Raw genomic sequence first — 45,724 nt, 5'->3', positions numbered from 1 at the left:
AAATTCAACTAACGCGCACCTTACTAAAGTAGGGTGCGCATTGCGCACCTGACAAATTCAACTAACGCGCACCTTACAAATTCAAATTAAATTATGCAAAAAATTATCAAAAGTTGCCCGATCGGGCATAGCCACTTGAGCACCCCTTTTAGTTGTGCACAGAGCGCCCGCTGCTGCGCCCCACCGCACCGCCTCTGACAAGGACAGACCGGCATCTAAGGCGGAGGCCAACCCGCCGTTAAAAGCATCGCCAGCAGCCACAGTGTCGATCGCCTCCACAGCAAAAGCCGGTACAAAAAAGGTTTCATCCGCCGTAACAGCAACAGCCCCGCGATCGCCCAATTTGACAATAACATTCTTGACACCGCGCTCCTGCAACTGTTTGGCAGCTAAAATCGCGGTTTCCGTGTCATTCACCCGAAAACCGACTAACTGACCCGCTTCCACTTCATTCGGCGTGAGAATGTCAATTAGCGGATAAAGTTCGATCGGCAAATCCGCCCTAGCTGGTGCTGGATCGAGAATAACTCGCACCCCCGCTTGACAAGCAATTTTCGCAGCTTTTTGGACAACTTCCAGGGGAATTTCTAACTGCAACAGCAAAGATGTAGCTGTTGTTAACAGTTTTTGGAGACATTCTAGATCAGCTTCACCGACATTGTTATTCGCGCCCGGAATCACAATAATATTATTTTGACCTGTCTCGTCTACCGCGATAATTGCCACTCCTGAATGAGTGTTTTGGTCTATTAATACATTGTCTGTACTTAAACCATAAGATTGTAAATTTGTCAATAATTCTTCAGCAAATTTATCGTTACCGACGCGACCGATGATGTGGGTGGAAGTGCCGAGACGGGCGGCCGCGACGGCTTGATTTGCTCCTTTGCCGCCGCCTGCTGTGAAAAAATTGCTACCGATGATAGTTTCCCCTGGCTGTGGCAACCGGGGAGTTTTTGCTGCTAGGTCGATGTTGATACTGCCGAATACGATGATGGTCATAAATTATTCAATTTGGTAATTGGTAAGCTGTAGCGCATTTAATTTGTAAGCTACTTTTTACTTAAACTCTTGTAGGGCGGGCAGGATAGCCCGGGGCAAGCAAGCTTCAATTTAAATGCCAAATAGCTTAATTGGTAATTAATAATTCTCCCATTCTCCCACTTTCCCCCTCTCCCTCTCTCCCCCTCTCCCTCTCTTCCTTAAGACGTGCTAGAACAGTTATGGTCTTCATCGGTCAATTCAATGGCTGCAATTACTCTCGATCGCAATCCCTGTGTCCTGCTAGTTGAAACAGACGAAGTTCTCGCCGGACACTTGAGTCTAGACTTAAAATCCTCCGGCTATGAACCGGTAGTAGCTTCTAACACCGCCACCGGCCAAAATTTAGCCCGTGAATTGCAGCCTGCTTTGATTGTAATTGACCGGATACTTGGCCCTGAGTCTGGGCTGTCACTGTGTTCTTACCTCAGAAGTATTGGCAATCGGGTGCCGGTGCTGCTATTGGTCGGTCGTGATACAGTTGACGATCGCGTAGCTTGTCTGGAAGCTGGGGCGGATGATTATTTTCTTAAACCTTACCGCACTGAGGAGTTTTTGCAGTTGGTGCGCTTGTATTTACAGCCGGATAACAGCAGCAACGAACAATTGAGGTTTGGCGATTTAGTTTTGGATTTGGCCTCTAGGCGGGCCCTACGCAATGGACGGGCGATCGACCTGACGATGAAGGAATTTGAGCTGCTAAAGTATTTGATGGAACATCCCCGCGAGGTTTTGACTCGGGAACAAATTCTGGAAAATGTTTGGGGTTACGACTTTCTGGGCGAGTCGAATGTAATAGAGGTTTACATCCGCTATCTGCGGCTCAAGATTGAAGATGAGGGCGAAAAGCGCTTGATTCAGACGGTGCGCGGTGTTGGCTATGTAATGCGCGAAGCTTGAAGAAGTCTGTTGACTGTTGACTGTTGACTGTTGGCTAGTTCCAATGTCCAATTCCCAATCTAAAATCTAAAATCTAAAATCTAAAATCAATATGAATTATTTAGCTACTTTGCTCGGTATTGGAGTAAGTATATTTTTGCTGGGATGTTCGCCGACTTTACCGATCGCGAATGCTGGTGCTACTGGTATTTTGGCGGATCAGTCTTCGACTGCGACAACATCGGGTCAAATGCTGCCTGTTTCTGCTAGAGCTCGGATAGGCGATCGCCCAATCGAACTCGAAGTGGCGAAAACATCGGAACAGCAGGCTATGGGTTTAATGTACAGAACTTCTTTGCCGGATGACAGAGGAATGCTGTTTGAGTTTAAAGCGGCGCGGCGGGTCAATTTTTGGATGAAAAATTGCAAGATTTCTCTGGATATGATTTTTCTGCGGAATGGGGTGGTTGAGGCGATCGAAGTTTCTGCACCTCCTTGTACTGCAGATCCTTGTCCTACCTACGGGCCCGATACTGCTGTCGATCGAGTTATTGAACTCCGGGGCGGGCGAGCTGCTGAACTCGGTGTCAAAGTGGGCGATCGTATTGAAATCGAGTTTTTCCAGTAAAACTTCGGAGTGTTTCAGCAAGTAAAACCTGGAGACAGACAAAATCCCCCGGTTTGCATCGTCCAGAGATCCCCCTGCCTTCGGAATACCGGCGAAAATTTAGAAACTTTACAAAAATTGATAAAATCTATTAGAATATTAATGTAACATTCAGTACAAACACCCAAAGATTTGCTACGATGTCGATCTCAGCCAGTCAGGACTTGAGCTTGTTTCCGGAAGCTGTAGATTGTTGGTCGCAGGTATGAGACGAGTCAGCGACTCGTTACCAATCCTGAGAGACGATACTCAGCCTCAAGGTGTAGCAACACGAAAAGAAATTCTCTGGAAGTTCTGGCGCTCGAGCTAAATCTACTAAACCTATCTAAAGTAATATGCTACGAGCCAAATTAATTGGCGGTAATTGGCAAAGTTAACTTCTGGTAGCAGTTTCGGGTTTGATCGAAATATCTAACTAATTTTCCCGAAGTAGATTTGCGGATTCTGCATTTTGGCAGATGAAGTTAAACTCTGAACTTGGTTTAGTAGTTTTAGGTAGCAGAATTTATTCTGATTCGCGCTCCGAAGATGCCGAGGTATTCAGTTTAGGTTCGATCGCGATCGCAAGTCGATCGGGCCGACATCAGCAAAATTGCAAAACCTTTCACTTTTTGGGAAAGGTTAGCTTGTGCGCTCGCACTCAGCATTATGTTTGGCAGTTTAACCGCTAATACTGTTTTAACAGCTATAGACGGTAAAAAGACAAATTTAAAACTGGCTTATTACTCATCAAAAACATCAGGTTCACATCAGAAAATGGTGTCCTATACTTAGAGGTGAAATCACATGGCACCCGCTAAATACACTCGATTAATTCGATTTTTACAAGAAGATTTGGCAATTTCGCCCGCGTCAATTGCTGTCGCCGAACGTGTCGGCGATAACAAACAGCGGCAGCCTGATAAAGACCCGAATTCCTTGCCGATGGTTCTGTGGCAATACGGTTTAGTCACTCTCGAACAGTTGGATAAAATCTTTGATTGGTTATCCGAAGCATATTAAAAGGATTTTAGATTTTAGAGAGTATCAAAAATCCAAAATCCTTTAACAACTGAGATTAGGATTCAGCCAAGAACTTGGCAGCAGCAGCAACGCCAGCACCCGGAGTGTAGCCTTCATGACCCAATTCTCGCAACACGACTTCTAAAGAGGAAATTGCTGCTAGAATATCGCGATCGGCCACAAAGCCCAAATGACCGATTCGGAAGATTTTACCTTTCAAATGGTCTTGTCCGTCGGCGAGAGCAATGTCAAATCTCTTTCTCATCAAAGTCCGCACTTTTTGAGCATCTACGGATGCTGGCGGCATAACCGAAGTAATTGCAGGGCTGGCGGCATCGTCAGCGGCAAACAACGGTAAACCTAAAGCTTTTACAGCAGCGCGAGTAGTTTTCATTAAGCGCTGGTGTCGCGCGAAAACATTTTCCAACCCTTCTGTTTTCATCATCTGCAGCGATGCTTGCAGGGCAAAAAACATATTGACCGGGGGAGTAAAAGGAGTGGTATTTTTGGCAGCGTCTTTGCTATATTTACCCAAATCCAAATAATAGCGGGGCAGTTTCGCAGTTTTGTAAGCTTCCCAAGCTTTGGGACTGACTGCCACAAAACCCAAACCTGGAGGAATCATGTAAGCTTTCTGAGAACCCGAAGCAATGACATCGATTCCCCAAGCGTCCATCGGAATATTGACAGCGCCTAAGCTAGTGACAGCATCGACCATAATTAAAGCTTCACCGTGGGCTTTAACGTGGCGGTTGATGGTTTCGAGGTCGTTGAGGACGCCGGTGGAGGTTTCCGAGTGCGTGATGATTACAGCTTTGATTTGCTTCTCTGTATCTGCTTCGAGTTTTTCGCGGAAGTGTTCGGGGTCTAAAGGTTGGCCCCACTCGGCTTTAATAATTTCGGCGTTTAAACCGTAGGCTTCGGCGACTTCGGCCCAACGTTCGCCAAATTTGCCGTTAGTGCCGACTAAAACTCGATCGCCCGCACTCAAGAAATTAATTATCCCAGCTTCCATCGCGCCGGTACCAGAAACGGTTAAACTCAGCACGTCACTTTTAGTTTGGTGCAGCCATTTCAAGTTTTCGGTACATTCTGCAAAAATCCCGTCAAATTCCTTGCTGCGGTGGCCCATCGGGTGTTTTGCCATCGCTAACAAGGCCGCTTCAGGTACCGGCGTCGGGCCGGGAATCATCAGCATTAATTTGTTGTCCATGATATTGTCCTAAGTTTTTCTGTGGGAGTTATATAGAATAAATCAAATACGATACGTCACGTCGCTACTCTAACTTTTTTAACTTTTAACTCCCTTGTGGTTAATTTCATTTAGAGACCAGCGGTGTTCTACCGCTAAGTTCGATCGCTCGCAGCTTTGTTCTAATTGCTTTTGAATGGCAAGGGCTTTACGCAGTGTAATAATAAGTTGGTGAACTTGTTGCTGCTGCGGCGATTGGGGACTGACAGCAAACATCGTTTTGCGTTCTAACAATTGAAGTAGCAATTCATAATGAATGTACGAAGGAAGGGGGATTGGCTCCATGAAAGCTAATATACCTCAGCGAACCGACACCCCATAGCAATTGCATGAGGCATCACAGGTGAACATTAGATGCCCGATTTTTTATTTGTTTTCTAACCGTACAATAACCCCCCTGCTTTGCCGATCGAATATTCGGGGCTGGGTGCGTTGGACACGCTAAATCTTGCGATCGACAGGCTTACAGAATAGATTTAATTGCTTTGTGGCAAAATATTTCTATGCAATATAGCTGTGAGTGCTATTTCTTTTTTACAGTAGCGCTTGAGTCGATGCAGGCTAGAAATTCTCATTATTTACCTACTTAATCATTTTTTATCAGAATTAAGGGTGGTTTGTCAAGCGGTCTCGCCTTTCACAGGCTGGGAGGGCGATCGGCAAGGGAGGCTAAAGCAGCACCCGGATCGGGCTGTTTGACTAGAGATTCGCCGATGAGGACGGCCTGAGATCCGGCACTGGCAACTTGAGTTAGGTCGTCTGGAGTGTGGATTCCTGACTCGCTGACGATGAGGATGCCTTTTGCTTGGATTTCGGTTTGGCGCGAGGCTAATAGTTGAGTGGTAGTTTCTAGGCTGACGGAAAAGTCTGCTAGGTTGCGGTTGTTGATACCGATCAGGTTGACACCTTCTAGGGTTAATACTCGATCGAGTTCTTCGAGAGTGTGAACTTCTATCAAAGCTGTCATGCCCAAAGTCTTGACAATTTTCACAAAGTATTGTAAGTCTTTATCTGACAGAATGGCTGCGATTAACAATACAGCATCGGCGCCGTGAATCCGGGCGAGATAGATTTGGTAGGGATAGATAATAAACTCTTTGCAAAGTAAGGGTAAATCGACGGCGGTACGGATTTTAGCGAGGTTGTCGAAGCTGCCTTGAAAGAACTTTTCATCGGTGAGTACGGAGATGCAACTGGCGCCGTTTTGTTGGTAAGCTAGGGCGATCGCCACTGGATCGAAATCTTCGCGAATTACGCCTTTGCTGGGGGAAGCTTTTTTAACTTCGGCGATGATAGCGGGTGTGGTTTTGCCGTTTTTAAGGGCGGCAAGAAAATCGCGGGTTGGCGGTGCAAAGGGGAGTTTTTTGTGAAGATCGGATAACGGGGTGCGATCGCGCTTTTGGGCGACTTCAGCTTCTTTTTCCCAGACGATTTCTTCGAGGATGTGCTGGGGTTCGGCGTCGGGTACGGCGATTTGGTAGCTGAGGTAGAGGACGGAGACGGATGTGCTGGGGGGACGGCGGCGGATTTGAAGCATGATAGGGGGATAAAGGGCGATCGTAACAAGTTTCTATTATATAAGGTCGATCGCCCTTTTCAATTTATGATAAAATGCGATTAACTAAGTATTCGGAGATTAACCGATGCAACTAGAAGACTATTTTGAATTTCTCGACCCCGATGACATCCGCATCAAAGGACATCGGATCGGCATTGACGATGTAATTAAATATTACTTGGATGGATATTCGCCAGACCAAATTCTGGAAGAATTACCAAGTTTGAATTTAGAGAAAATTTACGCGACGCTAACTTATTATCTGCAAAATCGCAAGCAGATGGATGCTTATATGTTGCGGCTGGCGAAGTGGCGGGAAGAACGCTATCAGGAATGGTTGGCTAATCCATCTCCTCTAGCATTGCGTTTGAGAGCAATCAAAGCACAGCGAGAACAGGAGTTACTTAACCTGAAGTGAAAATTCGTTTTTTACTCGATGAAAATTTGCCTCCTAAGCTCAAAAGTGCTGTTTTAAACCTCGATCCGGAGATAGATATTTTGCGGGTGGGTGATTCAAATGCACCGCCATTAGGGACATTAGATCCAGAGATTCTCATTTATTTGGAATCATCGAAACGACTATTAGTGACGGATAATCGCAAAAGTATTCCCGGACATTTGGAGGAACATTGGGCTGCAGGGGGACAAAGTTGGGGATTAGTTTGGGTGCGTCCAAGTGGAAGTATCGGCAGATGGGCAGAAACAATTCATTTTATTTGGGAAACTACTGACGCTGAAGAATGGCTCGATAAGTTAGATTGGATTCCATATTAGAGAATGATGTGGAAAAAGTGCGTGCAGCGTAGCTATCTCGTAGGAGATCGCACTTTTGGGCTGCCAAAATTGTTTCGCTAACCCGCAAGTCCGCCAGGGGTTGAAAACCCCCGTCTCATAGCAAAAGTCCTCTAAAAGAGGACTGAAAAGCCAATTTAATAAACAAAGGTCGATCGCGCATTGCCAAATTTTACCAAAAGGTCGATCGCACATTTCTAAGTTCAAGATAATTCACTGGACGACAATATAATTTTTTATTACTCACAGTTTGGACGCGAATAGTTAGTTTTGACATACTCTTTTAGTACGGGCCCAAGGCTGAAAAATGTGCGATCGCCCTCCGGGATTTTTTCAACTAATGAACGCCGTCCCAAGGATTGCATAACTTTCCAAAATTGCGATCGAGATAATTGCAGATTCTCTGGCACTTTTGAGATGGAAACTGGCGCGGTTTCACTCGCTAGCCATGACATTACCTGTTTTTCTAACTCGGATAAGCGATTAAATGGCTGATGCAGTAAAGATTCTAAATCACCTAAAAATAGTAAATCGTCAGATAAAAATTCCGATAGGCTGCCGTCAAATAAATCTTGAATCATTGTAGCCACTATTTTTAACCACAAGGGATTGCCTCTGTATTGTTTAATTAATTCTGACCATTTTTCATGTTCCGCTAAACCTTTTTCTCTCAGGATTTCCTCCGCGCCCGCACCTAAACCATTGAGTTGTAATGAACGAACGGGTTGATTTTTGCCTTCTAAGGCAGCGATTTCTCTGGGTTGTTCCGAAGTGAGTAGGAGCAAACAACTATTGTGAGATAATTCTCCTACTTGTCTCAATAGCGTGCCGTAATCTTCATATCCAGGTTGGTAATTGCCAGCGAGTTGTCCGCTGCTATTGATATTTTGTACATCATCAAGTATCAGCAGACAGCGGTATTTTTGCAAGTATTCTATTAGGGGCAATCCCCCTGTGGTTGCTTTTTCCTCTGGGGCGGGTACGGGGGCACCGCCCCTACTAAAACATTCGATTATACTTGTTTGAAGTCTTGGCAGATGTGGAGATGTGGCGAGACTTCTCCAGATGACGAAATCAAATTCATGTTTGATTTGTTCGACAAGTTGTGCGGCGAGTGCGGTTTTGCCAATGCCGACTATGCCGTGTATGGCGAGTAAGCGGGTGTTTTCGTGGAGAATCCACTGTTTGAGGGTGGTGAGAGAGGTGGTGCGATCGTAGAAAATGCCAGACTTAGGCATTTCAGCTAAGAATTGACGCAATTTTGGTTCAGTGTTGCCTTTGTTTAGAGGTTCTTCATCGGTTGGTGAATGGGGGAATTTTGGGGAGTGTGAATTATTTTCACAGAAATTGACGTTACCAATGTGTACAAAATCTTTATTGAAGTTCCAGAGATTTGATAATTTTACTTGTTCCAATCTGACTCTAAAATTTGCTTTATTGACTTCTTCGCCTAATATTTTGGAAAATAGCTGCCATAATTCCGATGCCACATCCTTGACGTGACCTTCCGTACAGTGAAATTCATCTGCTATTTTTGAGTATTTCTGACCTTGCCAAGCACTACGAAGTATAGAGTGTTGTAGAGGTTCTAAGTGTTTTCCGGTATTGGCAAAAACTAAGTCATCGGCCAAATTTAAGATTTCCTGAGCGTCCATAGGTAGGCTAGGTGTCGGATTTTTACTGATTTTATCCTACTTTTCCGGCTTAATCCTACTTTGGTAGGTTGTTTCATTTCCGACTTGACTTAATTGGGATTATATTCTAGAAATAAGGTAATTATAACTGACAATGACATATAAACTTTGTAGGCAAGCGAAGTGAAATATTTAAACACAGTACGAAGATTCGCAAAAATCTCGACTCTATTTTTCCTGACAGTCTTCTTGACATATAGCTGTTCAATGACGGAAACTTTGTTTGAAAAAAAACTGGAGTTTCCCACCGCCAGATTAGAAATTAAAGTTACTAGCACACCATCTGGACAAGCTGATTTAGGCGCGGGTCAGGTTATGACCTTTGCTGAAGCCAAATCCCTTAAATCTAATGGCACAAAGATCAGAATACCGAAGCCATCAGGTCAGTCTAATTCTGTTGTCGCAGCTAAATTTGGTAATGAAATCAGGCTGCTGGATTTTGTGATTCCAGGCGAACGCGAGCAGCCTGAATTGAGCTTTGAGTCAACGGCTAGAAGTTTGGTGTTTATGAACCCTATATTTTCTAGCTTGTCTTTCGAGCAGCGTGTTTCTGTGTTTAAAGCTGTTAGTAAAAATTCTAAATTTCAAGAGCTAGTGAAGCTGGTATCGGAGTCTCAGTCAATTTTAGACGAAAAAGCGATCGATCTATCCTCTGACATTGCTCTGTCAGTAGCAAAATCTCAGTTCGCAAAATCTCCCAGCGCTACTACCCCTTCAGAACCTAGTCCTGTAGTAACACAAGTAAAACCTAATAATTCGGCCAACCCTTTTGATCAAGTAGAATTTCCGACACCCGTGTGCGGTGACTCATTACCCGCAGATCCCAAAGCCTATCCTGTCAAACTGTATCCTGTTTTTGTTGATTACAACGAGAGTAACCTACAAAAAATAAAATCTAAATTTTGTCAAGATGCGTTCCCAATAACAAGAGAGAAAACAGGTAAGCAGGCAATACAAGTAGGCTCTTTTTTAACTGTTGACCGTGCTAATGCTTTTAAAGAGTTCATGCTCAAAAATATTGGAAGTGCTGAAGTTAGCGACGAACCTACTGTAATACAATCTCAACCCACATCAAAACTTAATAGCGATTTCAAAAATTTGGTTGCTGCTAATAATATTAATTCAAAACATGGGTTGTTTGACTGGTTAGTGCCACCAGCCAGTGCTCAATCAGGAACGAGCAAAATTAAATATGAGATTGCCAAGCAATTAGATAGAAATTCGGTGCTTCTTGGTCAGGATACACCTCTAGTTTTACATGGACTAGAATTGGAATCAACCTCAGATGGAATCAAGATTTCTGGGACTACTCCAGTCGCCCAACAGGTATTAGTTCTTCCTGCTGGGAAATTTCCCCCTTTTCAAAATGTCACTTTAGAAGATTACAAAAATGGTGGCATCCGTGAATCAGATATTGTTGCCGAAGAAATATTCTTATCAACTGACATAAACTTACCATTCATAGACAACCAATTACCGAGTGAACCATTTAGTGAGCTTCTCAAGCCGAAAATAGGGAGTTGGAAACCTGGTACTTACGATGTAATTATGTCCCCAGGCATTAAGTATAACAGAAACGGCAAGTATGAATTTGGAGCTTATGGTTGGAATAGGGGGGTAGCAGTCATAAATGCTTTTGCGGCATTTGATACCTGGCTCGATCTTAATCAATTAAAAGCAGGGGGAAATAAAATAGGGGGAAATGCAACTGAAACGCCAAAAGAAAAAATGATTAGAATAGCTACTAAATTAAATAAAGCAAATTTACTGAGAGATGATTGTGACAGAGATTTAATTAAGCAGAAAGAAGGTGATAACTCCTTTATTACTTTAATGAATTGTTTCGGGAAGCGAGCAAATTTACTGCAAATTGCATCGATTGTCTATGATGTTGACGGCGATAAAATTGTGAGTGAATTATTCGGTAAATTATTTGACTTGCAGGGTAAACAGCATGAAAGCCTCTTGAAAAAAGTAGGTAAGGGAGGTAATTTATTACTTACCTTGGGTGATGCAGGCAAAAATACTTACACCAGCTTTATGATTGGTGAAAGTATGACTCGCGATATAGTCAAAGGGCCTTACATTGGTCAATTCACTGTGACAGAGATTCCACCCGATCCAGCACTTGTGGCATTATCTAGCTCCACCCAGGTCACGGATTTTGAAGAGGTAGAAATTTTTTGTGGTAAACTTCCTTCAGGAAAGTTTTATGATTTAGAATTTGGTTCGTGCCATGTACTCGGAACAATAGGAATTAAAAACTATAGTAGCAATTGGTATGAAATAGTACAATCCCAAGGAGAAATAACCTTAATTCGCCCAGCTCAAGAAACGGCGATCGGAGTTACTGAAGAAAATAAAAAAGAACTGTCAAAAGTTTTTGTGAAGTGCCAAGCTAAGCAAGAGTGCCCTGGATTCCAAACAAAAGTTATAGCTAAACGTTATATCGGTACTCCTTCCAGGAAAATGGTAGTTAGCTGTAATAGTAAGCCAATTGCAGTTTGGAATATAGGAATATCGCCTAGATGCACTGCTGAAGGAGGAACATATGTTGATATAGCTGCGGGAGTTGAATATCCGGTACAAATAACTCTAAACAACGGGAAAACACTCGATTTAGAACCTATTTTTTTCGGAATGGTACCCTCATCAGCCTATCTTACTTCAACTGGCAGCTCAGTTGAGTTTACTATTGCACCTAAGTAGTGAGTAATGCGGTCGCCCCTTAGAGATGCTAATCTGAAAGTAGTTGATGAAAACTGGCTAATTGATATCGAACCCCGTTTTGTTGTTGCCAAAATTCAGCCAGATTTACAATATTCTGATTGAAATACGATCGACCTTCTCTTTATAAGGCAAGCTGTATTGCCAATATGTCTGATTTGACATACCATCTAAAAAAACCCAAAATATAGATGGTAGATTCGGAAAGCAAACCCCTTGTCTGGCTTAGTGGGGAAGTAAAAACACCGCCATTTTCTACTGATGCGCGTATTCAAGCCGGATTTCTGCTGCGAAGCTACAGGATGGCGAAAGCCTATCCATGCCATTCTCTCGCCCTATGCCAAGCATCGGAGCTCATTGTCACGAAATCCGTCTAGCTGATTCACAGGCAAGCAAAGATTGGCGCATCATTTATCGAATTGATGTAGATGCTATTATTATAGTGGATGTATTTAACAAAACCACGAACAAAACACCGGATTCTATAATTGAAAAATGTAAAAAGCGCTTGAAGCAATACGACGAAATTTCAAGTTAAATCTAGAAGGTATTTTATGGACATAGCTAAACGCCAACGCTTAGAAGCAGCAGGATGGACTATCGGGACAGTAGAGGAATTTCTCGGACTTTCATCAGAAGAAATTGCTTTCATAGAAATGAAACTTGCACTGAGTAAAGCCATCAAACAAAACCGGATTAGCCAACAGATGACTCAGCACGAGCTTGCCCAGAAAATTAAGTCTAGCCAGTCAAGAGTTGCTAAAATGGAAGCTGGCGATCCTTCCGCTTCCCTGGATCTCCTGATTCGTACCTTGCTTATCTTCGGTGCTACACGCCAAGACATTGCTGAGGTAATTCTTAACAGTGGTTCCTGACAAATATCTCATCTTAAGTGAATTAATCAAAGTCCGATCGCCCTCCAATTTTTTATAACAAATATGAGCATTAACGATAAACTTAAGAACATACTGATGCAACTGCGATCGCACTTCGAGCAACTTTACGGCGATCGCCTCACGCAACTGGTGCTCTACGGTTCCCAAGCGCGAGGGGATGCACATCCCGACTCAGATATAGATGTGTTAGTAGTTCTAAAAGCGCCTGTTCAAGCGGGCGAAGAAATTGATAGAACTCTTCAGATTGTAGCAGATTTGTCCCTCCAAAATGATGAAGTGATTAGCTGCCAGTTTATGAATGAAGAAAAATTCACTAATTATCAAGGCCCTTTGCTCAGAAATATCCGTAAAGAGGGAATTTTAATATGACATCGGCTCAATTAAACTTACTCGCAAAAGCCCGTCAAAGCCTTTCAGCGGCTAAGTTAATGTTAGATGGCGAATACCCGGATTATGCAGCCTCTCGCGCCTACTACACTATGTTTTATATCGCCGAAGCATTTTTAGAAGGTGAAGGACTATCTTTTTCTAAACATTCCGCAGTCATTAGTGCCTTTGGCCGAGAATTTGCTCGTACAGGAAGAGTTGCTGTTAAGTTTCACCAATATCTCATCAGAGCTCAGGAATTGCGAAATGCTGGAGATTACGGCGAACTTGATGCCGTTACCAGCGATCAAGCCGCAGAATCTATCGCCCAAGCTGAAGAATTTCTAGAATTAGCCCAAAATGCGATCGGCACTCTACCACCGCCTTAAAACAGTATACCGAAATCCCCGACTTATTCAACAAGTCGGGGATATAAAACAAGAAAACAGCCCCTACAAATTAATGGCTTCCCGCTCCAGCCGCGCGTTTAAACGCCTCATCCAACACTTCCGAAAGCGTCGGGTGCGTGTGCACTCGGAATGCTAAAGTGTTCACAGAATCGCGCTGGGCGATCGCATTTGCCGCTTCCTGAATTAAATCCGAAGCGTGCAAACCGAAAATGTGAACTCCCAACAACTCCCCAGTATCTTTCCGGAAAATCACCTTAGCTGTACCGTCGGTTTCCCCTTCAGCAATAGCCTTAGAATTTCCCTTAAAATAAGTCTTGACAGAAGCTACCTCAAACCCTTCAGCTTTTCCTAACTCTTTAGCCGCAGGTTCCGTCATCCCCACATAGCTAATTTCTGGGTGAGTAAAAGCCGCCGCCGGGATACTCAAATAATCAACTTCGCGAGCTCGCCCGCAAATATTTTCCACAGCAGCAATTCCCTGAGCAGACGCAGAATGCGCTAACATCATCTTGCCATTAACATCACCGATCGCCCACAAATTCTGCACCGGTTCTCCCGCCGCCAAAACCTGCATCTTATCGTTAACTGGGATATAACCGCGCATCGTTTCCACGCCAACAGTTTCTAATCCCAAATTCTTGCTCACAGGAACTCTGCCAGTTGCTACCAAACAAGCGTCAACTTCCAAAACTTCGACAACTTCCTTAGTTTTGAAATCAGCTAATTCAATAATCACCGGCGAACCAGGAGTAATCTTCTTAGCCAAAACACCCACTTTTGTTTCAATATCGCGAGGTGCAATTAACACTCGTTCTGCTAACTTAGCAATATCTGGATCGAAAGTCGGCATCAACTGATCTAGAGCTTCAATCATCGTAATTTCACAGCCCAGTGCGGTGTAAATATCGGAAAACTCCAAACCGATATAGCCACTGCCAATAATTGCAATCCATTTCGGCAGCGATTCCAACCTGACAGCATCGTCGCTGGTAAATACAGTTTTCCCGTCAATTTCTATCCCAGGGGGGACGAAAGGAATTGAACCGGGGGCGAGAATAATATCCTTGGCGGTAATAGTTTTCTCGCCTTTATCGGTTTCGACGGTAATTTTTTGAGCACTGGCAATTTTGCCCCAACCTTGGATGACATCGACATTCAAACGTTTGAGGCTGTTGGTCAAGTCGCCGCGAAGTTTGCTAACAATAGTGTTAGCGTGATTTGCGATCGCCCCGCGATCGAAATCCACACTACCCAATTGAATTCCCAAAGTCTTCAGGTGGTGGGCATTCCGCAAATCTCGCACTCGCCCGGAAGCCGCCAACAGCGCCTTCGAGGGAATGCAACCGCGGTTGACGCAAGTCCCGCCCATGTCGCCCGCTTCGATAATTGCCACTTTCAGCCCGCAGCTAACCGCGTGTATGGCCGCCCCGTGTCCGCCCACGCCAGCGCCGATAATTGCTAAATCGTAATCAAATCCCTGAGTCACCTTAAATTCTCCTAATGCCTTGGAAATCTTAGGACTCAAGCAAAAAACACCGTATGTCCGTCCTTTCGAGGTGGCGCGTTGCCATAGCAACCCTTGAACAGCGGTAATAGTTGCATAAGTCCTGTTTCCTTATTCTCGACTAGACTAGGGTTAATTAGACAACGAAAGAGCCCTAACTGAGATTTTTTCAGGGTCGATGATTTTGAGCTGGGTCTACACAAAGTCTCAAATCACTCACTAGGCGGGTGTACAGTTAAATACAGTTTGAAGGCTGACTCTGCCCGTTGTGGTTTTTATATTGGGGCAGCAACTTGGGCCGCAGGCATTCCCACCGCCCGGTTAAATTCTCTCCTCCTGCTTGTTTTAGTCGGTTTTCATGTCTAATATCTGCACGCACCGGGGCGGACAGACTTTGTTGGCAAATTTTAGACCCTATGGAGTGGCTTATGACGGATGACGACTACCAGAAAGATTTACGCCGGGCTTCGGCTCAATCATTTTTTGAGTCCCTGGATGAATTGTTCGATTCTATAGAATCGAACAGCACTCAAGCTGCACAACCTAAATCTCCACTGCCTCCGGCTAAGCCTTCGAGTCAGTCTTCGAGTCCGCCGAAGAAGACTAGACCTGCGAAAATTAATTTGTCGGATTTTGAAGATGCGATCGCCGATTTGGAACAGTTTATTCAGAGCAAACACTCCAAACGCCCGGAATCCAATCAATAGTGCGATCGACTCATTTTCAAGTAATGACTGTTGACGCTTGACTTTTGACTGTTAACTGTTGACTGTTAACTGTTGACAAGCAAAAAATTTTAGACCGAAGTTCCAGCTCCCAGATTCATCTGTGGAGTCAATTTTTCAATCTCAAATCTCAAATCTCAAATCGACTGGCTGTTAACGCTGCTTTCGGCTTAAGCTGCTTAGATTGCACCTACAAAATATTCACATTTGGTTGAGGATTGCTTTACAAGAATCAAGCCAAATAAATTATCTCAATTTACTATTAATAGCCTTGTTTTTAGGCTTTGACGGCTGCGGTAATTGCCTCGCTCGCACTTCGATCGCGCGATCGCCGATCGCACTCAAAGGCAACTCCAATTCATCAATATCAATATCATTGCGGAACTTGACCGGAATGTCAGCACCGTTAATAATCGCTCCCAACAGCCGCGGCCCGGATTTATTCGACTCGTCCTCCTCAGATTCCAGCAACTGATCTGCAGCCTCAGACAACATACTAGACAAAGTGTAACCAGGCCGCGCCACCAAAATCATACCGTCCGTGTACGGTTCCAGCGTCAGCGCGTCGTTGCACTCGCTCAACGCCGGAGAATCCACAACCACAAAATCAAAGCGGTTGCGAACATCCTCAAACAATCTCCGCATTTCGCTCGATTCGAGTACGGCGGAGGCTTGCCGCAAAAAGCCGGGACTCGGTACAACGTATAGGTTCTCTACCTCTGGAACCAAAAGAACGCACTCGCTAATATTGCCGTAATAGTGCAAAGGTTCCACCGTCGCCAAAGGATCGGCGGCGATTTTCAAAGATTCAACATTAGAAGGCGATCGCAAATCTGCTTCAATTAGCAAAGTCCGCTTACCCGATCGAGCCGATGCAATTGCCAAATTGTAAGCACTAAAACTTTTCCCCTCCAAAGGCGCCGCCGAAGTCAGCAACACCACCTTCACCGGTTTGTTCCCGATCCGGCGCAAATTAGTACGCAACCGCTCGTAAAATTCCAAATAGGGAGAATTTACCTCCAAGGCCAGCGGCATTATTTCATCGCCGTAGGAATCAAACACCGTCACTTCAGGCAAAACTCCCAGTATCGGCACCTCTTTTTCCACCAAAGCCGCCCGCACTTCTTCCCAACTGTAAAACTTGCCGTTGAGCATCCCCAACAAAAATATCAACCCCCCGCCCAGCAGCAATCCCACAAATCCGCCCACCGCAAGCATCACCGGCAAACCTCTCTTGTTTGACTCAACGTCATCAGTTTGCGGCCATTGGGCGATTCTCAAACTTCCCGTTGTCTCAGCTACCGCCGCCTCAGCATCTACCAAAGCCGACTGCATCTTGTCGTAGAGAGCTTTTTTGAACGCCACTTGCTGGGCTAACCGCGCTTGTTCTAACTGCTTGTTGGGGATTGTCGCGTGTTCCCGACGCAATTGTTTTTCAGTTTTCTCGATTCCTTGGAGTTGCTGTTGCACCGCATCCCGCTGCGTTTGCAAAGCAATCAAAGTTTGAGCTAACTGCTGTCTGGCCGGATCTAAAGAAGAGTCTACCCGAATTCGATCGGCACTTCTGAGCGGAGCAGCCACCCCGTTACCGCCGAGTACCTCAGATTGTCGCTGCTGCAACTGCTGCTCAAAAGCAAGTTTTTGTTTGAGCAATTCTACAATTTTCGGGTGTTCCTCCTGCAAGTCGCTGCGGAGAATTTTGAGCTGAGATTCGATCGAAAACAATTGCACTCGCAGTTGGGCAATAATTGGATCGGCAGAGAGTGCTTGAGCGACGTAAGCTTGCTCCACATTCAATCCCAAGCGATCCTGCAAACTGTTAATTTGAGCTTCAATTCCTCCCAACTGCACGCGGAGTTGCCGCTGCTGCTGTTGGATGGTGGTAATCGCTTGCGGCAAAGCACCGCTCTGAGCTGCTAAAATTGAAGTTCCTTCTCGTTTTTCGTAGGCTTCAAGTTTTGCTTCCGTCTCTCTAAGTTCCTGAGTTACTTTCGGCAAACGCTGGTTAATTTGGGTGATCGTTGCTCGCAGTCTAGAAGTATTAATACTTTTGCTGTGTTGCACCATTTCGTTCATCAGCGTCTTTACCACCGCTTCTGCTTGTTTACGATCGGCATTTTTGTACAATATTTGAATCAAAGCGCTGGGGTCATTATTCTTACTGGGCATCTTTACTTGCACATCTTTTGCCAGCTTTTTAGCCAAAGCTTGTACTTTTTCTGCCGCTTCTTCTTTGTTTAATTTTTGTTCCGGTTTTATGAGTTTTTCGGCTGCTGGTTCAACCACCCTTGTATCCAGCAGCATATCTTTAGTTATTTCTTGTCCTTCCTGTTGAATTTTAGTAGTAGTCGATGAAAAAATCACGCTCGGTCTGTCGTAGGCCAGCGTACCTATGGCAAGGTAAACTGGCGCCGGCTTTGGCTGCATAGCCACTACTCCCGACACCCCCACAGTCACCGCGAGAGTAGCCAGTCCCACCCACTTGTATTGGTCGAAAGCAATTAAATAACGTTTGACAACGGATAAAGTCATGACGATTTTAGATTTTAGATTTTAGATTTTAGATTGCTAATTGTTAACGATAACTAATGATTGCTGACAAATGATACCCATTTCCCCAAAAGCTGCAACTGTAGGTAAGTTGTAAACGCATATCGTATAAGTCATTCCCCATCGAAAATCGAACATCGAACATCGAAAATAGTATGACTACCTATCATTACGTGACGGGCCGAACAAATCTGTTACCCCATTTCTCAACTGTTCAAAGAACAGAATAAATCCCAAAGTATCCCGGAATGGTCGAGTAAAAGTATTGAGTACATAACCAATGCGCTCTACCAAATTCCTACCAATAACAATCACATCATTATCTTCGAGCATCGGGTTCTGAGAAACATTGCCCTCCAAAGCAGCTTTAGCATCTATCGAACGGTTGATTGCTCTACCTTGCTTTTCGTCGAACCGAATCAGGGCTATTTTCCGCAAGTTAGCAAGATTAACAGGCAAGTTGTTGAGAGCATCCAAAAACCTGCTGCCATTTTCTACGTAGAACGAGGTCAAACCACCACTAGCGTAACTCAAAACTCGAACGTAGATCCTGGGCTTAATCAGGGTAGACCGCGAAACCAGAGCTTTGTCGTAGTCTAGGTTTTTGGTACTAGCGTCCAATTCCGGGATGACAATCACATCTCCCGACGCCAAAGGAAAATCGAACAAATCGTTACCGTTTGCTAGGGGAGTGTAGAGGTCGATTGGTTCCTCCACGGACGAGCCGTCCATCAGCGTCCGCCGCACTCGCACCTCCCGCAAATCGGCTTTTCCCGTGACTCCCCCCGCAATCACCAAAGCAGCCGAAATTCGACCAGAACCCGCCGGAAGCGTGTAAAAACCCGGTTTGCTGACTTCTCCGGTGACAGTGATTTGGACGGGGACAGCAGCAGCAGCGAGGCTGTACCTGGATGCTAAATCTTGATCGGATTTGCGATCGGGCGTAACCTGTTTATACGGTACAACGATCGCATCTCCATCTTCCAAACGCAAATCCGGCGGAGCAATACCAGTTTGCAGCGGTGTCAAAATATCAACCACTTGCTCCGCGACAGCACCTCCCGGCAGAGTCCGCCGCACCCGCACCGCCCGCAGTTCCGCCGTAGGATTAGTCCCAGCAGCAGCCGCCAAAGCCGCAGGAAGCTGGGGGGTTTGCAGCGGATAAAAACCCGGTCTGGCCACTTCCCCCGTCACTGTCACCACTACGGGGCGCTGAACCAGCAAAGCAGCCGAGACTTGAGGATTTTTGATAAATTGGCCAAAGCGCTCCCGGAGGCGCTGCTGTGATTCTTCGACGGTAAGACCGCGCACATTTACTGTTCCGATTAGCGGCAGTACAATTACCCCTTCAGGGCTGATTGCACCCGTAAAACCTAGCTCTGGGAAGCGCTGAACTTGAACAGAAATCTGGTCTCCCGGTCCCAGGCGGTAGGGCCGATTCCGAAAAGCTGGGTTAATATCCCCGTTGACATTGGTCGGCGGCGGTGGCGGTGGCGCCACAAGCCGCTCGTCTCTTGGAACAACAGATTGAGCTAAAGCCGTTTCCGAAAAAATTTTGCTATTAAAACCCCAGAATACAGCAGCAAAAGATAGAGTCCAAGCAGTTGAATACAGGCCGGCCAAGGAAAAAGCGAGGCGATTTTTAATTGTGAATTTTTCCCGCATTTTGAGAGGATTTAAAAAAGTATTATTTTGAATAATGACCTGAGTTGTAAGTTTCATCTAAATATAGCGACGAGAAAAAACAATAAGATATTTTAGGGGCGAGTTGAATCCGAATATTTACCAGAAAAAATGGGTTTAAAGCCCCAAGCGTTGTAGGGAGAAATTAAAATCCGACTATTCATTACTCCAATCCTCGGACTTCCAGGTAGAGGTCGCCCTCTTGCGGTCAACTGTCAAGCGGTCAACTGAATAGGAAGCCGTTGATTTTGGCAAAATCGGCCCACGCCCTAGGCTGATTTATTTGCACCTACCTGCTTACTCAAACCGAAAAGTTTCTGTAATTAATTTAGCCTGAACACTTTCGGCAAGAGATTCCAGCAATGGTTGAGCTATCTTAATATCGCCCTGCGGTTGAATGGGAAGGATGATACTGACAGCAACCCAAGAGGCGCGGCGGTTCGAGAGTCTAGCAATGCTGTCTTCCCAAAACCAACGGCTGGTTGCTGGAGAACCCCCGTTAGGCCAAGCGTACCATTGCACGACAGCAAAAGTTTGTTGGGGAGTCCAGCTTCGGAAAAACCTCGCCTCGACAGTAGGCGGTGGCTGGTCGGGTATTGGTGCTAATTTTACTGTAAACCTCAAAGTGCGATGAGAATCGGTTTGCCATCGGTGAAATCCATCGATATCTAGCCATTCCACTTGGGGCTGGTTTTTGGGGTAATTTTGAGGCAACAGCAATAAAATGGCAATTGTTTTATCTTTTTTAATTTCTTCAACTAACCATCTGTGAGTGCCAATTTGGACGTTATTCTGAACGGCTATAACCTGCCACCCAGGAATTTTTATCCCATTTTGGCGCACACTTCTTAATTGCTTGAGATTGGCAAGGGTTGGCGGGTTTGTCCAAGGCCACCTTCCCGTCGCGTAGCCGGGAATTGCTACTGCCCCAACTAATACCAGCAAAAACACCAGTACCATAATTTTAGATAATTGATACCGCCGCAGTAGTTTCTGTGCTGAAATCATCTGTTTCATTAATTGCCAGACTGACTTGGGAAATACTTTTCCATCCCGTTGAGGAGAAGTACCAATAACCCTAGTATACAAGCAGAATACAAATCTCCGCCCCATCCGGCGTGTAGCCAAGTAAAAAGCGCCTCTCTGTCGGTTCCGTGAAAGTAAGTTAGCAAAGTATTGCGAAAAATGTTGGAAGTGATGCTAATAATGGATGTAATCACTAAAAACAAAATACTTTTTTTGCGAGAGTTCCAAACTCCCGTCCAATCCAGCAGAATTAAGCTGACGTAAAGACTGGTAAACAGCATTTTTAAGCCTGCACAGTGGGGAGCAACTTCTACAATGTGCTCGTTTACGTACAGATAAATTTCTTCCACTCTCACGTTGATACCAATCTTAATTAATATCCAGCCTGATGCTTCAGCAATGAATTGCTGTAAGGGCAAGGCGTAGGGTTCTATGAGGTAAGGAATGTGGTTCGGCGAGGCCAGAAATACGAACAAAAGCGGCATCGCCTGCAATTGCAAGCCGGAAATTCCTTTTAAAGATAAGCAAATGCTGGCTAGCATTACGGGGAGGGATAAATTTACTAAATCGCTCAAGCGACTCAGATAAAAAAGCGTGGCTAGTACCAGTAAAAAGCCTCCCAAAGGATGCGGTGAGTTGGGCAAGCTGCGCCAGGACTTTCGGTTCATCCAAGCAATATAACCTGCGTAGGGCAAACCAATTAGTCCGTGGCTGAAATATTCGTGTTCGAGGCTGATGCTTTTGTTCAACCAGCCGTCGTACCAGTGTACTAGCAAGGGGGCGTACAGCAGCACTAGGAGCACCGTGATACCTTCCGTCAGGAGGTATCGCTTGAAAACAATGCGAATTTTGCGCTGGATGTGCATGGTTTGAGAAGTTTTAAGATTGCCGCGCTGGATTCGCAACGCTTTCGGGTTTTAAAGTGTGAGTTAAAGATTTGTTAATTCCCCACCAAAACTCTTGGAGAACCGCACCTTACTGCTTGAAACACCTGCCGCATAAATTTTATGAACAATTAGCAATTCAATGATAGTACGATCGCCCGAACAACTTGCTCGATCTGAGTATTGCTCAATCCGGGATACATTGGCAATGATAAAATTTGTTGGCACAGGGTTTCTGCGCGGGGGAAGTCGCCCCGATTGCCTAAGTTTTGGTAGGCGGGTTGCAGGTGGCAAGGTACGGGATAGTGTATGCCTGTTTGAATGCCGTGTTGGGCGAGTTTTTCCTGAAGGGTGTTGCGGTCGATCGAGCTTTCCTCAGTAATTTGGATAACATAGAGGTGATAAATGTGACCGCTGCTGCTGTGGTTGGCGATGGGTACAATGCCTTTGTGTTTCAGGGGTTCTAGTAGAGTATTGTAGTGTTGGGCGGCGTCGGCGCGATCGCGATTCCATTTTTCTAAGTAAGGTAATTTAACATTGAGCACGGCCGCTTGCAAATTGTCGAGGCGGCTGTTGCTGCCAATTTCTGTGTGCAAATATTTACTGGGTGCTCCGTAATTGCGGAGAGTTCGCATTTTTTCTGCGAGCTCTGCATCGTTAGTAATTAACATCCCGCCGTCGCCAAAAGAACCGAGGTTTTTGCTGGGATAAAAACTGAAGGCTGCTGCTTTGCCAATGGCACCGGCGCGGTATCCTTCTCTGGAAGCTAGATGCGCTTGGGCGGCATCTTCAAATATGATTAAATCGTGGCGCTTCGCAAAATCTAAAAGCTGCCGGGGCGATACCATTTGACCGTAGAGGTGTACGGGGATAATTGCTTTAGTTTTCGAGGTAACTGCTGTTTCGGCTGCTGTGAGGTCAATCAGGGCGGTTTCCGGGTCGCAATCTACAAGAATAGGTATAGCTTTGGCTTGGAGGACAGCGATCGCGGTGGCAATAAAGGTGTTAGCGGGTATGATAATTTCGTCGCCCGGATTAATGCCGCAAGCTTGGAGTCCCAGAGCGATCGCATCTGTTCCGCAAGCCACTCCTACGCCGTATTTTACTCCAGAAGCTGCTGCAAATGCTGTTTCAAATTCGGCGAGTGCTTGACCTAAAATAAAGTCTCCTTGCTCAATAATTTTTCCCATTACTTGTTCTATTTGGGATTGGATTGGCTGGTGTTGCAGGGAGAGATTTACAAACGGAACTTTTGGCTTGCGACTACTCATACATCAGAGGGAGAGGAATTATTTATATTAACATTTACCTGCGAATATTTTTGAAGATATTTTTACCGCAGAGGGCGCAGAGTGCTCAGAGTAAAAGAGGATCGAGGGAGAGTAGACTTATTGCACTTCCCAGCTTTCCAATCAAAAAATTATCTGCGTTCATCTGTGTTTATCTGCCTTATATCTGCGGTTGACCATATCTCTCAAAGATTTATGCAAAAAGTATATTAATGGGCGCAGCTTCAACTAAATCCAAATTTTTCCGTAATATAGAATAAGCTATTTTTACGGTAAGGGAAATCATGAAATACAAAAAACTCGGCGACAGCGACTTATCAGTATCTGAGATTTGTTTGGGTACGATGACTTACGGCCAGCAGAACACCGTTGCAGAAGCGGCCCAACAGCTCGATTTTGCGATCGCCAAAGGCATCAACTTTATCGATACGGCAGAAATGTATCCCGTCCCTGGAAAGCCGGAAACTCAGGGAAAAACAGAGGAATATATCGGGGAATGGTTGGCGAAACAGCAGCGGGATAAAGTCATTATAGCGACTAAAGTAGCGGGCAGAAGCACTCGATTAAAGTGGATTCGGGAAGGGAAAAATCAGATCGATCGCCCAAATGTCGAAAAAGCGCTGAATGACAGCCTGAAGCGCTTGCAAACCGACTATATCGACCTCTATCAGATCCACTGGCCCGATCGCTACGTGCCGCTATTTGGCGCGCCGGATTACGACATCGCCCAAGAGCACGAAACTGTACCGATTTTGGAACAGTTAGAAGTATTTGCTGACTTAATTAAAGCTGGGAAAATCCGCTATTTGGGTTTGAGTAACGAGACGCCTTGGGGAGTTGGCGAGTTCTGCACTTTGGCTGAAAAACACGGTTTGCCGAAAGTTGTTTCGATTCAGAATGCTTTCAGTTTGAGCAATCGGACATTTCACCTAAATTTAGCAGAAACTTGCCGCTTTAAGAATGTGGGATTGATGGCTTACAGTCCTTTGGGATTTGGGCTGTTAACTGGTAAATATTTGAATGGAATTCCCGAAAATTCTAGGTTGGCTTTATTCGCTGGGTTTGGTCAGCGTTACGATAAAACTAATCTGAACGATGCGGTGAAAGCGTATGTTGAGATTGCGGGGAAACATGGGATAAGTCCGGCGCAGATGGCTTTGGCGTATGTGCGATCCCGCTGGTTTGTGACTAGCACAATTATCGGTGCAACAAGTCTCGAACAGTTGGAGGAAAATATCGGTAGTTTGGAGGTGAATTTGGATCGGGAGATTATAGCGGAAATCGATGCGGTGCACGCTAAGTATCCGAACCCGACACCGTAAGTTTATTAGTAGGTTGGGTTGAGGTAACAAAACCCAACTTACCATTTTAATATGCGAAAATTACATAGACAGAACTTAGGCACTCCGCCAAAGAAACCGGGTTTTTTAGTGAATCTGCAGGCTGTAACGAAGTTTTATCGCAAAAAACCCGGTTTCTGAGTTCCCCTGCGTAAGTTTTAGTTGAGGAAGTTTGCAACTTCTGGTTGGGAAAAGGTTTTTGAATGCGATCGCACTCAAGTATTAGATGTGCTCAGAGGTTTTCTGAGGGAAGTCATGCAGCTACCGGTAGATCAGGGTTTCATCACAGCCGAGGAGAAGGATGAGTTTATTAGTCCGGCTTTTTCTGGCAATACCGATGCTGTCGCGATCGGTCAGTAGGCGATGAAGGAGTATTGAAACCGCAGATGCACGCGGATTAACGCGGATGAAAGATGGATGTTAGGGCGATCGCCAAAATCTTGCTAGCAAGAAGATGGCGAATCAGGTGGACAGCATGGAAAGTCAGAGGGGTTGAGGAATCGCGATTCCCAGCGCTGGGAATTACAAATATATAAAATTGGCGGGCGTTGTGGAAATTTTTGAAGTGAAGAGGATGAAAAGTCAGAGAGGTTGAGGGGCGATCGTACATAAGACTAACCTTACTATAGTTCATATTCCGTCATCTCAATGTGAGGTAATGCCTCACCAGTTAGTTTCAATCCCTATTAGGGATTAATAAAAGTTGGGGGAGCGTAAGTATATTTGTACAATTTAAAGAAAATCTCCTGGTGTTTCAATCCCTAACAGGGATTTATATAATTTGTAACGATGTTAAGCACATTCAAGCTTGTTACGTTCCTTCAGGTTTCAATCCCTGATAGGGTTTGAGGTTTATCTACTGTCCGTAAGGTAGCCCAAATATAGGCAAATAACCACCCTAAAATTTTACCATTATTGTGGAAAACTTCTTATTACACAATAATTTTATCTCAAATCATTAATAGGAGCTATTGTTGACAAAAAAAATCATACAAAGCCTTGACCCCTAGCTGGCAACTGTGCTTATAATAAAGAACGTCCCTAACACCGGCAAGTAATAGGGACGCTCTTATGAATCTTGAAGCGACTGCACAGACTTGTATCCAGCCGTTCTAGAGATTCTTGTCGTTTTTGAGCTACAAAATCAATGATATCACACAATGACGCGCGAGCGCTACTCGAAAAGCTGCTCGATCATCCTCATGGTTGGGAGATACTCCGTATGGTTTCTGAGCTTGCTCCAAATCTTCAAGCACAGAAACCCCAGAAAATAGATGACTTGAATCAGGAAAAGCTTGAACTGATTGCCAAAGCCCAAGAGGTAGTCAAAGCCAGGGGCATAGTTAACCCGCCAGACTTTAGCCACCTGAGTAATGACCAAATTTACGATTTCATAGCTAAGTTTGGACAAGCTTAATAGCTATCTAACCTTTCTGATGATAGCGCTCAGACAAAGAGTTATTTGATCGCGAATCAGCCCAAAGGCTAGGAATCTGGTAAAAAGTGCGATCGCCCTTCCCATCCAAAAAATAGGACAATGGTAAAGGGCGATCGCACTTCACCTAAATGCTTAATACGATCGCACTTTTTGCTGTTTTTCCTGCAAAAACTCGGCAAAATCGCAGACTTCTGCCACTAACTCGTCAGGTAAATTATTTAAAACCGACAGTAAATGCTCTCGAATCCCCATCATTTCGTCGGCAGATTTTACTAATTGCAACTGATGCGGATAAACTGTTTCAACACCAATCGTTTCCATAAATGCGCCCGGTTCATCCGGAGTTGCAGGCACAAAATCTCCGCCCACTTCTGCTTTCACCCATCCCCCAAATAATTCTACTAAATAAGCTTCACCGTTCTTGAAAACCTCAACAATTTTCCCGGCTGTTCGTGGCGGTGCAATCTCGCCATCAGCGAGGGCGACTGCTTCGGTTAAAGTCACTGCATCCAATAACTGAAATTTGCTCATTGCTGTCTCCCAAAGCGTTGAGGAAATGCGGTAACAAATCTAGCAATATCTTCACCAGATAAAACAATCCAGCCTGTACGTATTTGCCAAGATACCCCCGATCGCCCTGTAACTAAAATAATAGCTTGGTAGCGTTCTCCATAGTCATTCTGTCCGGCTGGCTGTAACAATTCTAGCGAGATTTGGGCTATAATTGCGTCTCGAATCGCCTCCGGTGACTCAAACCCCATTACCTCCCGCCAGAATTTCTGCTTATCTCCGCCTACTCCTGCTTCCGTAGCACTGCTGAAGAGATATTGCGCCTTAGCAATGGGAAACTCTAAACGAGTGGGTGCATTCATAGCATTGAGGTTGAGAGTTGATACTGAAGACTAGCTTTAATATCCTCAGCTTCCAAATAAGGATAAGCTGCCAAGATTTCCTTTACACTCATCCCATTGGCTACTAAACTTACTACCAAAGAAACAGTAATTCGCATTCCTCGAATGCAAGCTCTTCCTCCCATAATTTTTGGATCGAAGGTAATGCGATCGAACATCATATCCTCCCACTCTTCCTTAATGTCCCAATAGCTTATCCCGCAAATGCTTGATCCGATCGCGCAATTTACCCGCCTCCTCAAACTCCAACTTCTTAGCCGCCGCCTTCATCTGCGCTTCCAACCGCCCGATTAACTGAGGAATCTCATCCAAAGATAACTCGTTTACCTGTTCGTAAACCTCCTCCAACTGCTGAGAATTCAGCTTGCGCGACACATCCAAAAATGCCAAAATCGCATTACTCGATCGCTTTTTCGCGATCGGCTGTGGCGTAATCCCGTGCATCTTATTGTACGCTAGCTGAATCCCCCGGCGTCGATCAGTTTCGTCGATCGCCTTAACCATACTATCCGTCAAATTATCCGCGTACAAAATAGCCTGTCCCTGAACGTGCCGCGCCGCCCTTCCAATCGTTTGAATCAAGGAACGTCCCGATCGCAAAAACCCCTCTTTATCCGCATCCAAAATTACCACCAGCGACACTTCCGGCAAATCCAAACCTTCCCGCAGCAAGTTAACGCCAATCAATACATCAAACTTACCATCCTGCAAATCTTGGATAATTTCGATGCGTTGAATCGACTGAATTTCCGAGTGCAAATACCGGACTTTAATAGCCCTCTCCTGCAAATATTCGGTTAAATCCTCCGCCATCCGCTTCGTTAAAGTCGTCACCAACACTCGCTCGTCCCGACTTACTCTCTCCTTGATTTCCCCCAACAAATCGTCTATTTGTCCTTCCGTCGGGCGCACAAAAATAGTCGGGTCTATTACTCCGGTAGGGCGAATAACTTGCTCTGCCACCCTGCCTTCAGATTTTTCCATTTCCCAATCCCCAGGCGTAGCAGAAACAAAGATGCACTGATTCTCTTTTGCCCAGAATTCCTCGGCTTTCAAAGGGCGGTTATCTGCCGCGCTGGGCAAGCGGAAACCGTGTTCGATCAATACTTTTTTGCGGGCTTGGTCGCCGTTGTACATCCCCCGAATTTGTGGCACTGTGACGTGAGATTCATCTATCACCAACATCCAATCCTTCGGGAAATAATCAATCAAACATTCTGGCGGTTCCCCCGCCTTTCTCCCTGCTAAATGCCGCGAATAATTCTCGACTCCGTTGCAGTAACCTACCTCGCGCAGCATTTCCAAATCGTAGCGCGTGCGCTGTTCCAACCGCTGAGCTTCTAATAGTTTCCCCTCTTTTTCAAATTCTGCCAGTCGGTCTTCTAATTCTAGTTCTATTCCTTGGCAAGCTGCCTCTAATTTATCTTCTGCCGTGACAAAGTGACGCGCTGGATAAATATTTAAAGCCGTTGAACTTTGCAGGATTTTACCTGTTACCGGGTCAACGTAGCGAATGGCATCGATTTGGTCGCCGAAGAATTCAACGCGAATAATTCTATCTTCGTAAGCGGGGCCAATTTCCAAAACATCGCCTTTGACGCGAAATTTGCCTCTGCCTAAATCTATATCGTTGCGGCTGTATTGGACGTTAACTAAATCTCGCAAAACTTGTCGCTGGTTGACTTCCATTCCTACTCGCAAAGGAATAGCAGCTTTCAGGTATTCTGCGGGCATTCCCAAACCGTAGATGCAGCTAATTGAAGCAACTACAATTACGTCGCGACGTTCAAAGAGCGATCGCGTGGCGGAGTGTCGCAGCATATCTATCTCGTCGTTAATTGCTGCCGTTTTCTCAATGAAAGTATCGGTGACGGCGATGTATGCTTCAGGTTGGTAGTAGTCGTAATAACTGACAAAGTATTCGACTGCATTGTTCGGGAAAAAATTTCGCAGTTCGTTGCACAGTTGAGCTGCTAGGGTTTTGTTGTGTGCTAGGACTAAGGTGGGTCTGCCAACTTTTTCAATCACCGAGGCAATGGAGAAGGTTTTGCCCGTACCTGTGGCACCGAGTAAGGTTTGAAATCGATCGCCCGCTTCGATGCCTTTGACAAGTTGCTCGATCGCTAGCGGTTGGTCGCCTGTGGGCTGGAAGGGCGCTTGCAATTGAAAAGATGCTGCCGCAGTTACCATAGGAAAATGTAGCTATTACCCATAAATCTTAACAAAAATGCAGAGATTCTGCAATTTCGTTAAAAAAATAGTTAGACTTTGTAATATTATTTTAATCATCGGCCGAAATAGAAAGCAGAAAGCCCACAAAAGCAGTTGTCCGAACCCAGCAATCAACAGCAATAAACGAGGAAAAGAATTATGGATACGAGGAGCACAGGTACAGGCAAAGGCAAAGCGATCGCCCGCCGCGGCAAAGGAGGTTCCAAAAGCCAACCGACAGAACCCACGGATGCCAAAGCAACAGGAATTCAACTTTATCAGCCGCCACACCTGCATGACAACCGCCCCGTGGGGCCAGACGATTTTACCATCAGCGAGATCGTCTCGATCTCGGGGGAGCGCCCGATCGGCACTAGCACCCTGCACATCAGCGAAACCTACGGCATTGTAGGCAATCGCCCTGTCGAATCCAGCGACTTTGAAGTGGTTGCTACACTCGGCAATCGCCCGATCGGCTCCAGCGCCATGCAAGTCAGCGAAATGTTCAGTATGTCCGGTGCCCGCCCTATAGCAATCAGCACTCTTCACATTGATGAAGTTTACTCCACAATGGGAGGTAATCGGCCCATTGCTTCAAACGAAATTGATGATAGCTCGACATTAATGGGCTTCTTAGATTAATTAGTCATTAGTCATTAGTTATTAGTTTTTCGCTGTTAACTAATGACTAATGAAACATTTTTAGATAAGTTATTGACGAAGGCGATAGAGCAATTGAATTGTCTCAAGTCATTTATTTAACGCTGCCAGTTTTAACTATCGGCGTTGCAGATTTATGGTATGAAAAACTCTATCTGCAAAAACTGAAAGAACCGCGTCAGAACATCTTCGGAATTCCCGATTTATCTATTATTTTCATCCCGTGATTCAGCAACACCCTAGAAGTGATTTTTACCGTAAATGAGAGGGAATATCAAACTGTGTCTATCTGGATTATTCGTCATGGTCAAAGTCAATCCAATGCAGGGTTTGCAACTATTGGCCCCCATGAAAATGCCTTAAGTGAATTGGGCGATCGACAATCAAAATGTATTCCAACCGCCGTTAAAAAAACTCCCGACTTGATTGTAACTTCACCTTATCTGAGAGCACAACTCACTGCTCAACCATTAATTGAAAAATTTCCACATACACCCGTTGAGGTTTGGCAAGTTCAGGAATTTACCTATCTGGGTCTACAGTTCGACCAACCAGCCACAACCCAGGATCGCAAACCTTTGAGCAAAGCATACTGGGACCGCTGCGACCCTGAATATGTCGATGGAACCAACGCCGAATCGTTGGTTCAACTGATGGAACGAGTCCGAACTTTCCTCAACCAGTTACAACAACAATCCGGTTTTGTAGTTGTCTTTTCACATGGATTTTTTATCAAAGCCATGCTGTGGCAGATTTTGGCTAACCCAAGGGTAATTGATGCCGTTGCGATGACTCGGCTTTTGGGATTTTCGCGAGGATTTCCAGTACCGAATGCGTCAATTTTGCAGATGGAATTTGATTCAGGCGGGATAGCTCATTGGAGTTCCTTCATTACCAATCATCTGCCACCGGAGCTAGAATCGGTAGCACCCGATGCAACTGTGGCGAGTGATGCAGGCGATCAACCCTCGTAACCTACCTTCACTGGAACAATGCCCCAACCAACGCCAGAGTGGCGTTGCTGATTTATGGTATGAACGACTCAATCTGCAAAAAATGAAACAAGCCCGTCAGAACATCTTCGGAATTTCCAACTTATCTATTTTCATACCGTGATTCAGCAACGCCTAACAATCCTCAGCGTCTTCGCGGTTGCTATAACTGTTAAGAATTCACAACATTTAACAGTGGATATTTCAGATTTCCGAGTTCAAGGGCTAAGGAATGCTGATAAAGTTTCCGGTTGCATCAGTATTGTTCAAATGTCTAAACAGTCAGTTGTTCCTAAAGCATAATTTTACTCAACAGCCACCAGTTAACAGTCAAAAATACTTGGCTCGTGCAACCAGAATTGATATGACTAATAACTACTTCTCGATACCCTGATATTTACTCAATAAAGCCGCAAAGCGCTTGTAATCCACCGGCTTCCTCACATACTCCGCCACTCCCAATTCCCAACCCTGATTTTGGTCGTCCAAAAAAGTTATCATAATCACTGGAATATCAACCAAATCTCGATCGGCTTTCAATGCCGACAGCACCGCCCAGCCGTCCATACTCGGCATCATCACGTCCAGAATAATCGCGTCCGGCAGCAACTCCTTAGCCAACAGCAGCCCTCCTTGACCGCTAGCCGACGATCGCACCTGAAATCCTTGTTTCGACAAGCAGCGAGTCATCAAATCCCGCGCGTCCGGATCGTCGTCAATCACCAGCACAGTAGCAGCATCCGGCAGATCCAGCGGTTGCGATCGCACTGCTTTTTGCATCGCTTCTGTCGCTTCTGCACTCGTGTCTAAATCCTGGGAAGGCTCGGCCTCAATTTCTGGGATTTCTCGATCGTCCTGCGCTTCTTTCGGACTTGTTACCGCAATCGGCAACCGGATCGTAAAACTAGAACCGCAGCCAAACTCGCTATCAACCGTAATGTCCCCGCCCATCATCTGGCAAAATTTCCGGCTAATTGTCAGCCCCAAACCGGTGCCCCCGTATTTGCGGGTAGTAGAATCGTCAGCTTGAGTGAAAGCTCCGAACAACCTCGACACCTGATCCTCAGTCATGCCGATGCCGGTATCGGTGACTTGAAAAACGATCGAAGGCTGTTGACACCCAGAAGGATGTGGCGAGAGTTTTTGGGAATTGTCGATCGGCAAAACCTCCCCTTCTTCCTTCCAAACATTAATCGTAATTTTGCCTCGATCGGTAAACTTAGCAGCATTGCTCACCAAATTCAACAGCGCTTGCCGCAGCTTCGACGAATCGGAATAAATCGTGCCAATATTGCGATCGCAATTGACAATCAAAGTATTGCCATTTTTCCCTAGCTGGGGTTGAACCATAGTGACAACCTGCTCGAGCAAATTCAACACCTCAAAAGTCTCCAAGAAAAGAGTCATCTTTCCTGCTTCAATTTTAGAAATATCCAGGATGTCACTAATAATGGTGAGCAACTGCTTGCCTGCGATATTAATGCTTGCCAAATCCATCACAAACTCTTCTTCGCCGAGTTCCAGAGCCTCTTCTTGCAGCAGCTCGCTGTAGCCGATAATCGCATTCAAGGGCGTCCGCAACTCGTGAGTCATATTTGCCAAAAAAGTGCTTTTCGCCCGGTTGGCAGCTTCCGCAGCATTCTTAGCAACTTCCAATTCCGCCGATCGTTCCTCTAGCTGCCGCTGTCGCACTTCCAAACCCTTGAGCAAACTGCTAATTTGCTGAGCCATTGTATTGAGAGTAGAAGATAGCACGCCGATCGCGTCATTAGAAACCACAGGCGATCGAGCTGTCAAATCACCGCTCGCCATCTGTTCGGCAGTTTCCCGCAGCAAGCCGAGATTCCGAATAATTGCCGACACCGACACAAAAGCCACTATCCCCGCGATCGAACTCAAAACTGAAGCCCCCAGCAGCCAGTGCTGAGTGCGGCTCGCCACCAAGAGAGTTTGCTGCACCAGCACCGCCATTGCGGCATCAGGAACCCCCACCGCCGGATCTGATGCAGCGTCGATTGTCAGCAAATAGTTCTTCATCTCCACAGAACCCATCCACCCAACTCCCACCGCCATCCAAGTTATCAGCACCAAGATCACAAACAGCCCGCTCAAAGACGCCCGAGTTCCCAGAGCAATTCCCCTCGTAGCCAGTGCCGCCGCCCAAGGATAGCCTTTGAGAAAAGGATCTGGCCGAACCGGTGCACCGGAATTCCAAATTTCCTTAATTTGACCGTCCAACCTTACCTTACCAATCCGCACTGTTTTCCAGGTATGCTGGGTTTGGGCATCTATTTTTACCTTGCCCGAAGGCGCTGCAAACTCAATATTTTTAGCAGCAGCCCTGACTTTAACCACATCTGTCGAACCAGCTTTTTCTACTGCTTGCTTCCACAGGTAAACGCCCAAATAAGCCGCTTCGATCGGGTCATCGGTGACTCGATTTTCCCCGTATCGGGCTTTATAAGCCTTGACAAATTTACGATTTTCCGGTGTATCCACCGTTTGAAAATAGTTCCAAACCACCAAATGTCCAGCAATATTGGACGGCCCGATCGCCCGCACTTCTTCTTCTGCTACGCTGACCGACATCACCGGCAAATCATCGGGTTTCACGCCAGCTTCCCGCAACTTTTGGAAAAAAGCCACATTGCTGTCCCCGTTGAGAGTGTTGAGAATAGCATCCGGTTTCACTGCTAAGATATGTGCGATCGCCTCGCCCACTTCCCTCGAACCCAGCGGCAGATACACTTCCCCCGCTAACTCTCCCCCCTGTGCCGCCAGTTGAGCTTTCACAATCCGATTTGCCGTGCGGGGAAAAATATAATCCGAACCCAACAGGAAAATTTTCCGCTTCCCCTGTGCCAGCAAGTAATTCACCCCAGGCACAATCTGTTGGTTCGGGGCAGCACCAGTGTAGACAATATTCGGACACTGTTCTAGCCCTTCATACTGCACCGGATAGAACAGCAACCCTTTGCCCTGGTCGAAAGCCGGCTGTACAGCTTTGCGGCTCGCCGAAGTCCAACAGCCAAATACCACCGCCACCTGAGCTTCTAAGAGCAATTGCTTAGCTTTTTGAGCAAAAGTTTGCAAATCGCTGGCTCCATCTTCTATAACCGCTTCCAAGGGGCGTCCGAGCACCCCTCCTGCCGCATTAATTTCCTCAACAGCCAACAGCGTCGCATCTTTAACAGAAATTTCGCTGATGGACATCGTGCCCGTCAGCGAATGCAAAACGCCTATTTTGATCGGCTCACGAGTCGGGCCGGCTGCTTCGAGGGGGTTACTGCTCCTTGATCCCATAGGGTTTTAGATAATTTTTACCGAAAAATGGGGTTGAAAGCCCCGCACTTAAGTGCGGCTTTTATCTAGGACTTTCCTTGATAAAAAGTGCTGAGGTTTGATATAATCATACCATGATAGTAAGAAAAGCAAAACTAAAAAACATAACGAGAGACCACTACTGTGCACTTCATGAAGCCATCCGAACAGGCGAGTTGATTAGAAAAAAAGCGGTCAGATTTTGGATGGACAACGCAGATATTAGTAAGACCATCTTGTACGCACTCTGCAAAGATATTGCCTGCATAGTTCGCTTTCGCGAAAAAGCTCAAGTCAGCCGCCCGTCAAGCCAGTGCCGAACGCGCTTGGGCTTCTATATCTAGCTTCTATAGTCGCTGTAAAAAAGGCGAGAAAAGGAAGGGTTATCCCAAATTCAAAAAGCACTGTCACTCTGTAGAAGACATCTCCGAACACAATCCAAGCCTCTGTGTAGTTAAGCTCTAGGACGTAAATATAATCATCCTAAATTAGCTAGTGTGTACGATAAAACCAGACGATGAGATAGGTATTGTTAATGATTGTACCAAAATATTGAGTTAGCTGTGTTGATTTTAATCAAACGCTTTCACCGCTTTTCTTAATGGTAATGTTAGCGATGCAATTCGCAACATTACTCTTCCACCAATCGTTAAAATTACTGGCTCATATTTTGGGGAATTTAATCTAAATCTTTCTTGGGCAACTAGAAATCTGTCGATTGTTTTAATTCGATGTTTGACCCAAATTCGGCGAGCAGAAAATGCTTTGTTTTGTTCTTTTTGTTGCATTGTTAATTCTCGTTTTCTGGCTTTTTGAATGGGAGTTGTTATTAAATCTTCTCCAACGTAAGCTTTATCTCCCTTAAATATTTGTTGAGAGTCAAACTTTGAGCGATATTCCCGGAATAAGGTTATATAGCTTTTATGTCCAGGTTCCCCTGCCACAACATCAACTATACCTCTACCATATGGCATGATAATTATTAGACTTTTAAATGTATGATTACTCTTCTTGCCTGAAAAGTATTTTTCTTGTTCATCACGAGTTCCAGGTCTTTCTCTGACTTGTTGGTAGGTATCTACTGTTAATTAATATTCTGTGAGTATTTCCTTAGCTATTGCATAGTCAACAGCGTTTTTTTATTTGTTCAAGCAAGCTACATGGTAGCAATCAAAGCAGTCGCCCAAACTAATAGTTAAATGTATCATTACCTGTAGACTCACTTACTCCAAACTAGATGCCTCGAAGTTGAAATTTTTTCCTATGCCTAAGATAGAACGTAATTGCTCAACCCTCTTGACAAGAAGACGAGATAGACATTAGATAAAGGAATGGAAAAACTCCCCGACTTAAAGCAACTATCGAACGAGGCAAAAGAAGCCTTGATAGTAGAGCTATGGCAAGAAATCCAAAAACTTAGCGCAGCATTAGCCACATACGAGCCAAAACCCGGCTCATCTCCCACCAAAACTAGCAAAAATTCCAGCAATCCACCATCCAAAGAGTTCAAGCCGAACATTAAGCCGTCGAAAATTCAAGGAATAAAAAGACAAAGAAGCCTAGGAAGAGTCGGAGGGGGAAGAGAACTACATCCTCATCCCGACCAAACAATCATCGCCCAAGTCAAAAATTGCCCCCAGTGTGGAGAGAAAGTCACCGCCGCCACCCAAAAATTGCAATCCGTCTACGAAAAAATCGAACTACCCCCAATTCGCCCCATCATCACCCGAATCGAACGTTATGGTGGTCAGTGTGCCTGCTGTCAGGCTGAGTATGTTGCACCTGTACCATTGGGAATGGAACCGGGTTCACCGCGAAAGCAGTTCAATTCAAAGCTTAGTTACATATCTGCGTTACACTCAGGCCATCAGCTACTAACGGCTATCGTCCATATTTGCATCTGTCTTTGGACTCAAGATATCAGAAGGAGCAATCGCCAACCTATTAGAGAAAGTCTTGCACGAGTTTAGATGACCAAGTAACTCAAATACTCCATCGGTTGCGGCGGGCAAAATTAATTTCTTCAGATGAAACCAGTGCGAGAGTTAATGGACAGAATCAGTGGGAGTGGGTGTTTCAGAACCCTGATGTTTGTTTACACGTCATCCGTCCGAGTCGAGGAACTGGAGTAATTAACGAAGTTCTAGGAGAACATCGTCCTGATATCTGGGTGTCAGATTTCTCCCCCGCTCAAAAAAATCACCCCGCACCACAATGGCAAGTGTGTTTGGCTCATCAACTGCGGGATTGCCAATATGCGATTGATGCTCTTGACAGAATTTTTGCCCCAGCGATGAAGAGGTTATTATTAAGGGCTTTTATCATCCATCGGCAACGGGAGAATATGGATGATACTAGACTCAATCGATATCGAATAAATTTACAGGAAAGATTAACCAAAATTTTGGATTTAGCACCACAGCATCCGGATGGTATACGGTTACGAAAACGTTACGGTGGGGTGATTGACAATTTATTTCTATTTCTGGAAGATGCGGCGATTCCAGCCACGAATAATAGTAGTGAACAGGCGATTCGGATGAGCGTGATATTTCGCCGTGTGACCAATGGCTTCCGTTCGGAATGGGGGCGAGATTTGTTTGCTGCCGTTCGTTCAGTTGTTAATACGGGCAAGCGTCAGGGTTTAACTGCTTATCAATCTATTCAACAAGCTCTCTCTACTGATGGCTCCCTTTTTTGCCCTAGTTGAGCAATTACGATTTCTCTACGCGCCCGTCAGCGGAGTGATTTCCGCACTCAACATTCACAACACCGGCGAAGTTGTTCAACCGGGTCAAACTATTGCAGAAATGACTCCGAATCAGGCTCCTCTGGTGCTGGAAGTCAGTTTGCCGAACCGAGAAGCGGGATTTGTCAAAACCGGAATGCCGGTGCAGGTCAAATTCGATGCTTTTCCTTATCAAAATTACGGCGTGATTCCGGGAAAAGTTTTATCTATTTCGCCCGATGCCAAAACAGACGAGCGATTGGGTGTTTTTTACCGGGTGGAAGTGAGTATCGATCGAGACTCAGTGAAAGCCAAAAACCAAACCTGGAAACTCAAAGCTGGCCAAACAGCTACTGCGGAAATAGTCATTCGCCAGCGCAGCATAGCCGACATTTTGCTTGACCCTCTCAAGCAACTACAAAAAGGCGACATGAGTTTGTAGAACTTAGTTAAGTGGTTGTTGTCCTTGGTCCCTCTCTATACACAACACAGGATAAAATAATGACTTCCCAATTCCACAATTCTGCCAATCATTCTCAAGTTGGAATCAAACCCGAACAATTGGATGAGATAATTTCAGCGATTCTGGCAGGAAAGTATTCTTGGGCTTGTTTTTTACTTTTGCGGTGCACTGGTTACAACCCTCTCGACTATATCCCTTACCGTACTTCCAACCGCTTGCTTAAGGAAAACAGTCAAATCAGCAAGTCGAGTAAATCGGAAACTAAGCCTGCATTGGGCAAAATTGCTGATTTAGATTATGTGGAAGTGGTGAGGGAAAAACGAGCCGGAGTTCGAGGGGGTTATGTAACTGAGGCTTTGGGTGAGTTGCACTCACATACCAGAGTTTTTGGACTGGAAGTCAAGGAAGAGCCATGTCTCTCGACGCCGACGGTTGATGTTCCACATCAGGGCTTTTTTGCGGGATTAAAGACACGTTGGTTGAATTTCGCGGGCGAGTAAATTAGTTGCTCGAAACAAAACCCGATTGCGGGCGTTGGGTTTACCAATTTTTTGGTTGACTCACCGCGGGCGATCGGGTTTTTGAGTATCGAACATCCGCGCTTTCGATAAATCTGCCAAAATGGCAACATTAGCCCAATTAATTACTTTATACTCAGAAACCCGATTTTAAGTATTGTGGATTTATACTGCTTTGCGATCGCTTTTAATACAGTTAGCCCTCTGTTTAGCCAATGCCCCTCCTACTTAAGTTGATTGAGTAGTCTACCTTTTTCGTTTTCAGTACCTGTCAAAATTAATCTGCCAAAATGGCAACACAGGTCTGATTAGCCTAGCTATATTAAATACACAATAAGCAAAGGTTGCTTCTAGCAAAAAACTCACAAATAAAAAAGACAAAAGCCATGATTATTTCGGATCTGAAATACTTAGAAACTGCTGAAAGTTCTGCTGTTGTTGGTGGTATCTTTTTCGGGAACCTGAACTCCGATGTTTATGCCGAACTAGATGTTAAGGAACGCTTTGACGTGGACAAGATTTTCACGCAATATGTTGATGTCAGGGGCAATCTAGCGACCGCTCAATCTGAAGCTTTTGGGAAAAATACCTCCACCCAAATCTTTACTACTGTTGTAGAAGGTAAGTATTCTGCCTCCACTGGATTTGCTGCTGCTAGCTAGTATATAACTCCAATTTATCACATCACGTGGCAATTGGAATAAGTAGGTGGGCAGAAAAAATCATAACTATTTGGTAGTAGGGCTTCAGCCGTCAAACCATACAAAAAAACCAATACAGAGACTGTAGGTTTCCTTACAGAGTTGGGTTAATTTTCACCGACTTACTTAGGTGGTTTATGTAATTGATTACTTCGCTTTTGAAAAAGTCATCAACTACATAAATCTTGTTTCAAATCGAGCCGTAGGCAAGTAGCGTCTGCGGCTCACAAATTTATGGTTGCTCCAATTTTCTAATCAACAAGAATCAGTGTTAAACTCATGACTGACTATAAAGTTGTTGTTAAACGCATAGTCTCACCCGATGGTAAAGTTATTGCTGAGGCTAAAAACGTAGTCGAAGCATCTGGCGACGATCGAGGTGCAATTAGTCAAAGCGTTTCTGTAAAGGTTTCATCTGCTAATAGCTCCAGCAGTTACGTAAAGACGATTTTCTTTGCGGCGACTTTGGCACTGATACATTGATTGGAGGTAGCGGCGCTGATACCTTTGCATTTAGACCGGAAACAGCGAGTGCAGCAGCTAATCCATTGTTAGCAGATCGAGTCGTTGATTTCAATCCCGCTGAAGGCGATCGAATTGGGCTGACAGGGGGACTTTCGGTAACAGACTTGACCCTCGTCGCGTTTGATACGGATGGCGACGGTACGACAGACCCCACTCTGGTCAAGTTTAGTTCAAATAAAGGCGATCGCATTTTAGCTGTTGTTTTGGGAAAAGTTAACGCAGCGGGTGCAACAACTTTGAGCACTGCTGATTTTATTAGTTTGCCCAATGACATCTTGTAGCTAATCGTTAACCCTTAACCCCAACTACCCCGCAGGAATCGGCGGGGGATGAAGTTAATAAATTCATATAGGTTGAGAGAGAAAGATCAAGAATTTTTACGGGCCATTGATTGAAGCAAGTGAAATCATCGAACAACTCAGACAAGAGATGCAATTAAAAACATTTAGTCAAAAGGTTTTGCAGAAAAAAGTTATTGAGAAAGCCGCCAGGGAACGGGGGTTAACTGTGACCCCCGACGAAATTCAAGCTGTGGGCGACCAACTCCGCCGCGAGAAGCGTTTGGAGAAAGCGGCTGATACGATTGCTTGGCTGGTCGATCAGATGATTTCTGTAGAAGATTTAGAAGCCGGAATTTGCGATCGGCTCCTCAGCCAAAAACTAGCAGAACACTTGTTCAGCAAAGAAGTAGAAAAGATTTTTGTTCAAAACAAATTGCAATTCGATCAAATAATTGTTGCCCACCCGCAGCTTGCTCAGGAACTATTTTATCAAATTCAAGAAGGAGAAATTAGCTTTTTTGATGCCGCTCACCTTTACGATATTGACGAAAATCCTCGGCATATATGCGGTTGCGAAGGCAAGGTTTATCGGTGGGGTTTAAACCAGACATAGCCGTCGCCGTATTTAGCGCTAAACCCGGAGAAGTTATTCGTCCAATTGAAACAGAGCTAGGATATCACTTGTTCCTGGTTGAAAAGTTTCTCCCGGCGGAATTAACTCCTGAACGGTATCAAGAAATATTGCACAATCTGTTTAACGAAGGGTTGGCTAACGAAGTCAACTATTTATTGTACAATTCTAAAGTGTAGAAACTTAATTTCTCGCCCTGAAAAACCCATATATATAATTTTGCCGCAATCACATACAATGCTAAAATTTAGGGTGCTTATGGGTGCACAGAAAAACTTAATATCGTTTCCGGCTGCATCAATATTATTCAATTCTTGGGGCGGGGCGTGAGTGTAAATATTCTCATGCGTGTGGATTTAAATATTGCTTCCTCTCTGGCACCCTATTACCAGAAAGAATTGGTTTAAAGCCTCTCCCTTTTAGGGAGAAGTTAAAAGAAGACTATTCATTACTCCAATCCTCTTCCTTCCAGGTAGAGGTATCTATCCCAGGTCAACTGTCAACTGAATTTTGAGATTTGAGTTTTGCCAAACCCATATACGCTAGCTACCAAAGCCAAATGGAAAAAATATATCTGTTAAAAACGCCACTCTAATATATTATCCCAAAAGCTACTTTTTTAATTCTCATTTTCCCCTCCTATCTATTAATTATCTGCGTCCATCAGCGTTCATCAGCCTACATCTGCGGTTAAAAACCGACATAATTTTGCCGCCACCAAGCGCGCACAAACTTAATCTCCTCAAACGTATAACGTTCTTCCAAAAAATCATAAATTGCTCTCAGTTTTTCATCTCCCATAACTTCAATTGCGTACACTATCGCCTGCTGCCGTTCCGGTTCCACCAACAAATTTATATCAACTTCCCTGCCCATTTCCATCAATTCTATCAGATGCCCAGAAATAGTATTAGGACTCATACCCCGCGCATTGGCTATTCCTTGAACTGTTAAACCTTGTCGGTATAATTCCCAGGTTTGCATCTGGGAATAAGAGGGAACATTAGCAAGATTGGGAAGATTAGCGACCTCAGAAGATGCAGCACTACTTGGCAATCCTTGTTCTTCGCAAAAAGTGCGTATTGCCTCCAAGAAAACCTTACCGTACTTATCTCGCTTGTTGCTACCAACGCCGTAAACTTCCTCGAATTCTCTGAGATTTTGCGGGCGTTTTTCTGCCATGTCTCGCAAGCTTTTATCCGCAAAAACTACGTAAGGTGGCACAAATTGTTCGTCGGCAATTTGCTTGCGTAGCGTCCGCAGTATGGTAAATAAACCTTCTACTTCTACTGCCAAAGAACGAACTTTCCCCTGTACTTCGCGCTGGGGTTCAATGGCGATTTCAACGGTGCGCTGACGTTTCATGATTTCCCAACTTTTTTCATTCAGCTTCAAAATGGGGAATCCGTCTGTTTTTTCGTCTAATAAACCTTTATTTAACAGCGTTCTACTCAATTTTTTCCATTCATCAGCACTTCTATCTTTGCCAATTCCGTAAGTAGAAAGCTGGTGGTGCTGGTATTGCAATACTTTTTGACTTTTTGAGCCGCGCAGCACGTCAATAATATGATTCATGCCGAATTTTTCTTGGCATCTCGCGACGCACGAGAGAAATTTCATTGCCTCAATCGTCCAATCTTCTACTGGTTTTTGGTTGCAACAGTTATCGCACTGGCCGCAGTTTCCGGGGAATGAATCGCCAAAATAACTTAACTGGATTGTGCGACGGCAATCGGTGGATTCTGCATAGTTGATTACTCGGCGTAACTGTTGGCGGGCAATTCGTTGTTCTTGCGGATCTGGTTTTTGCTCGATGATGTAGTCGATGGTTTTGACATCGCCGTAGCCGAAAAATAAGCTGCAATGGGCGGGTTCGTTGTCTCTGCCTGCGCGGCCGGATTCTTGATAGTATCCTTCGAGATTCTTGGGCAAGTCGTAGTGAATTACAAACCGCACGTCGGGTTTGTTGATGCCCATACCGAAGGCTATTGTGGCTACCATTACTTGCACGTCGTCGCGAATGAAGCGGGTTTGATTGGTTGCGCGATCGACATCGCTCATCCCGGCGTGGTATGGTAAGGCTTGGATGCCGCTTTGTTGCAATTTATAGGCAACTTCGTCAACTTTTTTGCGGCTGAGGCAATAGATAATTCCCGAACCACCTTTTTTTTGGATGATTTGCAAAACTTCGGCAAAACTGTGCTTGGTTTTGGGGCGAACTTCGTAGTATAAATTGGGGCGGTTGAAGCTGGCGACGTGGATGTAGGGATTTCGCAGAGTTAGCTGCTGGATGATGTCTTGGCGGACGCGCTCGGTGGCGGTGGCGGTTAGTGCCATAATGGGAATGTCGGGATATCGATCGCGCACTCGCTGCATTTGCCTGTATTCTGGTCGAAAGTCGTGTCCCCATTCCGAAACGCAGTGGGCTTCGTCGATCGCAAATGCCGAAATTCCTAACTTATTTGCTACTATATCTAAAAATGGTAAAAATCTCTCACCGAGCAAGCGTTCGGGTGCAACATAGAGCAATTTAATCTTACCTTCGAGAATTGCTGTTTCGCGCGATCGGGTTTCCTGAGAGCTCAAAGTGCTGTTGAGAAAAGTCGCCCCAATTCCATTATCCTGCAAAGCTTCCACCTGGTCTTGCATCAGAGCAATTAACGGCGAAACAACCACAGTCAATCCCGGTTTCAACAGTGCCGGTAATTGAAAACACAAAGACTTGCCACCGCCCGTCGGCATGACAATCATCATATCCCGTTTTTGTAAAGCAGCTTCGACAATTTCCTGCTGCCCCGGGCGGAAAGAGTCATAGCCAAAAAAATGTTTGAGTGCTTGTTCCAGGGACAGCGACACAGAAGATATTGGCGGATTCGACGCTGGCATTTGCAGTAGTTGGTTGTTGGCTTCTCAACTATTCTATGCCTTTTGAGCACAAATACAGTTACAATAATTGAGAATCTCAATTTAAGCAGAGAAACTGATGCCGAAAGCAATTTGGAACGGTGCCGTTTTGGCCGAGAGCGATAAGTGCGAAGTTGTAGACAACAACTATTATTTCCCCGCCGATGCCATCAACCGTGAGTATTTCAAGGATAGCAGCACTCACACTACTTGCGGTTGGAAAGGTGTTGCTAGTTACTACAATGTCGAAGTCGGCGGACAAGTTAATAAAGATGCTGCTTGGTACTATCCAACTCCGAAAGATGCTGCTAAAAATATTGCCGGATATATTGCTTTTTGGAAAGGAGTAAAGGTAGAGGCTTAAAGCAGTTTTGAGTCCAAAAATGGGGCGGGTTTTGGGCAAAATTTGCGATTAACCCGCCCCTTGAAATTTTAATCTTTTTCCCAAACGGCGACAGCTTCCCCTCCCAAACCGCGGCGAACAACAATCGGTTCGCTTGCTGTCAAATCGAGAATCGTAGAAACTTGATATCCCGGATCGGAACCGTCATCGACAATGACATCTACTAACTTTGACAAACAGTCAAAAAGTTCCGCTTTGCCAAAGCTTTCTGCTTTGGCAGCAGGCACTGGTGCTGCACCTTCATCATCAGTGGTAATGTGAGCGGATGTTGAAATAATCGGATTTCCCAAAGCTTCCAACAGTGTAAAACAAAGCCGATGGTCGGGAACACGAATTCCCGTAGTTTTGCGCTTCGGGTTCATTACCAACCGTGGCACTAACTTGGTAGCTGGCAGCAGAAATGTATAAGGCCCCGGTATTAACCGCTTGATAATTCTGTATGCTTCATCGGTGACAGCAGCATAGTCGGTGATATTTGACAGAGAGGAACACAGGAACGTTAAAGGCTTATCATTGGAGAGTTGCTTGATCTGCCTGACTCGTTCTACCGCAGATTTGGCGTTGAGATCGCAGCCGATCGCGTAAACTGTATCTGTCGGATAAAGCATCACTGCCCCATTTTTCAGAGCTTTTTGAATTTTCTCTATCCGGTCTCTTTGGGGTGCAACTGGATGCACTTCGTAAATAGTTGCCATGTTAAGATACTGCAGGCTAAGTGGGCGATCGAAATATCGAGTGAAACAATCAATGCTAAAAATTAATTGTTAACAATGAATAAAATAGCTTATTTTGACTGTCCAACCGGCATTGCTGGCGATATGTGCATCGGAGCTCTCGTCCACGCCGGCGTTCCTTTAGAATACCTAATCGAAAAACTCAATTTGCTCGGCATTTCGACAGAGTACCAGTTGCGGAGGGAATTAGTCCACCGGAATACTCAACAAGCAACTAAATTTTATGTCGATTTAGCTGCTGATTTGTCGTTAAAACCTGAAAATCCCGCTACCGAACTCGATCCCTCGGAAACGGAATCCCCGACTTTCGACGCCCGCCACCACCATCATCACGGGGAAGAACATTCTCACAGTCACGGCGAAGCAGATGCCGAAATTAGCCACACTCATCACCGCCACTTGCCCGAAATAGAGCACCTCATCGTCTCTGCAAAATTGCCTCCGCGCGTGGAAGCCTGGAGTTTGGCCGTATTTGGCAAATTAGCAGAGGCAGAGGCTGCAGTACACGGTATCCCCCCAAGCGAGGTTCACTTTCACGAGGTGGGGGCGACGGATGCAATTATTGATATTGTCGGTACTTGTTTGGGTTTGGATTGGTTGGATATTCAGGAGTTTTACTTTTCGGCGATGCCGACTGGTGGCGGTACGGTGAAGGCGGCCCACGGTAAGTTAGCGGTGCCGACGCCGGCGGTGATGCGGTTGTGGGAAACGCACCGAGTGCCGGTTTACAGCAACGGGATCGATCGCGAATTGTGCACTCCTACGGGAACTGCGATCGCCTGTACTCTGGCCTCTGCTTTCGGCCCGCCACCGCCGATGCAAATTCAGGCGATCGGTTTGGGTGCAGGTTCTCGCAATCTGGCAATTCCTAATATTTTGCGCCTCTGGATTGGGGAGAAGGAAGAAGGAAGAGGGAAGAAGGAAGAAGGAAGAGGGAAGAGGGAAGAAGGAAGAGAGAAGTTTTTCAACAATTCCCCATTCCCGATGCCCGATGCCCAATTCCCAATGCCCAATTCCATAGAAACTATTACGGTATTGGAAACGCAAATTGATGATTTGAGTCCGCAGGCGATCGGCTATGTTTTTGATGCTTTGTTTGCCGCCGGATCTCTGGATGTTTTTACTGCGCCAATTGTGATGAAAAAGTCGCGTTTGGGGGTTTTGTTAACTGCGATTTGTCCTCCAGAATTTCAGGATGCTTGTGAATCTGTGATCTTTCGCGAAACTACTACTCTGGGAATTAGGATCTCGACTCAACAAAGAACGATTTTACACCGAGAAATCCAGACCGTTACAACAGAATACGGCGAAGTCAAGATCAAAGTTGCGAAGTCTGGAGAAACGATTGTTAATGTACAGCCGGAATACGAAGATTGCGCGGAAATTGCCCGACTTAAAAATATTAGCTGGCGGGAAGTTCACCGCTTGGCGCTGCAAACTTGGTACGATCGCACCTAATCAATTACAGTCACTTACATGAGGGTATAGAAGCCTGTCAACACGGCAAAGCATTGATTCAAAGGAATCATATTGCTTGTGCCGTTTGAGCGTGGAACTTCCTCAAAAAAACAGCGCGAATGGTTGAAAAAACAGTAGACCAGTTAAAGCAGGAATTACTGTCAGAATACCTCAAACAAGAACTGAAAGACCCAACTATAGGTTGCGTACTTGTTTAACAGGAAAGTCGGTGATTGTTTGGGCAGTTCAATGTGAATCTTACGACGATCGCTCACTTTTATTGAACGGGCGATCGTAACTTTTGTCATGCTATATATCGAATTTAAATAGTTCTGGACGCAAAAAACCCGGTGCCCCCTCAAAATCGTGGATATATCCCTTGAGATATTGACGCAGAAACCGGGTTGAAAGGCCCCCCGTGCGTCCAGGACTGTTAAAGTTTATTCTTCGACAAGCTATGTCGATCGCATCATAACGATCGAATATAGTCATTTCAAATAAATGTGAGACAAATGCAAGATGATGTAAAATGAAGAAAAATGGTTAACTCGGAGCTGAAA

The 45,724-nt window shown here is 45.2% G+C and carries 49 protein-coding genes and 1 pseudogene; 30 read left to right on the top strand and 20 right to left on the bottom strand.

What is annotated here, in order from left to right; translation table 11 throughout:
- Window positions 1-81: 81 nt before the first annotated feature.
- Window positions 82-1,002, bottom strand: coding sequence for a ribokinase (gene rbsK, locus QUB77_RS23085; protein WP_333177697.1), 921 nt, complete (start codon window positions 1,000-1,002; stop codon window positions 82-84).
- A gap of 243 nt (window positions 1,003-1,245) precedes the next feature.
- On the opposite strand from rbsK, the gene nblR reads away from it, so the two are divergent.
- From nblR to QUB77_RS23065, 4 genes are all read left to right on the top strand, one after another.
- Window positions 1,246-1,941: a response regulator transcription factor NblR gene (gene nblR, locus QUB77_RS23080; protein ID WP_333082375.1), complete on the top strand. Its 696-nt coding sequence runs from the start codon at window positions 1,246-1,248 to the stop codon at window positions 1,939-1,941.
- Window positions 1,942-2,032: 91 nt separating this feature from the next.
- Window positions 2,033-2,548 (top strand): DUF192 domain-containing protein, encoded by a 516-nt coding sequence (locus QUB77_RS23075; RefSeq protein WP_333177699.1) that lies wholly within the window; start codon window positions 2,033-2,035, stop codon window positions 2,546-2,548.
- 497 nt (window positions 2,549-3,045) lie between these two features.
- Complete coding sequence (locus QUB77_RS23070; RefSeq protein ID WP_333177701.1) at window positions 3,046-3,258, top strand: hypothetical protein; 213 nt, start codon at window positions 3,046-3,048, stop codon at window positions 3,256-3,258.
- A gap of 115 nt (window positions 3,259-3,373) precedes the next feature.
- Entirely contained in the window at window positions 3,374-3,589 is a 216-nt protein-coding gene (locus QUB77_RS23065; protein ID WP_333136155.1) for a DUF2949 domain-containing protein, read from the top strand.
- 55 nt (window positions 3,590-3,644) lie between these two features.
- Here QUB77_RS23065 and QUB77_RS23060 read toward each other — a convergent pair whose 3' ends face one another.
- From QUB77_RS23060 to trpC, 3 genes are all read right to left on the bottom strand, one after another.
- Window positions 3,645-4,802, bottom strand: coding sequence for an alanine--glyoxylate aminotransferase family protein (locus QUB77_RS23060; RefSeq protein WP_333177704.1), 1,158 nt, complete (start codon window positions 4,800-4,802; stop codon window positions 3,645-3,647).
- A 78-nt stretch (window positions 4,803-4,880) separates the two neighbouring features.
- Window positions 4,881-5,126 carry a DUF5340 domain-containing protein gene (locus tag QUB77_RS23055; RefSeq protein WP_041623669.1) on the bottom strand — a complete coding sequence of 82 codons (246 nt, stop codon included), beginning with the start codon at window positions 5,124-5,126 and terminating at the stop codon, window positions 4,881-4,883.
- Window positions 5,127-5,478: 352 nt separating this feature from the next.
- The gene (gene trpC, locus QUB77_RS23050; RefSeq protein WP_333177707.1) at window positions 5,479-6,378 is read right to left on the bottom strand and encodes an indole-3-glycerol phosphate synthase TrpC; all 900 of its coding nucleotides are present in this window, start codon (window positions 6,376-6,378) and stop codon (window positions 5,479-5,481) included.
- Between the two features lie 106 nt (window positions 6,379-6,484).
- Between trpC and QUB77_RS23045 the strand changes: the two genes are divergently transcribed.
- Both QUB77_RS23045 and QUB77_RS23040 read left to right on the top strand, forming a co-directional pair.
- The gene (locus tag QUB77_RS23045; protein ID WP_333177710.1) at window positions 6,485-6,817 is read left to right on the top strand and encodes a DUF433 domain-containing protein; all 333 of its coding nucleotides are present in this window, start codon (window positions 6,485-6,487) and stop codon (window positions 6,815-6,817) included.
- Entirely contained in the window at window positions 6,814-7,173 is a 360-nt protein-coding gene (locus QUB77_RS23040) for a DUF5615 family PIN-like protein (protein ID WP_333177712.1), read from the top strand. Before QUB77_RS23045 ends, QUB77_RS23040 begins: the two co-directional genes overlap by 4 nt.
- Window positions 7,174-7,430: 257 nt before the next feature.
- Here the strand turns inward: QUB77_RS23040 and QUB77_RS23035 are convergent, their stop codons facing one another.
- Complete coding sequence (locus QUB77_RS23035) at window positions 7,431-8,846, bottom strand: NB-ARC domain-containing protein (RefSeq protein ID WP_333177714.1); 1,416 nt, start codon at window positions 8,844-8,846, stop codon at window positions 7,431-7,433.
- Window positions 8,847-9,092: 246 nt separating this feature from the next.
- On the opposite strand from QUB77_RS23035, the gene QUB77_RS23030 reads away from it, so the two are divergent.
- The 5 genes from QUB77_RS23030 (at window position 9,093) to QUB77_RS23010 (ending at window position 13,263) form a co-directional block, all read left to right on the top strand.
- A complete protein-coding gene (locus QUB77_RS23030; protein WP_333177716.1) occupies window positions 9,093-11,594 on the top strand; it encodes a hypothetical protein in 2,502 nt (833 codons plus the stop codon).
- A gap of 337 nt (window positions 11,595-11,931) precedes the next feature.
- Window positions 11,932-12,150 carry a type II toxin-antitoxin system RelE/ParE family toxin gene (locus QUB77_RS23025; RefSeq protein ID WP_333177718.1) on the top strand — a complete coding sequence of 73 codons (219 nt, stop codon included), beginning with the start codon at window positions 11,932-11,934 and terminating at the stop codon, window positions 12,148-12,150.
- Window positions 12,151-12,166: 16 nt separating this feature from the next.
- Window positions 12,167-12,487 carry a helix-turn-helix transcriptional regulator gene (locus tag QUB77_RS23020; RefSeq protein WP_333177721.1) on the top strand — a complete coding sequence of 107 codons (321 nt, stop codon included), beginning with the start codon at window positions 12,167-12,169 and terminating at the stop codon, window positions 12,485-12,487.
- Window positions 12,488-12,550: 63 nt separating this feature from the next.
- Entirely contained in the window at window positions 12,551-12,877 is a 327-nt protein-coding gene (locus QUB77_RS23015; protein ID WP_333177723.1) for a nucleotidyltransferase domain-containing protein, read from the top strand.
- The gene (locus QUB77_RS23010) at window positions 12,874-13,263 is read left to right on the top strand and encodes a HEPN domain-containing protein (protein WP_333177726.1); all 390 of its coding nucleotides are present in this window, start codon (window positions 12,874-12,876) and stop codon (window positions 13,261-13,263) included. Before QUB77_RS23015 ends, QUB77_RS23010 begins: the two co-directional genes overlap by 4 nt.
- A 70-nt stretch (window positions 13,264-13,333) precedes the next feature.
- Here QUB77_RS23010 and lpdA read toward each other — a convergent pair whose 3' ends face one another.
- The gene (lpdA, locus tag QUB77_RS23005; RefSeq protein ID WP_333177729.1) at window positions 13,334-14,770 is read right to left on the bottom strand and encodes a dihydrolipoyl dehydrogenase; all 1,437 of its coding nucleotides are present in this window, start codon (window positions 14,768-14,770) and stop codon (window positions 13,334-13,336) included.
- A gap of 446 nt (window positions 14,771-15,216) precedes the next feature.
- On the opposite strand from lpdA, the gene QUB77_RS23000 reads away from it, so the two are divergent.
- Window positions 15,217-15,495 (top strand): hypothetical protein, encoded by a 279-nt coding sequence (locus QUB77_RS23000; protein ID WP_333177731.1) that lies wholly within the window; start codon window positions 15,217-15,219, stop codon window positions 15,493-15,495.
- Between the two features lie 264 nt (window positions 15,496-15,759).
- Here the strand turns inward: QUB77_RS23000 and QUB77_RS22995 are convergent, their stop codons facing one another.
- The 5 genes from QUB77_RS22995 to QUB77_RS22975 all read right to left on the bottom strand — a co-directional run bounded on the left by QUB77_RS22995 (window position 15,760) and on the right by QUB77_RS22975 (window position 22,927).
- Window positions 15,760-18,045: a lipopolysaccharide biosynthesis gene (locus tag QUB77_RS22995; protein WP_333177734.1), complete on the bottom strand. Its 2,286-nt coding sequence runs from the start codon at window positions 18,043-18,045 to the stop codon at window positions 15,760-15,762.
- Window positions 18,046-18,222: 177 nt separating this feature from the next.
- The gene (locus QUB77_RS22990) at window positions 18,223-19,785 is read right to left on the bottom strand and encodes a polysaccharide biosynthesis/export family protein (RefSeq protein ID WP_333177737.1); all 1,563 of its coding nucleotides are present in this window, start codon (window positions 19,783-19,785) and stop codon (window positions 18,223-18,225) included.
- Window positions 19,786-20,043: 258 nt separating this feature from the next.
- Window positions 20,044-20,763: a cyanoexosortase B system-associated protein gene (locus QUB77_RS22985; protein ID WP_333177740.1), complete on the bottom strand. Its 720-nt coding sequence runs from the start codon at window positions 20,761-20,763 to the stop codon at window positions 20,044-20,046.
- A complete protein-coding gene (gene crtB, locus QUB77_RS22980) occupies window positions 20,763-21,638 on the bottom strand; it encodes a cyanoexosortase B (RefSeq protein WP_333177810.1) in 876 nt (291 codons plus the stop codon). The genes QUB77_RS22985 and crtB overlap by 1 nt, the downstream gene beginning before the upstream one ends.
- A 149-nt stretch (window positions 21,639-21,787) precedes the next feature.
- Window positions 21,788-22,927: a DegT/DnrJ/EryC1/StrS family aminotransferase gene (locus QUB77_RS22975; RefSeq protein WP_333177743.1), complete on the bottom strand. Its 1,140-nt coding sequence runs from the start codon at window positions 22,925-22,927 to the stop codon at window positions 21,788-21,790.
- Window positions 22,928-23,229: 302 nt separating this feature from the next.
- Here QUB77_RS22975 and QUB77_RS22970 point away from each other — a divergent pair, with 302 nt between their 5' ends.
- Entirely contained in the window at window positions 23,230-24,267 is a 1,038-nt protein-coding gene (locus tag QUB77_RS22970; RefSeq protein WP_333177747.1) for an NADP(H)-dependent aldo-keto reductase, read from the top strand.
- A 180-nt stretch (window positions 24,268-24,447) separates the two neighbouring features.
- On the top strand, window positions 24,448-24,645 hold the full coding sequence (locus QUB77_RS22965; protein ID WP_333177750.1) for a hypothetical protein: 198 nt from the start codon (window positions 24,448-24,450) through the stop codon (window positions 24,643-24,645).
- Between the two features lie 37 nt (window positions 24,646-24,682).
- Here QUB77_RS22965 and QUB77_RS22960 read toward each other — a convergent pair whose 3' ends face one another.
- Complete coding sequence (locus QUB77_RS22960) at window positions 24,683-24,919, bottom strand: hypothetical protein (RefSeq protein ID WP_333177753.1); 237 nt, start codon at window positions 24,917-24,919, stop codon at window positions 24,683-24,685.
- Window positions 24,920-25,432: 513 nt separating this feature from the next.
- Here QUB77_RS22960 and QUB77_RS22955 point away from each other — a divergent pair.
- Window positions 25,433-25,702: a hypothetical protein gene (locus QUB77_RS22955; protein ID WP_333177755.1), complete on the top strand. Its 270-nt coding sequence runs from the start codon at window positions 25,433-25,435 to the stop codon at window positions 25,700-25,702.
- A gap of 153 nt (window positions 25,703-25,855) precedes the next feature.
- On the opposite strand, the gene QUB77_RS22950 is transcribed toward QUB77_RS22955, so the two are convergent.
- The 4 genes from QUB77_RS22950 to uvrB are packed head-to-tail and all read right to left on the bottom strand — an operon-like array spanning window position 25,856 to window position 28,824.
- Window positions 25,856-26,254 (bottom strand): DUF2281 domain-containing protein, encoded by a 399-nt coding sequence (locus tag QUB77_RS22950; RefSeq protein WP_333177757.1) that lies wholly within the window; start codon window positions 26,252-26,254, stop codon window positions 25,856-25,858.
- Window positions 26,251-26,595 carry a DUF6883 domain-containing protein gene (locus QUB77_RS22945; protein WP_333177759.1) on the bottom strand — a complete coding sequence of 115 codons (345 nt, stop codon included), beginning with the start codon at window positions 26,593-26,595 and terminating at the stop codon, window positions 26,251-26,253. Before QUB77_RS22945 ends, QUB77_RS22950 begins: the two co-directional genes overlap by 4 nt.
- On the bottom strand, window positions 26,592-26,795 hold the full coding sequence (locus QUB77_RS22940) for a DUF433 domain-containing protein (RefSeq protein WP_333177762.1): 204 nt from the start codon (window positions 26,793-26,795) through the stop codon (window positions 26,592-26,594). The genes QUB77_RS22945 and QUB77_RS22940 overlap by 4 nt, the downstream gene beginning before the upstream one ends.
- A gap of 16 nt (window positions 26,796-26,811) precedes the next feature.
- Window positions 26,812-28,824, bottom strand: coding sequence for an excinuclease ABC subunit UvrB (uvrB, locus tag QUB77_RS22935; RefSeq protein WP_333177764.1), 2,013 nt, complete (start codon window positions 28,822-28,824; stop codon window positions 26,812-26,814).
- 180 nt (window positions 28,825-29,004) lie between these two features.
- Here uvrB and QUB77_RS22930 point away from each other — a divergent pair, with 180 nt between their 5' ends.
- The 3 genes from QUB77_RS22930 to QUB77_RS22920 all read left to right on the top strand — a co-directional run bounded on the left by QUB77_RS22930 (window position 29,005) and on the right by QUB77_RS22920 (window position 30,479).
- Window positions 29,005-29,487 carry a hypothetical protein gene (locus QUB77_RS22930; protein ID WP_333177765.1) on the top strand — a complete coding sequence of 161 codons (483 nt, stop codon included), beginning with the start codon at window positions 29,005-29,007 and terminating at the stop codon, window positions 29,485-29,487.
- Window positions 29,488-29,585: 98 nt separating this feature from the next.
- Complete coding sequence (locus QUB77_RS22925; RefSeq protein WP_333177768.1) at window positions 29,586-29,732, top strand: hypothetical protein; 147 nt, start codon at window positions 29,586-29,588, stop codon at window positions 29,730-29,732.
- A gap of 54 nt (window positions 29,733-29,786) precedes the next feature.
- On the top strand, window positions 29,787-30,479 hold the full coding sequence (locus QUB77_RS22920; RefSeq protein WP_333177771.1) for a histidine phosphatase family protein: 693 nt from the start codon (window positions 29,787-29,789) through the stop codon (window positions 30,477-30,479).
- A 393-nt stretch (window positions 30,480-30,872) separates the two neighbouring features.
- On the opposite strand, the gene urtA is transcribed toward QUB77_RS22920, so the two are convergent.
- Window positions 30,873-33,800 (bottom strand): urea ABC transporter substrate-binding protein, encoded by a 2,928-nt coding sequence (urtA, locus tag QUB77_RS22915; RefSeq protein WP_333177773.1) that lies wholly within the window; start codon window positions 33,798-33,800, stop codon window positions 30,873-30,875.
- A gap of 224 nt (window positions 33,801-34,024) precedes the next feature.
- Between urtA and QUB77_RS22910 the strand changes: the two genes are divergently transcribed.
- Complete coding sequence (locus QUB77_RS22910) at window positions 34,025-34,162, top strand: hypothetical protein (RefSeq protein ID WP_333296091.1); 138 nt, start codon at window positions 34,025-34,027, stop codon at window positions 34,160-34,162.
- 228 nt (window positions 34,163-34,390) lie between these two features.
- On the opposite strand, the pseudogene QUB77_RS22905 reads toward QUB77_RS22910, so the two are convergent.
- A pseudogene (locus QUB77_RS22905) lies at window positions 34,391-34,840 on the bottom strand (transposase family protein); the annotation flags it as partial.
- 309 nt (window positions 34,841-35,149) lie between these two features.
- Between QUB77_RS22905 and QUB77_RS22900 the strand changes: the two are divergent.
- The 9 genes from QUB77_RS22900 (at window position 35,150) to QUB77_RS22860 (ending at window position 39,844) form a co-directional block, all read left to right on the top strand.
- A complete protein-coding gene (locus QUB77_RS22900; protein ID WP_333177776.1) occupies window positions 35,150-35,788 on the top strand; it encodes a hypothetical protein in 639 nt (212 codons plus the stop codon).
- Window positions 35,789-35,817: 29 nt separating this feature from the next.
- Window positions 35,818-36,528 carry an IS66 family transposase gene (locus tag QUB77_RS22895; protein ID WP_333177778.1) on the top strand — a complete coding sequence of 237 codons (711 nt, stop codon included), beginning with the start codon at window positions 35,818-35,820 and terminating at the stop codon, window positions 36,526-36,528.
- Window positions 36,503-36,988 (top strand): HlyD family efflux transporter periplasmic adaptor subunit, encoded by a 486-nt coding sequence (locus QUB77_RS22890; RefSeq protein WP_333177781.1) that lies wholly within the window; start codon window positions 36,503-36,505, stop codon window positions 36,986-36,988. Before QUB77_RS22895 ends, QUB77_RS22890 begins: the two co-directional genes overlap by 26 nt.
- Window positions 36,989-37,047: 59 nt before the next feature.
- Complete coding sequence (locus QUB77_RS22885; protein ID WP_333177783.1) at window positions 37,048-37,509, top strand: HetP family heterocyst commitment protein; 462 nt, start codon at window positions 37,048-37,050, stop codon at window positions 37,507-37,509.
- A gap of 404 nt (window positions 37,510-37,913) precedes the next feature.
- A complete protein-coding gene (locus QUB77_RS22880) occupies window positions 37,914-38,189 on the top strand; it encodes a hypothetical protein (RefSeq protein WP_333177786.1) in 276 nt (91 codons plus the stop codon).
- Between the two features lie 318 nt (window positions 38,190-38,507).
- Complete coding sequence (locus QUB77_RS22875; RefSeq protein ID WP_333177788.1) at window positions 38,508-38,711, top strand: hypothetical protein; 204 nt, start codon at window positions 38,508-38,510, stop codon at window positions 38,709-38,711.
- Window positions 38,708-39,034: a hypothetical protein gene (locus tag QUB77_RS22870; RefSeq protein ID WP_333177790.1), complete on the top strand. Its 327-nt coding sequence runs from the start codon at window positions 38,708-38,710 to the stop codon at window positions 39,032-39,034. Before QUB77_RS22875 ends, QUB77_RS22870 begins: the two co-directional genes overlap by 4 nt.
- Window positions 39,035-39,140: 106 nt before the next feature.
- On the top strand, window positions 39,141-39,647 hold the full coding sequence (locus tag QUB77_RS22865) for a hypothetical protein (RefSeq protein ID WP_333177792.1): 507 nt from the start codon (window positions 39,141-39,143) through the stop codon (window positions 39,645-39,647).
- Window positions 39,626-39,844: a peptidylprolyl isomerase gene (locus QUB77_RS22860; RefSeq protein ID WP_333177794.1), complete on the top strand. Its 219-nt coding sequence runs from the start codon at window positions 39,626-39,628 to the stop codon at window positions 39,842-39,844. Before QUB77_RS22865 ends, QUB77_RS22860 begins: the two co-directional genes overlap by 22 nt.
- Window positions 39,845-40,355: 511 nt before the next feature.
- On the opposite strand, the gene recQ is transcribed toward QUB77_RS22860, so the two are convergent.
- Window positions 40,356-42,551: a DNA helicase RecQ gene (gene recQ, locus QUB77_RS22855; protein ID WP_333177796.1), complete on the bottom strand. Its 2,196-nt coding sequence runs from the start codon at window positions 42,549-42,551 to the stop codon at window positions 40,356-40,358.
- 97 nt (window positions 42,552-42,648) lie between these two features.
- On the opposite strand from recQ, the gene QUB77_RS22850 reads away from it, so the two are divergent.
- Window positions 42,649-42,933, top strand: coding sequence for a DUF427 domain-containing protein (locus QUB77_RS22850; RefSeq protein WP_333177798.1), 285 nt, complete (start codon window positions 42,649-42,651; stop codon window positions 42,931-42,933).
- Between the two features lie 68 nt (window positions 42,934-43,001).
- Here QUB77_RS22850 and QUB77_RS22845 read toward each other — a convergent pair whose 3' ends face one another.
- Window positions 43,002-43,667 carry an L-threonylcarbamoyladenylate synthase gene (locus tag QUB77_RS22845; RefSeq protein WP_333177800.1) on the bottom strand — a complete coding sequence of 222 codons (666 nt, stop codon included), beginning with the start codon at window positions 43,665-43,667 and terminating at the stop codon, window positions 43,002-43,004.
- Between the two features lie 75 nt (window positions 43,668-43,742).
- Here QUB77_RS22845 and larC point away from each other — a divergent pair, with 75 nt between their 5' ends.
- Window positions 43,743-45,164, top strand: coding sequence for a nickel pincer cofactor biosynthesis protein LarC (gene larC / locus QUB77_RS22840; RefSeq protein ID WP_333177803.1), 1,422 nt, complete (start codon window positions 43,743-43,745; stop codon window positions 45,162-45,164).
- Window positions 45,165-45,724 lie beyond the last annotated feature (560 nt).

It is taken from the genome of Microcoleus sp. AT9b-C3 (genome assembly GCF_036705485.1).
Lineage (GTDB): Bacteria > Cyanobacteriota > Cyanobacteriia > Cyanobacteriales > Microcoleaceae > Microcoleus.
This window is presented reverse-complemented; position numbering and strand designations above follow the sequence as displayed.

Bases quoted from the DNA above. Each gene is read 5' to 3' on its own strand.
- rbsK (WP_333177697.1), bottom strand. From the start codon at position 1,002: ATGACCATCATCGTATTCGGCAGTATCAACATCGACCTAGCAGCAAAA.
- nblR (WP_333082375.1), top strand. From the start codon at position 1,246: ATGGCTGCAATTACTCTCGATCGCAATCCCTGTGTCCTGCTAGTTGAA.
- QUB77_RS23075 (WP_333177699.1), top strand. From the start codon at position 2,033: ATGAATTATTTAGCTACTTTGCTCGGTATTGGAGTAAGTATATTTTTG.
- QUB77_RS23070 (WP_333177701.1), top strand. From the start codon at position 3,046: ATGAAGTTAAACTCTGAACTTGGTTTAGTAGTTTTAGGTAGCAGAATT.
- QUB77_RS23065 (WP_333136155.1), top strand. From the start codon at position 3,374: ATGGCACCCGCTAAATACACTCGATTAATTCGATTTTTACAAGAAGAT.
- QUB77_RS23060 (WP_333177704.1), bottom strand. From the start codon at position 4,802: ATGGACAACAAATTAATGCTGATGATTCCCGGCCCGACGCCGGTACCT.
- QUB77_RS23055 (WP_041623669.1), bottom strand. From the start codon at position 5,126: ATGGAGCCAATCCCCCTTCCTTCGTACATTCATTATGAATTGCTACTT.
- trpC (WP_333177707.1), bottom strand. From the start codon at position 6,378: ATGCTTCAAATCCGCCGCCGTCCCCCCAGCACATCCGTCTCCGTCCTC.
- QUB77_RS23045 (WP_333177710.1), top strand. From the start codon at position 6,485: ATGCAACTAGAAGACTATTTTGAATTTCTCGACCCCGATGACATCCGC.
- QUB77_RS23035 (WP_333177714.1), bottom strand. From the start codon at position 8,846: ATGGACGCTCAGGAAATCTTAAATTTGGCCGATGACTTAGTTTTTGCC.
- QUB77_RS23030 (WP_333177716.1), top strand. From the start codon at position 9,093: ATGACGGAAACTTTGTTTGAAAAAAAACTGGAGTTTCCCACCGCCAGA.
- QUB77_RS23025 (WP_333177718.1), top strand. From the start codon at position 11,932: ATGCCATTCTCTCGCCCTATGCCAAGCATCGGAGCTCATTGTCACGAA.
- QUB77_RS23020 (WP_333177721.1), top strand. From the start codon at position 12,167: ATGGACATAGCTAAACGCCAACGCTTAGAAGCAGCAGGATGGACTATC.
- QUB77_RS23015 (WP_333177723.1), top strand. From the start codon at position 12,551: ATGAGCATTAACGATAAACTTAAGAACATACTGATGCAACTGCGATCG.
- QUB77_RS23010 (WP_333177726.1), top strand. From the start codon at position 12,874: ATGACATCGGCTCAATTAAACTTACTCGCAAAAGCCCGTCAAAGCCTT.
- QUB77_RS23000 (WP_333177731.1), top strand. From the start codon at position 15,217: ATGACGGATGACGACTACCAGAAAGATTTACGCCGGGCTTCGGCTCAA.
- QUB77_RS22995 (WP_333177734.1), bottom strand. From the start codon at position 18,045: ATGACTTTATCCGTTGTCAAACGTTATTTAATTGCTTTCGACCAATAC.
- QUB77_RS22990 (WP_333177737.1), bottom strand. From the start codon at position 19,785: ATGAAACTTACAACTCAGGTCATTATTCAAAATAATACTTTTTTAAAT.
- QUB77_RS22985 (WP_333177740.1), bottom strand. From the start codon at position 20,763: ATGAAACAGATGATTTCAGCACAGAAACTACTGCGGCGGTATCAATTA.
- crtB (WP_333177810.1), bottom strand. From the start codon at position 21,638: ATGCACATCCAGCGCAAAATTCGCATTGTTTTCAAGCGATACCTCCTG.
- QUB77_RS22975 (WP_333177743.1), bottom strand. From the start codon at position 22,927: ATGAGTAGTCGCAAGCCAAAAGTTCCGTTTGTAAATCTCTCCCTGCAA.
- QUB77_RS22970 (WP_333177747.1), top strand. From the start codon at position 23,230: ATGAAATACAAAAAACTCGGCGACAGCGACTTATCAGTATCTGAGATT.
- QUB77_RS22960 (WP_333177753.1), bottom strand. From the start codon at position 24,919: ATGAACTATAGTAAGGTTAGTCTTATGTACGATCGCCCCTCAACCTCT.
- QUB77_RS22955 (WP_333177755.1), top strand. From the start codon at position 25,433: ATGATATCACACAATGACGCGCGAGCGCTACTCGAAAAGCTGCTCGAT.
- QUB77_RS22950 (WP_333177757.1), bottom strand. From the start codon at position 26,254: ATGAGCAAATTTCAGTTATTGGATGCAGTGACTTTAACCGAAGCAGTC.
- QUB77_RS22945 (WP_333177759.1), bottom strand. From the start codon at position 26,595: ATGAATGCACCCACTCGTTTAGAGTTTCCCATTGCTAAGGCGCAATAT.
- QUB77_RS22940 (WP_333177762.1), bottom strand. From the start codon at position 26,795: ATGATGTTCGATCGCATTACCTTCGATCCAAAAATTATGGGAGGAAGA.
- uvrB (WP_333177764.1), bottom strand. From the start codon at position 28,824: ATGGTAACTGCGGCAGCATCTTTTCAATTGCAAGCGCCCTTCCAGCCC.
- QUB77_RS22930 (WP_333177765.1), top strand. From the start codon at position 29,005: ATGGATACGAGGAGCACAGGTACAGGCAAAGGCAAAGCGATCGCCCGC.
- urtA (WP_333177773.1), bottom strand. From the start codon at position 33,800: ATGGGATCAAGGAGCAGTAACCCCCTCGAAGCAGCCGGCCCGACTCGT.
- QUB77_RS22910 (WP_333296091.1), top strand. From the start codon at position 34,025: ATGGACAACGCAGATATTAGTAAGACCATCTTGTACGCACTCTGCAAA.
- QUB77_RS22900 (WP_333177776.1), top strand. From the start codon at position 35,150: ATGGAAAAACTCCCCGACTTAAAGCAACTATCGAACGAGGCAAAAGAA.
- QUB77_RS22890 (WP_333177781.1), top strand. From the start codon at position 36,503: ATGGCTCCCTTTTTTGCCCTAGTTGAGCAATTACGATTTCTCTACGCG.
- QUB77_RS22885 (WP_333177783.1), top strand. From the start codon at position 37,048: ATGACTTCCCAATTCCACAATTCTGCCAATCATTCTCAAGTTGGAATC.
- QUB77_RS22880 (WP_333177786.1), top strand. From the start codon at position 37,914: ATGATTATTTCGGATCTGAAATACTTAGAAACTGCTGAAAGTTCTGCT.
- QUB77_RS22875 (WP_333177788.1), top strand. From the start codon at position 38,508: ATGACTGACTATAAAGTTGTTGTTAAACGCATAGTCTCACCCGATGGT.
- recQ (WP_333177796.1), bottom strand. From the start codon at position 42,551: ATGCCAGCGTCGAATCCGCCAATATCTTCTGTGTCGCTGTCCCTGGAA.
- QUB77_RS22850 (WP_333177798.1), top strand. From the start codon at position 42,649: ATGCCGAAAGCAATTTGGAACGGTGCCGTTTTGGCCGAGAGCGATAAG.
- QUB77_RS22845 (WP_333177800.1), bottom strand. From the start codon at position 43,667: ATGGCAACTATTTACGAAGTGCATCCAGTTGCACCCCAAAGAGACCGG.
- larC (WP_333177803.1), top strand. From the start codon at position 43,743: ATGAATAAAATAGCTTATTTTGACTGTCCAACCGGCATTGCTGGCGAT.